This window comes from Carnobacterium divergens DSM 20623, from assembly GCF_000744255.1.
GTDB lineage: Bacteria > Bacillota > Bacilli > Lactobacillales > Carnobacteriaceae > Carnobacterium > Carnobacterium divergens.
On the sequence record NZ_JQLO01000001.1, the window covers coordinates 1,095,518 to 1,153,188 of the forward strand.

At 34.5% G+C, this 57,671-nt stretch carries 56 protein-coding genes (2 of these 56 running past the window's edge); 9 read left to right on the forward strand and 47 right to left on the reverse strand.

Annotated elements, in window-relative coordinates:
* The 9 genes from BR52_RS05345 to rpsB all read right to left on the reverse strand — a co-directional run.
* On the reverse strand, positions 1-3 hold the beginning of the coding sequence (locus BR52_RS05345) for a proline--tRNA ligase (RefSeq protein ID WP_034570006.1). Its footprint begins 1,704 nt before the window's first position; the window shows 3 of its 1,707 coding nt (coding positions 1-3); the start codon lies at positions 1-3; the stop codon falls past the left edge of the window.
* A 64-nt stretch (positions 4-67) separates the two neighbouring features.
* Positions 68-1,345, reverse strand: a complete 1,278-nt coding sequence (gene rseP, locus BR52_RS05350; RefSeq protein WP_034570009.1) for an RIP metalloprotease RseP — start codon at positions 1,343-1,345, stop codon at positions 68-70.
* A gap of 14 nt (positions 1,346-1,359) precedes the next feature.
* Entirely contained in the window at positions 1,360-2,505 is a 1,146-nt protein-coding gene (locus tag BR52_RS05355) for a 1-deoxy-D-xylulose-5-phosphate reductoisomerase (protein ID WP_034570012.1), read from the reverse strand.
* 55 nt (positions 2,506-2,560) lie between these two features.
* Entirely contained in the window at positions 2,561-3,346 is a 786-nt protein-coding gene (locus BR52_RS05360) for a phosphatidate cytidylyltransferase (protein ID WP_034570015.1), read from the reverse strand.
* 18 nt (positions 3,347-3,364) lie between these two features.
* The gene (uppS, locus tag BR52_RS05365) at positions 3,365-4,066 is read right to left on the reverse strand and encodes an undecaprenyl pyrophosphate synthase (RefSeq protein ID WP_236707211.1); all 702 of its coding nucleotides are present in this window, start codon (positions 4,064-4,066) and stop codon (positions 3,365-3,367) included.
* A gap of 339 nt (positions 4,067-4,405) precedes the next feature.
* Complete coding sequence (frr, locus tag BR52_RS05370; protein ID WP_034570018.1) at positions 4,406-4,963, reverse strand: ribosome recycling factor; 558 nt, start codon at positions 4,961-4,963, stop codon at positions 4,406-4,408.
* A 3-nt stretch (positions 4,964-4,966) separates the two neighbouring features.
* Positions 4,967-5,689 (reverse strand): UMP kinase, encoded by a 723-nt coding sequence (gene pyrH / locus BR52_RS05375; RefSeq protein WP_034570020.1) that lies wholly within the window; start codon positions 5,687-5,689, stop codon positions 4,967-4,969.
* A 113-nt stretch (positions 5,690-5,802) separates the two neighbouring features.
* Positions 5,803-6,684 carry a translation elongation factor Ts gene (tsf, locus tag BR52_RS05380; RefSeq protein WP_034570022.1) on the reverse strand — a complete coding sequence of 294 codons (882 nt, stop codon included), beginning with the start codon at positions 6,682-6,684 and terminating at the stop codon, positions 5,803-5,805.
* A 169-nt stretch (positions 6,685-6,853) separates the two neighbouring features.
* On the reverse strand, positions 6,854-7,645 hold the full coding sequence (rpsB, locus tag BR52_RS05385; protein WP_034570024.1) for a 30S ribosomal protein S2: 792 nt from the start codon (positions 7,643-7,645) through the stop codon (positions 6,854-6,856).
* Positions 7,646-7,995: 350 nt separating this feature from the next.
* Here rpsB and BR52_RS05390 point away from each other — a divergent pair, with 350 nt between their 5' ends.
* Positions 7,996-8,712: an HAD family hydrolase gene (locus BR52_RS05390; RefSeq protein ID WP_034570025.1), complete on the forward strand. Its 717-nt coding sequence runs from the start codon at positions 7,996-7,998 to the stop codon at positions 8,710-8,712.
* Between the two features lie 90 nt (positions 8,713-8,802).
* On the opposite strand, the gene BR52_RS05395 is transcribed toward BR52_RS05390, so the two are convergent.
* The 8 genes from BR52_RS05395 to BR52_RS05430 form a co-directional block, all read right to left on the reverse strand.
* Complete coding sequence (locus BR52_RS05395; protein ID WP_034570027.1) at positions 8,803-12,036, reverse strand: DEAD/DEAH box helicase; 3,234 nt, start codon at positions 12,034-12,036, stop codon at positions 8,803-8,805.
* 210 nt (positions 12,037-12,246) lie between these two features.
* Entirely contained in the window at positions 12,247-12,969 is a 723-nt protein-coding gene (gene srtB / locus BR52_RS05400; protein ID WP_034570030.1) for a class B sortase, read from the reverse strand.
* A gap of 14 nt (positions 12,970-12,983) precedes the next feature.
* The gene (locus tag BR52_RS05405) at positions 12,984-13,745 is read right to left on the reverse strand and encodes an ABC transporter ATP-binding protein (RefSeq protein ID WP_051915642.1); all 762 of its coding nucleotides are present in this window, start codon (positions 13,743-13,745) and stop codon (positions 12,984-12,986) included.
* Positions 13,732-14,706, reverse strand: a complete 975-nt coding sequence (locus BR52_RS05410) for a FecCD family ABC transporter permease (RefSeq protein ID WP_034570035.1) — start codon at positions 14,704-14,706, stop codon at positions 13,732-13,734. Before BR52_RS05410 ends, BR52_RS05405 begins: the two co-directional genes overlap by 14 nt.
* The gene (gene isdE, locus BR52_RS05415) at positions 14,696-15,574 is read right to left on the reverse strand and encodes a heme ABC transporter substrate-binding protein IsdE (protein WP_034570039.1); all 879 of its coding nucleotides are present in this window, start codon (positions 15,572-15,574) and stop codon (positions 14,696-14,698) included. The genes BR52_RS05410 and isdE overlap by 11 nt, the downstream gene beginning before the upstream one ends.
* Before the next feature lie 58 nt (positions 15,575-15,632).
* Positions 15,633-17,792, reverse strand: coding sequence for an NEAT domain-containing protein (locus tag BR52_RS05420; protein ID WP_034570041.1), 2,160 nt, complete (start codon positions 17,790-17,792; stop codon positions 15,633-15,635).
* 10 nt (positions 17,793-17,802) lie between these two features.
* A complete protein-coding gene (gene isdC, locus BR52_RS05425) occupies positions 17,803-18,468 on the reverse strand; it encodes a heme uptake protein IsdC (RefSeq protein WP_034570043.1) in 666 nt (221 codons plus the stop codon).
* Positions 18,469-18,705: 237 nt separating this feature from the next.
* Positions 18,706-19,521 carry a hypothetical protein gene (locus tag BR52_RS05430; protein WP_034570046.1) on the reverse strand — a complete coding sequence of 272 codons (816 nt, stop codon included), beginning with the start codon at positions 19,519-19,521 and terminating at the stop codon, positions 18,706-18,708.
* Between the two features lie 340 nt (positions 19,522-19,861).
* On the opposite strand from BR52_RS05430, the gene BR52_RS05435 reads away from it, so the two are divergent.
* On the forward strand, positions 19,862-21,481 hold the full coding sequence (locus BR52_RS05435; RefSeq protein ID WP_034570049.1) for a leucine-rich repeat domain-containing protein: 1,620 nt from the start codon (positions 19,862-19,864) through the stop codon (positions 21,479-21,481).
* 58 nt (positions 21,482-21,539) lie between these two features.
* On the opposite strand, the gene BR52_RS05440 is transcribed toward BR52_RS05435, so the two are convergent.
* Together BR52_RS05440 and BR52_RS05445 are read right to left on the reverse strand one after the other, a co-directional pair.
* Positions 21,540-24,674 carry an AAA family ATPase gene (locus BR52_RS05440; protein ID WP_034570052.1) on the reverse strand — a complete coding sequence of 1,045 codons (3,135 nt, stop codon included), beginning with the start codon at positions 24,672-24,674 and terminating at the stop codon, positions 21,540-21,542.
* Positions 24,671-25,822: an exonuclease SbcCD subunit D gene (locus BR52_RS05445; protein WP_034570054.1), complete on the reverse strand. Its 1,152-nt coding sequence runs from the start codon at positions 25,820-25,822 to the stop codon at positions 24,671-24,673. The genes BR52_RS05440 and BR52_RS05445 overlap by 4 nt, the downstream gene beginning before the upstream one ends.
* Before the next feature lie 223 nt (positions 25,823-26,045).
* On the opposite strand from BR52_RS05445, the gene BR52_RS05450 reads away from it, so the two are divergent.
* Positions 26,046-26,666, forward strand: a complete 621-nt coding sequence (locus BR52_RS05450) for a lysophospholipid acyltransferase family protein (RefSeq protein ID WP_034570057.1) — start codon at positions 26,046-26,048, stop codon at positions 26,664-26,666.
* A 50-nt stretch (positions 26,667-26,716) separates the two neighbouring features.
* On the opposite strand, the gene BR52_RS05455 is transcribed toward BR52_RS05450, so the two are convergent.
* Positions 26,717-27,505 carry a YdcF family protein gene (locus tag BR52_RS05455; protein ID WP_034570060.1) on the reverse strand — a complete coding sequence of 263 codons (789 nt, stop codon included), beginning with the start codon at positions 27,503-27,505 and terminating at the stop codon, positions 26,717-26,719.
* Positions 27,506-27,752: 247 nt separating this feature from the next.
* Here BR52_RS05455 and BR52_RS05460 point away from each other — a divergent pair, with 247 nt between their 5' ends.
* On the forward strand, positions 27,753-28,580 hold the full coding sequence (locus BR52_RS05460) for a hypothetical protein (protein WP_034570062.1): 828 nt from the start codon (positions 27,753-27,755) through the stop codon (positions 28,578-28,580).
* A gap of 167 nt (positions 28,581-28,747) precedes the next feature.
* On the opposite strand, the gene BR52_RS05465 is transcribed toward BR52_RS05460, so the two are convergent.
* From BR52_RS05465 to BR52_RS05510, 10 genes are all read right to left on the reverse strand, one after another.
* Positions 28,748-30,526 carry an ABC transporter ATP-binding protein gene (locus tag BR52_RS05465; RefSeq protein ID WP_034570064.1) on the reverse strand — a complete coding sequence of 593 codons (1,779 nt, stop codon included), beginning with the start codon at positions 30,524-30,526 and terminating at the stop codon, positions 28,748-28,750.
* Entirely contained in the window at positions 30,526-32,277 is a 1,752-nt protein-coding gene (locus tag BR52_RS05470; protein WP_034570066.1) for an ABC transporter ATP-binding protein, read from the reverse strand. Before BR52_RS05470 ends, BR52_RS05465 begins: the two co-directional genes overlap by 1 nt.
* Before the next feature lie 184 nt (positions 32,278-32,461).
* The gene (locus BR52_RS05475; protein WP_034570069.1) at positions 32,462-32,698 is read right to left on the reverse strand and encodes a YneF family protein; all 237 of its coding nucleotides are present in this window, start codon (positions 32,696-32,698) and stop codon (positions 32,462-32,464) included.
* Between the two features lie 471 nt (positions 32,699-33,169).
* The gene (locus BR52_RS05480; protein ID WP_051915643.1) at positions 33,170-33,499 is read right to left on the reverse strand and encodes a hypothetical protein; all 330 of its coding nucleotides are present in this window, start codon (positions 33,497-33,499) and stop codon (positions 33,170-33,172) included.
* Between the two features lie 13 nt (positions 33,500-33,512).
* Positions 33,513-34,484, reverse strand: a complete 972-nt coding sequence (locus tag BR52_RS13075) for a hypothetical protein (protein ID WP_034570072.1) — start codon at positions 34,482-34,484, stop codon at positions 33,513-33,515.
* Positions 34,485-34,526: 42 nt separating this feature from the next.
* A complete protein-coding gene (locus BR52_RS05490) occupies positions 34,527-34,871 on the reverse strand; it encodes a T7SS effector LXG polymorphic toxin (protein ID WP_034570074.1) in 345 nt (114 codons plus the stop codon).
* Positions 34,861-35,223 carry a DUF3958 family protein gene (locus tag BR52_RS05495; protein ID WP_034570076.1) on the reverse strand — a complete coding sequence of 121 codons (363 nt, stop codon included), beginning with the start codon at positions 35,221-35,223 and terminating at the stop codon, positions 34,861-34,863. Before BR52_RS05495 ends, BR52_RS05490 begins: the two co-directional genes overlap by 11 nt.
* Before the next feature lie 18 nt (positions 35,224-35,241).
* Positions 35,242-35,520 (reverse strand): TIGR04197 family type VII secretion effector, encoded by a 279-nt coding sequence (locus BR52_RS05500; protein WP_034570078.1) that lies wholly within the window; start codon positions 35,518-35,520, stop codon positions 35,242-35,244.
* 261 nt (positions 35,521-35,781) lie between these two features.
* Positions 35,782-37,773, reverse strand: coding sequence for a transketolase (tkt, locus tag BR52_RS05505; protein ID WP_034570080.1), 1,992 nt, complete (start codon positions 37,771-37,773; stop codon positions 35,782-35,784).
* 159 nt (positions 37,774-37,932) lie between these two features.
* Positions 37,933-38,172, reverse strand: coding sequence for a DUF896 family protein (locus BR52_RS05510; protein WP_034570081.1), 240 nt, complete (start codon positions 38,170-38,172; stop codon positions 37,933-37,935).
* A 216-nt stretch (positions 38,173-38,388) separates the two neighbouring features.
* Here BR52_RS05510 and lexA point away from each other — a divergent pair, with 216 nt between their 5' ends.
* Both lexA and BR52_RS05520 read left to right on the forward strand, forming a co-directional pair.
* Entirely contained in the window at positions 38,389-39,012 is a 624-nt protein-coding gene (lexA, locus tag BR52_RS05515; RefSeq protein ID WP_034570084.1) for a transcriptional repressor LexA, read from the forward strand.
* Between the two features lie 123 nt (positions 39,013-39,135).
* On the forward strand, positions 39,136-39,435 hold the full coding sequence (locus BR52_RS05520) for a hypothetical protein (protein ID WP_034570087.1): 300 nt from the start codon (positions 39,136-39,138) through the stop codon (positions 39,433-39,435).
* 51 nt (positions 39,436-39,486) lie between these two features.
* On the opposite strand, the gene BR52_RS05525 is transcribed toward BR52_RS05520, so the two are convergent.
* Both BR52_RS05525 and recJ read right to left on the reverse strand, forming a co-directional pair.
* On the reverse strand, positions 39,487-39,999 hold the full coding sequence (locus BR52_RS05525) for an adenine phosphoribosyltransferase (protein WP_034570089.1): 513 nt from the start codon (positions 39,997-39,999) through the stop codon (positions 39,487-39,489).
* Positions 40,000-40,021: 22 nt separating this feature from the next.
* Positions 40,022-42,355: a single-stranded-DNA-specific exonuclease RecJ gene (recJ, locus tag BR52_RS05530; protein WP_034570092.1), complete on the reverse strand. Its 2,334-nt coding sequence runs from the start codon at positions 42,353-42,355 to the stop codon at positions 40,022-40,024.
* Positions 42,356-42,523: 168 nt separating this feature from the next.
* Here recJ and BR52_RS05535 point away from each other — a divergent pair, with 168 nt between their 5' ends.
* Positions 42,524-42,958: a GNAT family N-acetyltransferase gene (locus tag BR52_RS05535; protein ID WP_034570095.1), complete on the forward strand. Its 435-nt coding sequence runs from the start codon at positions 42,524-42,526 to the stop codon at positions 42,956-42,958.
* A gap of 54 nt (positions 42,959-43,012) precedes the next feature.
* Here BR52_RS05535 and BR52_RS05540 read toward each other — a convergent pair whose 3' ends face one another.
* From BR52_RS05540 to BR52_RS05585, 10 genes are all read right to left on the reverse strand, one after another.
* On the reverse strand, positions 43,013-43,627 hold the full coding sequence (locus tag BR52_RS05540) for an acetate uptake transporter (protein WP_034570097.1): 615 nt from the start codon (positions 43,625-43,627) through the stop codon (positions 43,013-43,015).
* Positions 43,628-43,793: 166 nt separating this feature from the next.
* On the reverse strand, positions 43,794-44,105 hold the full coding sequence (locus BR52_RS05545; protein WP_034570099.1) for a hypothetical protein: 312 nt from the start codon (positions 44,103-44,105) through the stop codon (positions 43,794-43,796).
* A gap of 20 nt (positions 44,106-44,125) precedes the next feature.
* On the reverse strand, positions 44,126-44,530 hold the full coding sequence (locus BR52_RS05550) for a LapA family protein (protein ID WP_034570102.1): 405 nt from the start codon (positions 44,528-44,530) through the stop codon (positions 44,126-44,128).
* Positions 44,531-44,666: 136 nt separating this feature from the next.
* Positions 44,667-45,284 carry a GyrI-like domain-containing protein gene (locus BR52_RS05555; RefSeq protein WP_034570105.1) on the reverse strand — a complete coding sequence of 206 codons (618 nt, stop codon included), beginning with the start codon at positions 45,282-45,284 and terminating at the stop codon, positions 44,667-44,669.
* Positions 45,285-45,395: 111 nt separating this feature from the next.
* Positions 45,396-46,199, reverse strand: coding sequence for an SDR family NAD(P)-dependent oxidoreductase (locus BR52_RS05560; RefSeq protein ID WP_034570109.1), 804 nt, complete (start codon positions 46,197-46,199; stop codon positions 45,396-45,398).
* A gap of 19 nt (positions 46,200-46,218) precedes the next feature.
* Positions 46,219-47,157, reverse strand: coding sequence for a ribonuclease Z (rnz, locus tag BR52_RS05565; RefSeq protein WP_034570113.1), 939 nt, complete (start codon positions 47,155-47,157; stop codon positions 46,219-46,221).
* A 41-nt stretch (positions 47,158-47,198) separates the two neighbouring features.
* Positions 47,199-49,076 (reverse strand): acyltransferase family protein, encoded by a 1,878-nt coding sequence (locus BR52_RS05570; protein WP_034570116.1) that lies wholly within the window; start codon positions 49,074-49,076, stop codon positions 47,199-47,201.
* 253 nt (positions 49,077-49,329) lie between these two features.
* Complete coding sequence (locus BR52_RS05575; RefSeq protein ID WP_034570118.1) at positions 49,330-49,758, reverse strand: GNAT family N-acetyltransferase; 429 nt, start codon at positions 49,756-49,758, stop codon at positions 49,330-49,332.
* 71 nt (positions 49,759-49,829) lie between these two features.
* Entirely contained in the window at positions 49,830-51,143 is a 1,314-nt protein-coding gene (gene obgE, locus BR52_RS05580) for a GTPase ObgE (protein ID WP_034570120.1), read from the reverse strand.
* A 320-nt stretch (positions 51,144-51,463) separates the two neighbouring features.
* Complete coding sequence (locus BR52_RS05585) at positions 51,464-52,555, reverse strand: DUF871 domain-containing protein (protein WP_034570122.1); 1,092 nt, start codon at positions 52,553-52,555, stop codon at positions 51,464-51,466.
* Between the two features lie 329 nt (positions 52,556-52,884).
* On the opposite strand from BR52_RS05585, the gene BR52_RS05590 reads away from it, so the two are divergent.
* Positions 52,885-53,664 (forward strand): peptidylprolyl isomerase, encoded by a 780-nt coding sequence (locus tag BR52_RS05590; protein ID WP_034570124.1) that lies wholly within the window; start codon positions 52,885-52,887, stop codon positions 53,662-53,664.
* 69 nt (positions 53,665-53,733) lie between these two features.
* Here BR52_RS05590 and BR52_RS05595 read toward each other — a convergent pair whose 3' ends face one another.
* Genes BR52_RS05595 through BR52_RS05615 form a run of 5 tightly spaced genes read right to left on the reverse strand, consistent with a single transcriptional unit; the run spans position 53,734 to position 57,151 of the window.
* Positions 53,734-54,498, reverse strand: a complete 765-nt coding sequence (locus tag BR52_RS05595) for a hypothetical protein (protein ID WP_051915644.1) — start codon at positions 54,496-54,498, stop codon at positions 53,734-53,736.
* Positions 54,495-55,424 (reverse strand): ABC transporter ATP-binding protein, encoded by a 930-nt coding sequence (locus BR52_RS05600; RefSeq protein ID WP_034570126.1) that lies wholly within the window; start codon positions 55,422-55,424, stop codon positions 54,495-54,497. Before BR52_RS05600 ends, BR52_RS05595 begins: the two co-directional genes overlap by 4 nt.
* A complete protein-coding gene (locus BR52_RS05605) occupies positions 55,421-55,615 on the reverse strand; it encodes a PLDc N-terminal domain-containing protein (protein ID WP_034570127.1) in 195 nt (64 codons plus the stop codon). The genes BR52_RS05600 and BR52_RS05605 overlap by 4 nt, the downstream gene beginning before the upstream one ends.
* A 26-nt stretch (positions 55,616-55,641) precedes the next feature.
* Positions 55,642-56,772: a DUF1648 domain-containing protein gene (locus BR52_RS05610; RefSeq protein ID WP_081890703.1), complete on the reverse strand. Its 1,131-nt coding sequence runs from the start codon at positions 56,770-56,772 to the stop codon at positions 55,642-55,644.
* A complete protein-coding gene (locus BR52_RS05615; RefSeq protein ID WP_034570131.1) occupies positions 56,753-57,151 on the reverse strand; it encodes a GntR family transcriptional regulator in 399 nt (132 codons plus the stop codon). The genes BR52_RS05610 and BR52_RS05615 overlap by 20 nt, the downstream gene beginning before the upstream one ends.
* 171 nt (positions 57,152-57,322) lie before the next feature.
* Between BR52_RS05615 and BR52_RS05620 the strand changes: the two genes are divergently transcribed.
* Positions 57,323-57,671, forward strand: partial view of an Rrf2 family transcriptional regulator gene (locus BR52_RS05620; protein ID WP_034570134.1) — the 5' portion only. 164 nt of this gene lie beyond the right edge of the window; the window shows 349 of its 513 coding nt (coding positions 1-349); it begins with the start codon at positions 57,323-57,325; its stop codon lies beyond the right edge, outside the window.

The following is a 57,671-nucleotide window of genomic DNA, read 5'->3' on the forward strand; positions in this document are numbered from 1 at the left end:
CATTATTTTTCTCCTTTTATAAAAATGAAAAACCAATGATTTTTCATTTGAAATTTACTTTGTCATTTTAATTAAAAAAGTAGCGCTGAATGTCATTCCAAGTCACTAAGACCATTAATAACATTAATAAACCAAAGCCAACCATTGTAATAATTCCTTCTTTTTCAGGATCCAGTGGTTTACGTCTAATGCCTTCAATAATATTTAATAGTAATTTCCCACCATCTAACGCTGGAATTGGTAATAAGTTGACGATTCCTAAATTGACACTTAGGAAAGCTAACCAATTGAAAACACCGTAAAATCCTGTTTGGACAACTTGTTGCGTTGTTGCGTAAATTCCAACGGGACCAGAAAACATATTAATTGAAAATCCTTTAGTAAACATAGATCCTAAAATTGTTAAAATTTGGACAATTACAAACCATGTTTGCGTAAATCCGTAGCTAATTTTAGCTGTAAAAGAAGTATCCATCGCCGCTTTTATTCCAATCATGCCGACTTTCTTGCCGTCTTTTGTATCTTGCTTTTCTGGCGTTAAGGAAATGACTTTTGTTTCTCCTTTTTCAGATTCTACTTTTAAGTTAATTTTTTTTGCTGGATATTTTTGGATTTCTTGCGCTATTTCAACCCAAGTTGTCGTTTTCTTACCTGCAACCTCTAAAACTTTATCGCCTTCTTTTAACCCAGCTTTAGCTGCTATACTGTTTGGCATAATTTCTCCTAATTGATTTTCATGAGAAACAACCCCACCTTGCATAAAAGCCATAATCGTAAAGGCAATAATTGCTAGAATAAAATTATTCATTGGTCCAGCAAAATTTGTCATCATACGTTTTGGAAGGCTCGCTGATTGAAATTGAACATCGATTGGTGCAATTTGTACTTCAGTACCATCTTCTTCAATCACTGTTGCTTCGCGTAGTACTGAATAACGAACTAACTCGTCTTCATTCCCCGCTAAGTATCCTTCAATAAACAATTCTTTTTCTAAATCCAATGCAACAACTTCCATTGGGACAGCATTTAATAAGTGCGTTTTTTTTGATGTATTGATTGTTGTAATGATATTGTCAGAATTAATAACTAGTCCTACTGGCATTCCTGGCTTAATTTCAGTTTCTTCTTCTCCAAATCCTGCCATTCGAACATATCCACCTATTGGTAATATACGTAACGTATAGGTTGTTCCATTTTTTCGGTATGAAAAAATTTTAGGACCAAAACCAATCGCAAATTCTCGAACTAAAATCCCAGATTTCTTAGCAAAGTAGTAATGTCCAAATTCATGGACAACAACTAAAATACTGAAGACAATAATAAACGTGATAATGGTTGTAATCATTTGACACTCTCCTTCTATGTTAGCCAACTTGCGACTAGTTTTCTTGTTTCTTTATCCACTTCCATTAAAGTAGTTAAATCTGGCTGTTTGATATAATGCTTTTCTTGAATGGCTTTTTCAACAAGCTCTTCAATGGCTAAAAATGAAATTTTCTTTTCAAGAAAGGCAGCAACAGCAACTTCATTAGCTGCATTCATCATCGTCGGTGCAGTTCCACCCATTTTCCCAACCGTATAAGCTAATTGTAACAACGGAAATCGATTAAAATCCATTTCCTCAAAATGTAAAGCGCCAATTTCTGCTAAATGAAAGGGCTTAGGTTCCTTCATTTTAATTCGATGTGGGTAAGAAAGAGCATACTGAATTGGCTCTCGCATATCACTTGCTCCTAATTGAGCCATCACAGCTCCATCAATAAAACCAACCATTGAATGGACAATGCTCTCTTTGTGTAAAACAACTTTTATTTTATCATAATCTAGCCCAAATAACCAATGGGCCTCAATCACTTCTAAACCTTTATTCATCATCGTTGCAGAATCAATTGTGATTTTTTGACCCATAGACCAATTTGGGTGATTTAGCGCATCTTCAAGCGTTACATCAACTAGCTCTTGTCGTGTTTTATTTCTGAAGCTTCCTCCGGATGCTGTAATTAACAAATGATCTACTTCAACTATTTTTTCGCCATTTAAACATTGAAAAATTGCTGAATGCTCACTATCAACAGGAAGCAACTGAACTCCATATTGTGTAGCTAAATCTGTCACAAGCTGGCCAGCCATTACTAGCGTTTCTTTATTGGCAATCGCAACTTGCTTTCTTTCCCTAATAGCAGTCAATGTTGGCAGTAGACCCACACTACCAGACACCGCTGTTAACACGAGATCAATTGATTCTAATGCAACAATTTCAGAAAGTCCCTCTACTCCATAAGTAAATGTTATAAAAGGAAATTCTGATCGTAAGTAATCTGCTATTTCCTTTGTTCCTACAGCAACCATTTTAGGCTTTAAAAGCTGAATCAACTGACGTCCCCGCTGAATATTATTAAAAAAAGAAAACGTATGAATCGTAAATTTTTCAGGGTGAGCCAAGACGACATTAACTGTGTTTTCTCCTACAGAGCCTGTTGCTCCAAGCAAACAAATATTTTTCATATAGAACAAAAGTAGTCATCACAATCGATAACTACTTGTACACTTCCCTTCAACATTAGATTAAAGTTACCAGATGAACGATTGGCAATACAAATAACAAACTGTCAAAGCGGTCTAAAATACCACCATGTCCTGGTAAAATCGTTCCTGAATCTTTCACGTCGTAATGACGTTTAAAAGCTGATTCTACTAAATCTCCTAACTGTCCAGCAATCGAGAATAAGACAGTTAAAGCTAACATTATACCCATTGAAAAAGCTTGTGGGAAAAAGTATAAATAAATTGCTGCTACAACGATGGCAGAAACCATTCCACCAATTGATCCTTCAATTGTTTTGTTTGGACTAATAGCTGGTGCTAACTTTGTTTTCCCAATTTTACGGCCAAACATATATGCTCCTATGTCCGTTGCCCAAACAACAAAAAGAACGAACATCAGCAATGGCAACCCTGCAGCTCTTGTTTCAATAAAGTAATGAAATCCTGTTCCAATATATAAGGCACCTAACGTAGCAACGCCTGCATCATCGATTGTGAATGAATTTTTCGAAAAAACTGTACAAACTAACAATAAAATACCACATATATAGAATAAAAAAAGAGTTGAAAGAGATAGGGGAATGAAAGATAAATACTGTTTTGGAACCAAGATTAACATCATCCCGATTGAAGCGATTATTCCCTCAATCGAAAAAATAGAAATGCCCTTCATTTTTAATAATTCATACATCCCAACTAATCCCATTAAAACGGCAACGATTTCTAATACCCAAGAACCAATATATAAAACTGGGATAAAGAAAATCAACGCCACAATTGCTGTAATTACACGTTGCTTCACAAAAATTTCCTCCTCAAATTACAAACCACCAAAACGTCGATTACGTTTTTGATAAATTCCAATCGCATTTTCTAAAACTTCTTCACTAAAATCAGGCCATAGTATTCTAGTAAAATAAAATTCACTATAAGCAATTTGCCATAGTAAAAAATTACTGATTCGCTCTTCCCCACTAGTTCGAACTAATAAATCGGGTTCTTGAAATTCACCTAAAGACGCGGTCATTAATTCTTTTTCAAATGTTTCTTCATCAATTTCTTCAAGAGTTAATTCGTTTTGTTGTACTTTTTTCGCCATTTTTTTTGTCGCTTCTAAAAGCTCACTACGGCTACCATAATTTAATGCAAAATTTAAAATCATACCTGTATTGTCTTTTGTATCTCGAATGGCATTTTCAACTGCTTTTTTTGTATGTGGTGGCAATTCATCAATAAAACCCATCACATTTACTTGCACATTTTCTTCGATTAAATCAGGAACAAATGTATCAAAAAAATCAACTGGAAGTTGCATTAAAAAATTCACTTCATCATTTGGTCTTTTCCAATTTTCAGTAGAAAAAGCATAAAGCGTTAATACTTTTACCCCTAATTTACTGGCATGTTTTGTTATTTTTTTTACAGTATTCATTCCTTCACGGTGTCCTGCAACTCGCGGTAAGAATTTTTTTTGAGCCCAACGTCCATTCCCATCCATAATAATTGCAATATGATTTGGGATTGCTTCACTTGGTTGAAAAGGAGCTTCATTTGTTGGAGAATCTTTTCTTCCTTTTCTATTAAATAAACTTCTCAAGCAGTTCCCTCCAATTTCTTTCTTTAGCTCTATCTATTGTAGCAAAAAGTTGGGAACTTTCCTATTAATTTTGCGAAAAATAAAGATTTTCTTTGCATATTTATGATAATAAATCGGTTTTTATCCCACTTATTCTTTAATTGCTACTTTTTTTAACAATAAAATCATGCCCAAAAAAAGTTATTTAGCAGCATAACTATTTATCTGTTTTTTAATAAAAAAAAACAGAAAGAAATGATTTCTCTCTGTTTTTTCTATATTTAATTAACCTTCTAAAATTTCTTTTTCTTTTTCAGCAGCGATTGCATCAATATTTTTAACGCTTTCGTCTGTTAATTTTTGTACTTTAGTTTCGTAATTACGTAAATCATCTTCAGTCATTTCTTTGTTTTTTTCAGCTTTTTTCAAGTCTTCAATTGCATCACGACGAATGTTACGAGTGATTACTTTTGCACCTTCAGCTTCTTTTTTAACGCGTTTTGCTAATTCTTTGCGGCGTTCTTCTGTTAGCATTGGAATAACTAAACGAATCACATTTCCGTCATTTGCTGGGCTAATTCCAATATCGCTTTGCATCAACGATTTTTCAATATCTTGAATAATGGTTTTATCAAAAGGTGTAATCATTAATACACGAGCTTCTGGAATCGTGATAGAAGCCATTTGGTTTAATGGTGTTGGAGCACCATAATAATCAACTTGAATACGGTCTAAGATACTAGCATTCGCACGACCTGCACGAATAGTACCTAATTCACGTTGTAATGATTGTTCAGTTTTTGTCATTTTTTCTTTTGTCGCTTGTAAAATTGCTTCACTCATGTTTTACTTCCCCCTTACTGTAGTTCCAATGCATTCGCCTAGTGCAACACGTTTAATATTGCCTGCTTCATTTAAATTGAAGACAACTAAAGGAATGTCATTGTCCATGCTTAACGAACTTGCCGTTGTATCCATTACTTGCAAGCCTTTGTTGATAATTTCTAAATGTGTTAATTCTTCAAATTTGACAGCAGTTGTATCCAATTTTGGATCAGCAGAGTACACGCCGTCTACATTGTTTTTCGCCATTAAAATAACGTCTGCATCAATTTCAGCCGCTCGTAATGCTGCAGTTGTATCGGTAGAAAAATATGGATTCCCCGTTCCACCAGCAAAAATGACAACACGCCCTTTTTCTAAATGACGAACTGCTTTTCTTCTGATGTATGGTTCAGCAATTTGACGCATTTCAATAGATGTTTGAACTCTTGTCGGAACACCAACATTTTCAAGATTGTCTTGTAACGCTAATGCATTCATCACTGTGGCAAGCATTCCCATGTAATCTGCTTGTGCACGTTCCATTCCCATTTGAGAACCAACTTGTCCACGCCAAATGTTTCCCCCACCTACAACGATTGCAATTTCAACACCTAAGTCATGTACTTCTTTGATTTCTTTTGCAATCTCTTTGATGGTTGGAGGTTTTATTCCAAAACCTTCTTCGCCAGCAAGTGCTTCTCCACTAACTTTTAATACTACGCGCTTATATTTTGGTTGATCCATATTTTAATTCCCTCCATTAACTTTACTACTCTATACTCATTTTACCATAACTGCAAGAAAAAAGGGAGCGCTCATTAACTGATGCGTTCCCTTTTACATAATGTGTCTAAGGTTTATTTATTCACTTGACTCATAACTTCATCAACAAAGTTATCTTCACGTTTTTCAATACCTTCTCCAACTTCAAAACGTACAAATGATTTCACTGTAGCACCTTTTGAAGCTACAAATTCACCAACAGTTTGATCTGGATTTTTAACAAATGATTGATCTACTAAGCTGATTTCAGCAAGATATTTGTTTAAACGACCTTGAATCATTTTTTCAACAATGTTAGCTGGTTTGCCTTCGTTAAGTGCTTGTTCAGTTAAAACTTTTGTTTCATGAGCAATTTCTTCTTGAGAAACTTGATCACGAGAAACATACTTAGGATTGATTGCAGCGATATGCATAGCAACATCACGAGCAACTTCTTCGTCTGTTGTTCCATCTAAAAGAACTAAAACAGCAATACGTCCACCCATGTGTAAATAAGCGCCAAATGCAGCATTATCTTCTTTGGTTACACGTTCAAAACGACGGAAGCTGATTTTTTCACCGATAACAGTGTTTGCTTCCATGATTTCTGAACCAATTGTTCCGTTAGCAGTTTTGATTTCTAACGCTTCTTCCATGTTAGCTGGGTTTGCTTCAACTACTTGGCGAGTTACTTCTGCTACTAGTGTTTGGAATTGTTCATTTTTTGAAACGAAATCTGTTTCTGAGTTAATTTCAACGATTGCTGCATTGTTTCCTTCAACATAAACGCTAGCTAAACCTTCAGCTGCAACGCGGTCTGCTTTTTTAGCAGCTTTCGCCATTCCATTTTCTCTTAAGTGATCGACCGCTTTATCGATGTCACCTTCTACAGCTACTAAAGCTTTTTTAGCATCCATCATACCAACGCCGGTCATATCACGTAATTTTTTTACTAATTGTGCAGTTACTTGTGTCATTTTATTTTCCTCCTAGGTTTAGGTGTAGTTGTCTTTAGTTTTTCAGTAGGTTTTATCCTATACAGAAAAAATAGGCCGCCTCTTGAAAAGGAAATGACGCCGCTTCGTAAAAAGTCGCTACTCACTTCTCTTTTACTGGAGACAGCCTAAAGATTTTTATATTGGTTGATTATTCAGCGTTGTCGCCTTCAACTACTTCAACGATTTCTTCGATTGATGCAGTTTCAGTGCTAGCTTCTTTTGTTTCAGCAACAAAAGTTTCTTCAACGATTTCATCTTCACCTTGACGTCCTTCGATCATTGCGTCAGCCATTTTAGCTGTCAATAATTTAACGGCACGGATTGCGTCATCATTCGCTGGAATTACAACATCAATCTCATCAGGATCACAGTTTGTATCAACAATACCTACGATAGGAATGTTTAATTTGTGAGCTTCTTGAACAGCAATACGTTCTTTACGAGGATCAACAATAAACATTACATCTGGAATTCTTGGCATATCTTGGATACCGCCTAAGAATTTTTCTAAACGTTCGCGTTGTTTGTTTAAGATTCCAACTTCTTTTTTAGGAAGGACTTCAAAAGTTCCGTCTGCTTCCATTTTGTTGATTTCTTTCAAACGTTTGATACGTTTTTGGATTGTATCCCAGTTAGTTAATGTTCCACCTAACCAACGGTGGTTTACAAAGTATTGACCTGAACGAATCGCTTCGTCTTTAACAGCTTCTTGAGCTTGTTTTTTAGTTCCTACGAATAAAGCGATTCCGCCGTCTTCAGCAACATTTTTCATGTAGTTGTAAGCTTCGTCTACTAATTTAACAGTTTTTTGTAAATCAATAATGTAGATTCCGTTTCTTTCTGTGAAAATGTAGCGTTTCATTTTTGGGTTCCAACGACGTGTTTGGTGACCAAAATGTACACCGGCTTCAAGCAATTGTTTCATTGAGATTACTGCCATGATAAATTTCCTCCAATATGGTTTTTTATTTTCCTCCCTCAAATTCAACTGTAAGGAGACTTGAGATACTCAAGCACCATTCCTTTACATCCTTTAAGGTGTGAAATTAATTGGTGTTTTACACCGTCTATAATTGTACTATATCAATGAATTTGTTGCAAGAGTTTTTTTTCTAACAAGTAACTTATTATTTTTATGAACAACTGAAAAACTAATACGTTTCTCAGTTACTTTTAATTAAAATCGTTTTCAATTTTATTTTATACAAAACACTGTGTTTTTATACTGTTTATTTTGCTATACTAATAATCGTGTGAAAAAAGTAACTTGATGGAAGGATTTGTCTAATTTTGATTAATGCAATTGTTTTTGATGTTGATGATACACTATATGATCAACAAGCCCCTTTTAATAACGCTTTGAAAATTTGTTTTCCGGAGGCTTCCAAAAAAATCGATTTACACCGTGCGTATATTCGCTTCCGTTTTTACAGCGATGAGACCTTCTGTAAGTATATTGCTGGAGAATGGACTTTATCTTTTATGCGTTTTAATCGGATTGCTCAAGTCTTAAAAGAAAATGGTTTTACCATTACAGAAGAAGAAGGTTTATCCTTTCAGGAAGTTTACGAGATCGAATTGGATCGCATTCAACTTTTACCAGAAGCTGAAGCTGTTTTAACTAAGCTAGCTGGAAATAAAGAAGTAGACTTAGGAATTATTACGAATGGTCCTACTGATCATCAATTACGAAAAATCAAACAGTTGCAACTTGAAAAATGGATTCCAATCGAAAATATGATTATTTCAGAAAGTTCTGGGTATGCTAAACCAGACCCACAGATTTTTCATCTTGCAACAAAAGAATTTCATTTTGATGCTACAAAGACATTGTATGTTGGTGATAATTTTGACAATGACGTGAATGGTGCAAAAGCTGCTGGTTGGAATGCACTTTGGTTCAATCATCGCAAACGTCTAAAACCTATCAGCAGATGGGATTGTGATTATGAAATCACTTGCTTCACTGAACTTCCTAACCTAATTGATGAACTTATTGAATCTTAATCAACAAAAAAGATAGCAATTAATGTACTACTCCAAAAATCATTTTTTTGAGAGTTCATACATAATTGCTATCTTTTTTTATTTTATCATCTAAAAATTTTCGCCAATACTTAAAATTTCTCGGATATCCGATTCTGTTAATTGGTTTAATTGTTGATCTGGTGATCCGTCTGCTGTAATGACTTGATCAAACAACGCTTTCTTTTCTTGTTGTAACGAATTGATTTTTTCTTCAATTGTACCTTCTGCAATCAAGCGCCAAACTTGAACAACCTTTTTTTGACCAAGGCGATGCGCTCGACCGGTAGCTTGTTCTTCAACAGCTGGATTCCACCATAAATCATATAAAATAACCGTATCCGCACCTGTTAGGTTAAGACCAGTTCCACCGGCTTTTAATGAAATCAAGAAGACTTCTTTTTCTCCTTCATTAAAACGATTCACCATTTCTAAGCGTTCTTTTGGTTTTGTTTGGCCATTTAAATAGAATGTTTCAAATCCTGACTCAGCTAGTTCTTTTTCAATAATTGAAAGCATGGACGTAAATTGTGAAAATAGTAGCACTCGTTGTCCATTTTCTTTTGCAGTTTGCAACATTTCTTTCAACTGCTCTAATTTTCCCGATTGACCTTCGTAATTATCAATAAATAAGCGGGGGTCACAGCAAATTTGTCGTAATCTAGTTAATCCTGCTAATATTTCAATACGGTTTCGCTTAAATTCATCTTGACTCATTCCTGAAATGCTATCTTGAATTCGCTGTAAATAAGCTAAATAAACGGTTTTTTGCTCTTTCGTCAAGGTACTATATAAGTCTGTTTCAATTTTATCTGGTAAGTCTTTTAACACATCTTTTTTAATCCTTCTTAGCACAAATGGTTGGATCATTTTAGCAACTTGCGGGTACGGTAAGGTTTTAAATTGTTTGATCCCTGGGAAAAATCCAGGCATAATCAATTGAAAAATCCCCCAAAGCTCTTCAATTTTATTTTCAATTGGCGTTCCACTTAAAGCAAAGCGTTTTTTTGTAGTTAATTCTCTTAAAGCTTGGGCTGTTTTTGTGTGGTAATTTTTCACCATTTGAGATTCATCTAACACTAAGGTGCCAAAGGTTTGTTTTTTATAGTGCTCAACGTCTTGTCTAAAACTTGGATAAGAAGTAATCAAAACTTGATTGGGTTGTGCATTTCCAATCAGTTCTTTACGCTCTTCTGCTGACCCCACAACAACGACGCTTTCAATTGAAGGAGCAAATTTTTTAAGTTCGTGTTGCCAATTGTAACTTAATGAAGCTGGCGCAACGATTAAAAAGGGATCATTGGTTTTATTTTCTTCAATTTCTGAAAGGATAAAAGTGATTACTTGGATGGTTTTCCCCAATCCCATATCATCTGCTAGAATCCCACCAAATCCATATTTCGACAGCATTTTAAGCCATTTGAAACCTGTTATCTGATAAGGTCTTAAACTGGCATTCAAAGTCTTAGGTACGGCCACTTCAAATAAATCAGGATGGTTCAAATCTTCCACAAGGGTTCTGAATTTTCTTGACAACTTACGACGATTCGCATCTTCTAATCCTAGTTTTTCTTGAATTTCAAGACCTCTATAACTTGGCAATTCGACTTTTCCTTGTTGAAAATTTTTAGTAATTCGTAATTCGTTTAAAATCTCACTTACTTGTTTAAATCCTTCTGTTTCTAAGGAAAGGATCATTCCGTTGTCTAACTTATGAAATGATTTTTTTTCAACTAAACTACGTAAAACTTGATCAATTTCAGTTGGAGTAATGCCTTTAATATCAAATTTAACATCAAGAAGTGAACCATCATTTTGTACATCAATGGATGTTTCTGGATCAATTTGATCTAGAAATAGTTGATCTAAGACATCATCAACAAAAACCTCTGCATCCATTTCAAGGGTTGGAATCTCTTTAGTAAATAATGTATAAAAGTCATCGTCCCTCACCAATCGTTTTGAATAGCTCGTTTCAAGCCGATGATAATCAAATTCCTTTAGCACATTTAAAATACGCATCTCCGTTTGACTGTCCCTAATTACTTGGGTGTTATCTTTTGCTAATCGATTATGGGAAGGGTCTGTAGAAAGCGTTAAATGATCATAATTAAAATCAACAACCGCTTGAACATTGTCTTTTTGGTATGAAAAATAAATAGCTGTTTTTAACGGCTCTTGAATAAAGGATTCTTTTAAATCATCATCAATCGAAACCTCGCCAATTTTAGCTAGTAAGGGCATTACATAGCTTGTAAAGTCAGGCATATCGATTGAATCGATTTTAACTTCTTTTCCATCATAACGTTGTAGAAAATTTTGTAATGGTTGAAAAGCACGTAATTGTTCCTTAGAAGGTTGAAAAATAACCTGTTTTGCTACAAACCATTGGTAATTTTTTAGTTGAGCATCAATTTGGTTATCAATGTATAGTGTAATATTTTTTTCATGTTGGAATAATTCAAAAGAAAATGGCAATTGTCCTTCGACAAAAAGAACTTCTTTATATTTATGGTCATTTACATAAAATTGAAGTTTTCCAGCTTCTTGAATCAACCTAATCGTGTCTTCTGCCAAAACTGGGGATAGTACCAGATAACGATGATTTGTATAGATAGATTTTGGTTCTTTACTTCCCACCCCCATCATTTGGTTTGATACGGCTTGTTTGTATAAATACATTAATATTAATTGATCCCCACTTGTAAGATTTACTTGCTTAAAGTCAAGAGCCATACCACTTTTCAGCTCAATTCTCCCTTGATTAACAGCACATTCTAAAAATTGATTGACGTCTTTCACAATATAAAGTTTATCAATACCTGCTCGAATACTTAATACTAAAACTTCTTCATTGTTACGAATAATTGTTGCCTGTTTAGACTTTATTTCAATTTTATATTCAATAGATAATTCTGATTTGACTGATTTTGCAGTCATGGTTTCTCGATTTTCATTTAAAAAAACTCGGGAAAACGATTCCGTTAGTTCATGGCCCGGCTCTGGCAACTCACTAGCAACAGCCTTTGCACTTTCTGCTGTTATAATGCGACTGACTCCTTGTTCTTTTAATGCCAATTCAACAGCAACCGTATGCTTGCAATACCCATGATCCTTCCAATAAGGACATTCACAAAAATCTTCTTCTCTAGTAGTTCCATCTAATTCCACATGATAGATTTCACTCCCCATCACATCTGCAGTCCACATCTTCTTTTCTAAAAAAGGAGTGATGGAAAGTATGCGTTTTTCATTTACATACACTCTGCCTTGTTCAATGATTCGTTCAGGTATGCTCCACTTCATTTGAAATTCTCCTACTTTCTTCTATCAATAGTCAGCTTTTTAAGTTCAACTTCGCTTTTTTCTATCTCTTCATTGTACGCTATTTAACTGGAAAAATACACAAGTTTCTTTGTTTTTTGTTGCGTTTGTATTATGTAATTATATTAAAAATCAAGTTTAATAAAAAATTCTCTTTGCTTAATCATTATTTTGATAGCAAAAAGAATTTGTTTACTTTTCAATTAACTTCCCTTGAATAACAAATCGCCCTTTTTCATAATCAAAACCTGTATCACAGGTGGACAACGTTATTATCTGATCTTGATCCGTGACGGTGACATTGGTTTTAAATTTTGACTGTTGCTTGATTGTTGTTAAATAATTTGAATAAGCTTGAGGCTGACTAAAATCTGTCTCAATGTAATAAAAATCAGTTGTCGTTTCATAGGCAGCAAAAACCTCTACTTGATAGCTTTTGGTTTCCGTTTCGTAATCAAACGTTGGATGTTTATTGAAAAAATCTTCATCTAAATAGTTTTGTAAATCAGCAAACATCGAGCCATCCTTCATATTGTGACCATATAAAATCGTATTGAATTCAGACTCGGACTGATTGCGAAAATCTTTAAAAACGCTGCCCGCTCTGGCTATTTCTTTTTGATAATTGTGCTTTAAATAAAAATCATTATCTGAAGATTGTAAAATCGGATAGTCAATGGCTGTATCAGGAATTGAAATCCAGCCTTTAATATCTGGATTGATTTTTTTTAATTCGACAAATGCTGGTTTTGTACTCGTTACTGACCTTGTTTGTTGAGCTTGTTTTTGATAAACCTTTTGAACATCTGCTAATATTCGCTGATTGTGCTGGTTTTCTGTTAAAATCGTAAGAATTTTCCAACCTGAAAAAAGCAATACAATCAGCATCATGCCACTGAGTAGTTTTCGTTTCATTTGTTTCACTCCTTCTAGTAAGGCAAAATATAAGGTCTTCCTGAAGGATGTTGAATAAGCTCCCCCGAAATACCATAAACATCTTGAAGCATCCTTGGCGTAATAACCTCATTGGGCGTTCCTTTAGCGCTAATTTCACCATGATGCATGATGATAATTTCGTCGCTATATTGACTGGCTTGGTTAAGATCGTGTAACACCATAATAATCGTTAGCTTTTGAGTTTGATTTAATGTTTGAATTAATTTAAGCAACTCAATTTGATAGGTTAAATCCAAATAGGTTGTTGGTTCATCTAAAATTAAATACTCTGTTTCTTGAGCGAGTGCCATCGCGAGCCATGCTCTTTGTCGTTCTCCTCCAGATAATTCAGCCAATAGACTCTCTTGTTTTTCTACTAATTTCATTTGTTGCAATGCCTGCTGAACAATTTTTTCATCTTTAGTAGTCTTTCTTAAAAAATGCTGGTGAGGCAGACGTCCATACATCACCAATTGTTTAACTGTATAGTCACCTGGTGCTATATTTTCTTGTTGTAAAGCGGCTAATTTCCTTGCAAAATCTTGCTTACTAAATTGATGTAACTCTTGTTTGTCAAGAATAATCGTTCCTTTTTTCACTTGTAAATGACGCGTTAAAATACTGAGTAATGTTGATTTTCCACTACCATTTGGTCCGATAATTGTTGTGATTTTCCCTGCCTCAATAGTTAAATTAATCCGATTTAGAACAGGCGCTTGTTTTGGATATGCGTATCTCAAGTTATTGATTTCCATCCATCTTTCCTCCTTTCCAAAGTAAGAAAATTAGACAAGGTCCACCGATCAGCATCATTACTGTTGCTGCTGGAATTTCCATCATTTGGAATATACTTCTTCCTAGCGTATCCGCAACTAGTAGTATTAAAGCACCAAGTAAACTAGAAAAAGGAATCAGCAAACGATAATCACTAGTTTTCAGCAGTCCTCTAGCAATGTGAGGCACAAGTAAACCGATAAATGCAATAACGCCGACAATCGCTGTCGTAATCGCTGTTAGTAATACTGCTATCCCAGCAATAATGATGCGTGTTTTATTTAAAGATAAACCTAAACTTGTTAGATTTTTATCAGATAAGGCTAGTAAATTGCACCATCTAGCCGAAAAAAATGCCAATGCTAATCCAATTGCAACGTAAACAAATAAGAAACGAACATCTCCCCACGATTTCATGCCAAAGCCGATGGATTTACCCACTATTTGACTAGAAACTTGTGTGATTTGATTGGCGAAAATTTCATTTAACCCACTAAAAATAGCATTGATGGCTACTCCAGTAACAATCAATTGCAACGGTTTTAACCCCGATGAATAACTAAAACTGAATACTAGTAAACAGGCAATGCTCCCACCAATAAAGGCAAAAAGCGGAGTCCAAAAATAAAATTTTGGGAAAAATAATAAAATAGCTAATGAAAAAAATTGCGCACCCGCTGAGATTCCAATAATTCCTGCATCCGCCAATGGATTTCTTAAAACTGCTTGAAATAACAATCCAGCTACTGATAAGGCTGCACCTGCTAATATAGCTAACACAATTCGCGGTAAACGAAGATCTTTCACAATGGTTGCTTTTTCACTCGTTCCTTGAATCAATTCGCTAAACGAAAGTTGTAAGCTTCCAGACTGAATCGCCCAAAAACAAGTTCCAATAAGTAATAAGCTAAAAATAATAAAAAGAAGAAGTTTATTTTTCATATAGAATCTCCGCTAACTGAGCCAGTGCTTTTGGTGCATTTAATGACGCAGTCATACCGAATAAATTTTCATCTAAATCATAAACTCGTTTATTTTTTACTGCATTAAAATGTTGCCAAATATCATTTTTTTTAAATTCAGCATCAAACATTTCAACAACTTCCTTTGGCATTCCGTGAGCGGCACGAATGATAATATCAGGATTTGCTTGTTGTAAAAATTCAGTATTCGAAGCTAAATATTCTTGTTTTTGACCTTCTATGATATTTTTTCCTCCCGCTCTTTTAACTAAATCACCTAAATAAGCATTTTCAGTGACGACTAAATAACTTCCAGGAATACCCATTAAAATTAAAACGGTTGGTTGTTCTTTGCCCTCATATTTTTTTTGAACGTCTTTAATTTGTTTTTCTATCGATTGATTTAATGTTGTCGCTTGCTGTTTACGATCAAATTCATTCCCTAAAGCTGAAATTTCTTGTTCCATTTTAGCAATACTGCGAAAATCTAAGAATTTAGTTTTAAGATTTGCATTTGTCAGCCTTTCTGCTAAATCGGCTTCTAGCGTTTTCGTCGATAAAATTAAATCTGGCTGTAGGGTACGCATCAATTCTAAATCAGGCCCCATTGGCGAGCCAACAGCTTCAACTTTTTGATAACGACTTGGTAGTTCTTTAGTTGTTGTCGGAACACCAATAAGTGGTAAATCAAGCTGATCCATAATTTCGGTGCTAGCAACAGTCGTTGCAATAATTTTAGGTGTATGTGCTTTTTTTACGGAGTCATTAGGGTCTTCCTTTGCCGCATATCCGCAACCTCCAACTAGTAACAACATAAGTATCAGAAACATTGTTGTTATTTTCTTCATTTTAATCCTCCCTTATTTATGAAAATTGAGCCTTAGCAATTGCTAAGGCTCGTTTTCTTTATTTTTTTGCTGCTTGGTAACGACGTAAAAAATAAAATGTCGCTATTGTAAACAATGTTCCGTATAAGCCGATTGATGCCGTGTCCATTGTTTTTGGATTTTGTGTTTGATTTTCTTGTTTTTTAGCCAGCGTTTTCACTGTTCCATCTGTGCTAAAATCAGGTTTCCCTAATTTAGCTGCTGTTTGATTTGCAAGAGCTGAATCTACTAAGCTTGCATTAGGAATAGCTGGAGTTGGCGTTATTTGTGTCGGTATAATTTCTTGTCCCGTTACATCTTGTAAGGTACTTTGATCTAATTTTACAGAAACTAAATAGTCATGATCGTATTCAAAGCCTTGTACATTCTCTATTTTCACATGTGTTTTAACTTGCGTTTCTGCTGTTTCATCTGAAATTTTGTATTTAACTGTTCGTGTATTCGCTACACTATCTGTTTTTACTAGTTCAGCAGCTTGCCATACACCATTTTCTAAATGGTCAAATGTTTTGATCCAATCACTGTCTTTCATTGTTAAATAAAGGTACGGCTGGTTGTTTTCTACCTTGATGATTCCTGGTTTTAACAAATAGCCATCCATCATTGATTTTTCCGATGAATTTTCTTGATTCACTTGAAATTGAATGCTGTATTGGTGTCCATTTATTAATTTTTTTGTTTCCACTGGTTTTTCTGGTGTTGGGTCAGGGATTGGATCTGGCGTTGGCGTTGGATCTGGTTTTTCTATTGGTTTTTCAGCTGTTGGGTATTCTGTAGCTGATTTTGCCGCCGCTGTTTCAAAAATAAAACGAAAATCCGCTTTTCCTTGATAAATCGTTCCATTTCCCATTGGTGCTTGATACGTTACGTGAGATGCTAGCTCTTGATTTAAATCCGTTACTTCAAATTGTACGATGCGACTATTGGTTTTTTCATCCGTTGAAAGTACGGTAGCATTCGTTAAACCAGTGCCTAAAGTTGTTTGTAAGCTTGTCACCGTTTCTGATTTATTGATTCGAACAGCTACAAAATTGTGGCCGTTTTCAACTTTTAACCAAGCTGGATTATCAAAGTAGCCCTGCATACTGCTAGCTTTATCTTGAGTAGCATGTTTAGCTGTGAACGGAATAGTATATAAGCCATCTGTCAGTTTCTTCGGAGTTGCTGTTGGATATTCCGAAGTTGGTATTGCTTTTGTTCCATCAAAGATAAAACGAAAGTCCGCTTTTCCTTGATAAATTGTCCCATTTCCCATCGGTGCTTGATACGTCACGTGAGATAATAATTCTTGATTTAAGTCGCTCACTTCAAACTGTACGATTCGACTGTTTGAACCTTCATCTGTTGATAGCACTGTAGCATCCGTTAAAGAAGATCCTAAAGTTGTTTGCAAACTTGTTACTGTTTCTGATTTATTGATTCGAAGGGCAACAAAGTTATGACCATTTTCAACTTTTAACCAAGCTGGATTATCAAAATAGCCTTGCATGCTACTCGCTTTATCTTGAGTTGCATGTTTAGCTGAGAATGGGATTGTATAAAGTCCATCTGCTAAAGGTGTTACTGTAACCGGATCAGTTGGTTCTGTTGGTTCTGTTGGATTTGTCGGTTCTGTCGTCACTGGAGTTTCTGGTTCCACTGGTTTACTAGGCTCTGACACTACAGTTAATGAACTTGGATTCATTGTTAAGTCCACTTGGTACCAGTTGTCATAGTCAAATCCTGGAATTCCTTCAACTTTAATATGCATAGAGGAATAAACCACATTGTCTATTGAATTGATTTTGATTTTTGCAACTCGCTCTCCATTATTAGGCGTGCTGTATTCGACATCTTGATACGCATCTTGATAATTTTCTACAGGACTAGGCGCTACTGGATGTTCGCCACTTTTACTTGTTGCAAAATTTTTCCACCAATTGCTGTTCTTAAGCGTTACATATAGATAGGGTTGACCACTTTCAACTTTAATGGTCGCTTCTTGCTGAATATAACCATTGGCTGCAGAAGATTCTTTTGTACGATTGCCAGTATTGTCTTTAAAAAAGTTGACTTGAATTTTATATTCGCCACCATCTTTTAACACACTGTCGGCTTTGACAATCGTTGTTGGGAATAAATTAATAAATAGCAATCCAATCAATAAGAGACTGCTGATTTTTTTTATTTTAGTTGTCATTTGCTTCCTCCTAGTTCGCTTTTTTTGTTTTTTTAATCGTAAATAATCCGATTAATGCTATGATAAATAGTCCAATATATAATGTGATGGAAGCTGTATCACCTGATTTTGGATTCGCTACTTTAGCAGTCGTTGCTTGCTCATTTACAGGAGTCTTGCTTTTATTAGCATCAGCTGTTGCTTCTGATGTAGCTGGTGCATCCACTTTAGAGCCGCCAGATATCAAAGCCGCACTATCCATTGCAAATTGCAACGTAATTTTATACTCGTGATGATAGTTCAAACTTTCGTTATCAATATCGACTTTTATTTTTGCATTCACCGGGGAAGCTAAGTCATTCACAGCAAATCGGGCCTTTCTTGAATCACTTGCTGCATCTGTTTGAATCACTTGTTCGGTTTGCAATCCACTTCCTGAATTTACCCATAATCCAGTAATCCAAGTGCTATGATTGACGGTCAGCTCAATTGATTGTTTCCCTCCAGAAACGATCAATGTTGCTGGTTTATCGAAATAGTCATTGGCCATTGAAACGGAATCACTGTCTCCTTGTAGTACCGTATAGTTAACGGAATAAGTTCCGTCTGCTAAAGCTGCTTGAGCTTTTTTAGGTGCTGAAAATGAGATGAACGTGAAAAACATCACAGAAACCAATACTAAAAATCTCTTGCTCATTGTACTCCTCCTTTTTGTTGAGAATCATTCTCACTAGATAAGTAAAAAAAAATCTCTAACCTTTTATTTGCATCTTAATGATAGCCATTTCATTATATTGAGAATGATTCTCATTGTCAATTGTTTTCTAAGCTCTTTTTTGTTTTTTAATAACAACAATTAATGGATTAGTAAACATTACTTACTACACAAAACTAAAAAAGAACCACTGAATTAACAGCGGTTCTACTTTTGGTTCTATGCCTCAATCTTCGTCCATTCATCAATACTTTTTCCATCACTATCCAATAATTCAAGCCAACTATTTGTACCAGCAAAATACAATAATAACCCTACTTCATTCACACTTTTTAACACAATGTCTTCTGTTGTTACAAAATCCTTTATTTTATCTTGATAATCTAACCGTAGTTTTTCTCCCATTTTTGCAGAAAAACCCACTGATCCATCTTTATTTAGTGGCGCTATGGGCATTAATTTAGCACCTGCTTTTAAAAGCATTTCATTTCTTTTTTGCCACAAAACAGTCGCTTTGCTTTCTCTGGTATCGACAAAGAACTCGATTTGACTGATTTCTTTCGTCCATTTATGTCTCGTTTTTGCAGACTTTGTTTTAGCTGGTTTTTCTGAATCTGCACTTGGTTGTAAATTGTAGCCAAATCGCTCGAGTACTATTAATAGTTCATCTTTGTAGTTTGTTGTATTTTTTTTATGACTAGTAGGAATTGTAAGTTGTTCTGTTTCGGTATTTTCTAACTTCAAGCCATTTTTAATTGCTTCTGTAATCAAATTTTTTTCTAAATAGGCAAGCTCAATTTCCCAAGGAGGTGTTAATAAAATCAATTTGTTGATCGTACTATTTTCAATAGTAATGACTTGTTCTGCTTTTCCGATTGAAAGAACTGTTCTATCTTTCAATAAAAAATAGATAACAGGCTGAGCAACAGTTACTTCTTTCTCCTTGACGTCTTGGATCTCAATTACAGATTGGTGATTGCTGAATTGAATCGTAGTAGCGTTTTTTGTGATCGCAACATTTAGTTTAATCTCGATGGTCTTTTCCCCCTACTTTTCTGTTGATTTATTTTTTTCTATTAATTTTCAATTTTTTCTATGACTGAAATTTATTATATCAAAAAAAGATTACAGAGCCTACACTAATATGAGAAATAACCTTAAAAATCGCTTAAACTCATTTTTTATATTAAATTATTTTTATTAATTTGAATGAAGATAAACAAATAATTTTTTATTATTTCACATAAGGTATTTCAAATGTTATAAAAACGAATAAGAAATTTTAATTGACGATTAAGATAAAACGGTTGAATAACAAAAATTATACTTGTAACCTTATGAACGTATTAAAAAATAAAATAAAGGTGGATGTAAAATGCAAACAAAAAAGCTAGTATTTATGGGAATTTGTTTATTTGGTAGTTTAGGACTTGGCGGGGAGTATCAAGCAGCAACTTCAACAGACAATGAAGGAACTTCTTCTATTACTGCACAACTAGATTCAACATTCCAAGAGGAACAAGTTGATTCTATCGAAAAAGCTAAATTGTTTACCAATGAAGGCGAAGAAACTGATATCACATTTAAAGACTCTACTTTAGAAAATGAAGTAAAAAAAGAATTGAATTTAACTGAAAATGAACATGTAACAACAGTTAATATTCTGAATTTACGAAAACTAGTTTCAAGTGGATCAGGAATTAGCGACTTAACAGGATTAGAGTATGCAAAAAATTTAATGCTGATTACATTTAATGACAACCAAATTGACTCATTAAAACCTTTAGAAAAACTAGAATTATTATCCAGTGTGGGACTTGAAAACAATCCAAAATTGACACTAGATGACGTTTTGGCGTTACCAAATTTAACTGAACTTAATCTATCGAACAATCCAAATATGAAAGATTTTTCAAAACTTTCTGTTTATTCTGAAATGAGAAATCTTTGGTTAAATAACTCTAATTTATCCAACATTGATTTTGTTGAAACCATGCATGTTTTAAAAGAAATTCATTTAGACAATAATCATTTGACAACTATTGATAAACTAGATAGTGATTTTTTAACTAAATTATTTGTAAACAATAATAATATTACCTCTCTAGATCATGTTAAAAATATCTCTCAAATTCAAAGTATTCTCATTGACAATAACGAATTAACTTCAATCATCAATCGACCTACATTGAAAGGCTTGAGTGCAAATTCAAATAAAATCACTACCTTAAATGATTTAAATGCTCCATTTTTACAGCAAGCTAATTTAGATAACAATCAAATCGATTCAGTTCATATCATCTCAGCTCCGTATTTATCTAACTTGTCGTTACGTTCTAATAAATTAGTAACATTAGATGGTTTAGAAAAAGCAACAAATTTAACTCAACTTAATTTACTCTCTAATCAATTGAAAGATATTTCAGCTGTTAAATCCTTACCAAATTTATTACGTCTCGTGATACAAGAAAATCCAACTATTATAGATTTTTCTCCAATATCATCTGCTAACAAATTGATTCAATTATTGGCAAACGACTCAAACGTAACTCCAGCTAAACTCGCGCAATTAGGAAGTTTGAACCAGTTACAACTACTAGCTGTTTCAAATACTAAAAACTTGGCTGATGATTCAAAAATATCTTCTTTAGATTTTTTAACTGATTTCCCTGCGCTAACGTTATTAGCAATAGATGGTCACTCCGTTTCTGATATTTCAAAAATTGGACAAACTAAAATTGAAACTTACAGTGCAAAAAATCAACAAATTAGACTTCCTCAAGTTGCTTTAGGGCAAAAAACGATTCTAAATCTTTTAGATAAAGATAATAATTTCCCTTCAACTATCAATTTTAATACTCCTGGGGAAATTTCAACTAGTCATCCATTAAAGACAAACTATGTCCAATGGCATCAAGTTGGTGAAAATTCTTTAGAATTTTCAAGTTCTGACGATACTTTCTCGGGTTCAGTTAATCAACTCGTTATAAAATAACGTCAAAAAAAGCCAAAATAAGTTTATTTTGGCTCTTTTTTTATCTAAAAATTATAAATTAATTTATATGAATACTCTTAATCTGACTTTTTCCTGTTCCAGACGAGATTACTTGTAACTGATCTGGTATACGATCTTTTAGTTCTTTGACATGACTGATAATCCCTACTAAACGGCCACTGCCTTCGATATTCATAAGTGCATCCATCGCTTCTTCTAAAGCATCTTCATCTAATGAACCAAATCCTTCATCGATAAACATCGTTTCGATTTGGATGCCTCCTGCGTGTTGTTGAACAACTTCTGATAAAGAAAGCGATAAGGATAGCGCCGCAATAAAACTTTCTCCACCAGATAACGTTCGAACATTTCGAATTCCGCCTGCATTATCATCATAGATATTAATTTCTAAACCGGTATCCGTTTTACGACTACCTTCTTCCCGATTCAAATCAAATAAATACCGATTATTCGTTAATTGCTGCAAGCGTTCATTAGCTACTATCAAGACTTCTTCCAAGAAATAGGTCAGTACATAACGTTCAAATCCCATTTTACTCTGATCTCCATCACCACTGGCAACGGCTGAAAGGTTCGTGATTTCTGTCAATAACTGCCACTTTTCAGCAGTGCTTGCTATTATTTTTTGTGCGGATTCAATAATGGACTGATTGGCTTTTTTCATTTGTTCTTGCACTATTTTATGATGCTCTTGTTTTTCAAGTTGTTCTTCTAGTTCATCTAAAACTTTTTCAATTAACTCTAATTCAGGTTTTTCTTGATTTTTTAATTGCTCTTGAACTTCTTGTAAGCTTTTTGAAATACGGTAATGTTCTTTTTCAAAATCTTGAATTTCTTTTTCTAATTGATCGCTATCAATTGACTCGCTTAAAAGCTCTTTGACGTCGTTTAACTGAACAAAAATAGATTCATTTAGTTGCTTTTGAATTTGTTCAGATAATTCATTAATACGAATTTCATTTTGTTTCACAGCTTCGTTAAGATGCTTTTCTTCATATGTTAATTTTTGGAACAATTGCTCCGTTTCGGCTTTTTGTCGCATTTTTTCTTGATAGGTCGTATCCCAATTTTTAACTTCTGTAGTGAGTTTTATAAGGGCTGTTTCGATATCTACAACCGTTTGATAATCTGTTGAAATTGATTTTCTTAAACTCTTTTCTTCACCGATTAATTGTTGAAGATTTAATTTCGAAGATTGGGTTGTTTGGAGCAATGTTTCTTTTTTTGTCTGAGTCGTTAGTAGGGTATCCGTAAGTGTTGTTAACTGTTTTTCTATTTGTTGATGCTCTTTTAAAACATCCTTTTTAGTTTCCAGTTTGTCGTTAATTGCTAATAATTGCTGTTGAATCAAAGCTAGTTCCCTGTTTATTTCCTGTGGTGGCTCAGCTGAAAAATAACTATCTGTTGCTTTCTGTAAGGCATCTTTTATTTTTATTATTTGACTGTTTTGTAATTTCAAAGTGGCCTCAATCGCTATTTTTTCTTCAGTTCGTTGGGCAACTTTTGCTTCAGCAATTTCTAGCTCTTGGGTTAATTCTTGACTTGTTTTTTGAGGGAGCGTTCCTAAATTTTCGATAGGATGTTCCTTAGAACCACATACCGGGCAAGGTTCACCATCAATTAAACTTTCACTTAATTGTAAAATTTGTATTTTTGCCCAATCACTTTTAATTTGTTTTAGCTTTTCATTGTCTTGGAACAACCGTTCATTTAACTCTTTTAATTGCTTGATTCCTCTTTTTACAAGCAACTCGCTTTCAGCTTGTTGGTTTTCTAGTGAACTAAGCTCCAATAACTTGCTCATCTTTGCATCTAATTGATAGCGTATTTTTTCTAACTCATTAAATGATTGAAGCATTTTTTCAAGGGCTGTTAGCTTTACACTCTTTTTATTTTTTTCTGTTTCAAATTCCATGATTTTTTGTTTAATTGAAGCAAGCTCTTTTTCTTCTGCTTCGATTTCTTTTGTTGTTTTATTTATTAACTGCATCAATTCATCGAGTTGTTCTATGGTAATTTTTTGCTGTTCTAATTGATTGATCTCGATTTTCTTAGTTGCTTGTTCCGGTTCCATTCGTTGAACATTTTCTAAGTCTAGCATTGCTCTTTTTAACTGTTGTTCTTTTTCTAATTTTTCTGAGGTTATGGCTCCTAATTTATTTTTCAACTCATCTTTTCCAACAATTAATTCTTCTTGTTTTGACAAGTTAAACTCTATTTTTTTTGCTTCTTTATATTCTAGCAATTGCTCTTTTTTTTGTTTTATTTCAGGTTCCTTATTTTTTAATTGTTCACCTTCATTTGTTAATCGTTCTTTTTCAGTAAATAATTGCACTATCCGTTGACTCATTTGCCATTTTTCAGTCACTCTCGCTTCTTCTTTTTTTAGCTGTACAATGTCTTTTTCTGTAATTAAAATGGCTTGTTTCAATTGATTTTGCTGCTGAATCAACGCTTCATATTCTTTTTGGGTTTTAGCTTGTCCCGTTTCAAAATCGATTGTAGGCTTAACCAGCCACTGTGCTTGATTTAAAATTAACGTAAACTCTTTTTCTTGATCTTTGATTTCTAAGCTAATTTCCTTTTTTTGTTCTTTCAATTTTTCACTAAATAAACGATAAGGCTCTGTTCCAAAAAGTTTGCGAAGTATCTTCTCTTTCTCGTTGCTATTCGCATTTAAAAAACGTCTGAAATCACCTTGTGGCAACATAATGATTTGTCTAAATTGTTCATCTTCTAGTTGCACGACTTCTTGAATTACTTGGTTTACTTCTGTTGTTTTTGAAAAATGATTTAGCTCAACTCCCATTTCATCATATATGGTAATCGTCGCTTTTGCTTTCACTTCTCGTGTGCCTTCTCCACGTTTCTTTGCTAATGTTTGTTCTGGAACTCTTTCAATTTGATACGTTTTATTTTGAGCTGTAAAAACAAACGTTACTTTTGTTTCTTGAGTAGGCTTTGCAAAGGTTGAACGCATTTCTTTTGGCTCACGGTTCAAACCATTTGTTCTTCCAAATAACGCATAACTCATACCATCAAAAATCGTCGTCTTTCCAGCACCCGTTTTCCCTGATATCAAGAAAATATGGTTTTGATAAAATGAAGTGAAATCGATGGTTTCATTTAAATAAGGACCAAAGGCTTCCAAGGTTAATTTAATTGGTTTCATTGCGTCTGATCCTCCTCTTCAATTTTTAATTGAGCAAAAATAGTCGTTAGTAAGTCTGTTTGTTGCTTACTTAAAGAATCTCCTGTTACTTCTTGGTAATATTTTTCAAACAGTGCCCTCGGGGAACTTTGCTGAATTTTCTCTTTATTCAACTGACCCATTTTGCTAAGTAACCCTGTTTTGTCTAACCGTTCCATTCCTAAGACATTTGGGTAAATTTCTCTTAACCGATTCATTGCATCAGGAATAATTTGAGTATCTTTTAGTTGAATAAATAAATAATCGTCTTTTTTTTGTGTTTCATAATAATCTCTTGCTGTCAGGTCATCAAAAAAACCTGTTAAAACTCGCAATGATTTTGTTGACTCAACGGGATAGAAAGTGTTTTTTAAGTTCCCCTCATCTGTCAACTCAATTAGTTTAAATCCTTTTGCTTGATTTGCTTCTGAGACTGAAAATTTTAATAATGTTCCTGAATATTGAATCCGTTCATGGCGGCTTGCATTTGGATTATGCAAATGCCCTAATGCAACATAGTCAAAATCTTTAAATACACTTGCTGAAACTTGATCCAATCCCCCAACGGTTACTTCTGTTTCAGAATCTGTTCTTAAACTCCCTGCAACAAATAAATGAGCAACTAGCACCTGATGATAATTTGGGTCAAAAGATTTTTTCATTTCTTCAACAACGCGTTTTGCTGCTAATTCATGTGTTGTAAGACTGGAGTCACCAAAATAAAGCCTCGCATCAATCGGTTCAAAATACGGCAGTAAAAAGAACTGCGTATTGCCGAGAACAATCGGTTTTAAACTATCTTCAATTTTTGTAACTAAGTGAAAATTCAGAAACTCATACCACGGTCCTCCTGTTGCTAAACGTGTACTGCTGTCATGATTTCCTGATACAACAAGCAAGGGGATTTTTTGAACAATATTTAATTCCATTAACATTTTATTTAATAGTAAAACTGCTTCTGCTGGGGGAACAGCACGGTCATATAAATCTCCAGCAATCACGATTGCATCTACTTTTTCTTTAACGGCAACTTCTACTAATTGTCGATAAACTTCTTCTTGTTCTTTTAACAATTGAAATCCGTGGATTTTTTTTCCAATATGCCAATCAGCTGTGTGAATAAATTTCATCATTTTTAACTCCTGTCTTTATCCTATTTAGTATACCAAAATACCCCTTTAATCGGAGAGTTTATTTTCCTTTGAAAATGACTATCTTTCAAATTAAACACTTGCTATCTGTTTGATTTTCTTGCATACTATTAACTATAAAACGACTTTTTAAAAGGTCGCTTTTTTAAAATTACTATTGCTTAAATAATGATTTTATTTAATTATGAAAGGTTGAGTGCAATTGTTCTATCGTTTTGTTCGCCAAGTGGCTCGTTTTGTAGTATTTGTTTTAAATGGAAACTCTCGTTATCAACACAAAGAACGAATTCCAACTGAAGGTTCTTATATTTTAGTAGGGCCTCATCGAACCTGGTTTGACCCTATTTATTTTGCTCTGGCAGGTAGTCCAAAGTGTTTTTCATTTATGGCTAAAGAAGAGTTATTTAAAAATCCGATTCTACGTTGGATTATGGTTCATGCTAACGCCTTTCCAGTAAATCGTGAAAATCCAGGACCTAGCGTCATTAAAAAACCAGTGAAAATTTTAAAAGAAGGAAAGTTAAGTCTTATTATGTTCCCTAGTGGTACCAGACACTCTTCTGAATTAAAAGGAGGCGCTGCTACAATTGCTAAATTAAGTGGGGTTCCATTAGTTCCAGCAGTCTTCCAAGGTCCTTTAACCATTAAAGGGTTGCTTTCTCGCAAACCAGTAACGGTTAATTTTGGTGATTCGATTTACATTGATCGCAAAATGAAGTTAGATAAAGAAAGCTTAAAATTGATTGAAGATCAAATGCAAGCTGCTTTTGATCAATTAGATTATGAAGTTGATCCATCATTTAAATACGAACCTAAAAAATAACATCTTAAAAACGTTAAATCTAGCTTAGTTAGCTAAATTTAACGCTTTTTTTATTTTCTTCCCAAAGATGGATATCGCTCTTTTATCCGTCTATAGGCAGTTTCAACAGAATCAGGTATCGTCACATAAGCATGAAAATTTTGTCCATTTGGACCATAGCCCTCTCGTGTATCTGCTAGTCTTGGAAATTCTCCCATAACCAATGATATAAATCTTGAAATATCCCATTGATTGCTTACTACATTTTTTTTAAAAACCAAATTTGCTCCTCTCATTTCTACTAGAGGAATAAATGGAGCATAATTGATGACTTTAGTCTTTGTTTTAGCAAAATGTTTTCTAAAACAGGCATCTGCTCTTCTTTGCATTGTAGGATCTTGAACTAAAAGAATTTCTTTTGGAACTTCCATAACATTTTTTATTAACCTCAGCGCTTCTATCGCATTTTCACCACCATTAGTTGATCTTGTTTCAATAAAAATATCATCAGCTGGAATTGATTCATAATGAATAAGCATTTCTTGAAATAATTCCGCTTCTGATTTATTTGCTGAGTCAATCCTTTGATAAGTGGGATGTTGTCCCATTAATTCTCGAAGTAAATCCGTTGTGTGACCTATTCCGCCTGTTAAAATTATGTTTTCTACTAATCCTTTATGATAACTATTAGCTACTACTTTACTTGTGTAAGGCAACCCATTCCCAGCTAAAACAAGTGTTTTAATTTGTTTTTTTCCACATTCTTTTTCTAGACTTTCTTTTGATAATTCATCAATGTTTCGATAAGCTAAAAAAAGTATTAGTTCATTCAAATCTGTCACTAATTGATTCATCGTCATTGTGCAAACTCCCTTAATTAATATGTATTACCCTTTTTTATCAGTATACACAACACGCCTATAAAATCATAGTGCTACTATCGTGATGTCTTATAAGACATAAAACTTTATTTATCCTTGAAACCTTGATATTATGAAATTCTTAAAATACTTTTAATTTTTCCAAACTAATAAAATACAGAAAAATACCTTTAGTGTTACAGTTTGTTAAATATATGCTATAATCAAATAAAAAAGGAGTATCGCGATGTTAAGTAAAGAACTGATTTCCACCATAAAAAAAGAATTATCAGACCTAGTTACAAACCTAGATGAATCGAATGTACATAGCACATGTAGATCATTGGGACACTATATAGGATTTTTAGAAAACGGCCACGCTCTCCACTTAGATGTTACTTTAGAAGCCGTTCAAACGATGCCTCATGAACAAATTATTGAACTGAAAAATACCCCCTATGAGAAAGCAACTGACTTAAGTTTCTCTTGGTTAGCTAATAACGACGATGAAGTGAATTCCTTTTCTTCAAAACATTCAATTAATCCTAAAAGTATTATTCAAGAAAAAAATTCACCCCGAAAAAAACAAGGGCGTACTTATATAGGCAAACTTAATCGTCAACTAAAAGGTGGTTTTCTAGCTCCCCATAACAACGTCTATGTACCTGAATCCGTTATCCGCAGTCAAGGCTTAAATCACAACGACTCTATTGAAGCTACATTACTTTTTAAAACACCTGAAACTAAGCGGAATAAATATGATTACAGAGTGATTGAACGAGCAAATAATCATGATGGAGAGAAACGATTACAATTAAATCATTGTATTGTAAAATATGATCCTACCATCAATCGTTTTTATTTCGATTCAACTTTGGACGACACTACGATTAGTCATCAAAATAAGACGATGAAATTTTTGCTAAATGATTGGGATACTGAACCTTTTTTCATTAAAGAAGGCGATATTATTGATTATGCTTTTTTTGAAAATGATTGTCAAAAAGGACGTATTTGTTGGAAACATGGTAACCCTGAAACAATAAAAGATGGCAATCATTCATTTATCCACTAATAAAAAAACTTTTTCAAACAGAAGGCATGGGAGTGCTCTTGTTTGAAGAAGTTTTTTTCTAATTCCCATGATTTGATATCACTAAAATAATGTAAATTTAATTAACTATTAAGCTTATAAAAAAAGAAAGCTATTAGCTAAAAAACCAATAACCTCCTTATTTTTTATTAACTTTCTTCACTATTTTGTAGACGATACATATCGTAATAAATACCACCAAGGTCAATCAATTCATCATGGCTCCCTCGCTCGACTATTTCACCATGATCTAATACCAGGATTAAGTTTGCATCTCGAATCGTTGAAAGACGATGTGCAATCGCAATCGTAGTACGACCCTTACGCATTTTTTTTAATCCCTCTTGAATCAAAGTTTCTGTTTCCGTGTCAATATTGGCAGTTGCTTCATCAAGCACTAGAATTTTAGGATCCGTCACGATTGTTCTAGCAAATGAAATTAGTTGCTTTTGTCCGCTAGAATAGCTTGCCCCTCGTTCAATAACTTTTGATTCGTAATCATTTGGCAGTTGATTAATAAATGTATCTGCTTGAACAAAACGAGCAGCATCTTCAATCGCCGCATCACTAATTAATGGATTCATTAAACGAATATTATTTTTAATGTTGCCATAAAATAAGAAAGAATCCTGTAGCACTAATCCCATTTTTTGACGAAGTTCTGTAATAGGATAATTTTTGATTGATTTTCCATCAATTAAAATATCTCCTTCATAAAATTCGTAAAAACGCATCATTACATTGATAATTGAACTTTTCCCGCTTCCAGTATGTCCGACTAAAGCTACTGTCTCACCAGGATTTGCAGTAAAACTAATATGGTGCAATACATTGTGTTCTCCATCATAAGAAAAACTTACATCTTTAAATTCAATTTTAGCATCTTGAATGGTTTCAGCTGCCTGTTCGCTTTGAGCTGGACTCAATTCTTGATTGTCCATTATTCTTAAAACACGTCCACTAGAAACCATTCCGTCTTGAAAAATACTCAAATTATCCATCATATTTGTCATTGGGTTAAAGAAACTTTGAACATAAGAAATAAACGCGTAAATCACTCCGACACTAACGGGTTCTTTTAAGGCATCATAACCAAAAAATCCTAATACAACCGCTAACGAAAAAGTATACAATAAATTAATGATTGGACCTAATAACAGCGCATTTGTTTTAACCATTGCGACTCTTGATCTATAATATGATTCATTAGTTTCGTTGAATTCTTTCTGCAATCGTTTTTCTTGTCTAAATTGTTGAATAATACTCATACCAGAAATCGATTCATTTAATTTGGTATTTAGTTGGCTCAATTTTTCTCGCATACCGCGATAAACTTTTGAACTGAAGCGTTGATAATACCATACGATAACTAGTAAAACTGGTAAAAACAATAAACACCATAACGCAATAGTCCGATTTAGTAAAAACATCGCTGTAAAAGCTGAAACAATTGCGAACAACCCTTGTAAGACAGTTAAATAGACACCCCAAAAGTCTTTAATTGTTTCGGTATCGTTCGTCACTCTTGAAACAATTGATCCTGCTGGTGTTTGGTCGAAGTAACGCATTCCTAGCGTATGCAATTTTTCAAACAATTGATTTCGGATGTTTTGAACAGTTTTTTCCGTCGCCATTTGGTAAAGGTACATTTGCAAGAACCAAACAACAATTTTAACTAGAGTAACTCCAAAATAAAGAGCTGCAAAGGTTAAAATCACTTGAGATGTCGCCGTTTTTGTAGTCAAGTAATCATCCATAAATACTTGTAAAATTTTAGGTAACATGACATTGATAACTGCTAAACAAGCACCCCAAAAAATCGCTATAAAAAATTGTTTTTTGTACGGCTTCGCATAATAAAACATTCGTTTAACAATTTGAAATTGTTCTTTAAGTGGAATGGATTTGGACCAATCTGATTTTTCCATTAGTTCGTCCCTCCTTCCAGTTTTGCTTCTAATTGTTGTTTTTCATACATTTCTTTGTACCAACCATTTAATTGTATCAATTCACTATGATTGCCTCGTTCGACAATCTCTCCATCATCAATTACAATCACTTCCTCTGCATGCATCACACTACTAATTCGATGAGCTGCAATAATAGTCGTTTGATCGCTTCGTTCTTTTTTTAGAGCTGACAAAATCGCTTCTTCTGTTTTAGCATCTACTGCGGATAAAGCATCATCTAAAATTAAGAGTTCAGGATTTGTAATAAGCGCTCTTGCAATTGAAATACGTTGCTTTTGTCCACCAGATAATGAAACCCCACGTTCACCTACTAGAGTATCGTATCCTTCTGGCATTGCTAAAATATCTTCATGAATCGCTGTTAACTTCGCTGCCTTCACAACTTCCTCATCACTTAGCGTTGGATCAGCAAAACGAATATTTTCTTTTATTGTAGTTGAAAACAAAAATTGATCTTGTGGTACATAACCAATCCCATGTAACAAAGCATTTAATGAATACTCACGAATATCGGCATTCCCAAACTGAATTCTACCATTATATCCATCGTATTCTCTTAACAACAACTTAAAAATTGTTGTTTTACCTGCACCAGTTTTCCCAACAAGTCCAAGAGTGTTGCCTTTATCAATTTCAAAATGGAGATGATTCAAAGCTACTGAATCGTCATCTGGATAGTTGAATTTATCCACTTGATACTCAATTTTCCCATTGACTGGTGTCGTGATTGCATCAGGATTTTCAATAATCTCAGAAGTTTCATTTAATAACTCCTGAACGCGGTCATAACTAGCGCTTCCTCGTTCTAAGATATTAAATAAGCGACCAATTGCAAACATCGGCCAAATCAGCATGGCAATGTAGCTGATGAAAGAAATCAATTGACCAATTGAGATCGTGCCGCTCATTACAAAATTCCCACCTAGAACAATGGTTAGTACATAAGATATGCCCATAATAAATGTAATTGCTGGGTCAAATAACGAGTCGACTAAATAAACTTTTTTATTCTTGCCAACCACATTATCTGTCTGCTTTTTAAAATCGGCAACATCTTCTTGTTCTTGACCAAATGTTTTAATCACTTTAATGCCACTAATACTTTCCTGCGTCTTATCATTCATACTAGAAAACGCCGCCTGAGCACTTCTAAAACGAACATGTAGCTTTTGTCCTAAGATACGTGAAGCTACGGCTAGGAGTGGTAAAGGAATCAATGCAATCAGTGTTAAGCGCCAATCAACAAATAATGCCATTGCAACAATTGTAGCGCCTCCTGTAATCATTGAATCGGCCAATGTTAAAATCCCACCACCAGCTACCATTTGAATCGCAGATAAGTCATTCGTCGCATGTGCCATTAAATCTCCAGTACGATATTTTTGAAAAAAAACATGATCCATCTGTGTAAAATGTTTAAACAAATTCGTTCGTAAGGTTCGTTCTAATTTTGCGGCAGTTCCCCAAATGTTCACTCGCCAAATATACCGGAAAATATATTGTGCAATTGCTGCTGCTACTAAAATAATCAACCATTTTGTTAATGATTGAGCTGTCATTTTTCCAGCTGCGATTTCGTCAACAACCACCCCAATAATCCGAGGGGGAACCAATTGAACGATTGCCACTAAAATTAAAAAGAAAATCCCAATCATATATGATTTCTTTTCTTGTTTAAAAAACCAACCTAACTTTTTAAAGATTCCCATTCGTTTCTTTCACCTACCTATTTCTTTTATTTCAAATTTAACTTAGAGAAGTGCTTACTCATTATAATACTATCTGCACTTTTTAGCTAAACACATTTAATTTGTGGTTTATTGCAATAAAAAAACGAACAGAAAACCTCTGCCCGTTTGAAAGAATCCATAGACTCCAAAAAAAATTTAGAGTTTATTTTTTCTTATTCGCTTTTTCTTGTTGAACTTGCATAGAGGCCATCATCTGCTTAATTTTCTTTTCAGACGGTTTTTGACCCATTTGCATCATCAACATACGTAGCATATCCTCATTAACGGGAGGATTCTTTTTAAAGTAATCCATCATATAGTTTCTTGCGATAAAATACCCACCAACTAAACCTGCAATTAAAGCAAGTACAATTAATAAAATAGCGATTCCGATTGACATTTCCATTCACTCCTTTCGAGACTTCTCATTTATCAATTGTACTAGATTATTTGGTAAAAATAAATAGATACTGACTATTATTTCAAAAAAATATGATTTTATGCAACATTAAGTAGAAAATTGAGTTGTTAGAGAACTTAAAGATGGAAAAACAACAAAATAAACCTACTAACAGTTATGGTTGTCATTAGGTTCATTTCACTTTACTGTGTATCTCTCTAAACTTTTATTTTATATCTAAAATTCTTTACATAATTCCCAATTAACCCCCGTCCCCCAACCGATTCCCAGCCAAAGATTGTGAAAAGCAATTGGTCTATTTAAAAACGTTGAGAAATAAAGCTTTAGGGACAGGCGTTTCTTGTAAAAATTCGCAAATATTTTCTTAATTAAATAACTTTAAGATTGTAGATTAATTTTTATTGAACTAATAAATTTAATAGATTATTTTTTTCTAGTCTATTTTGAAGTTCATTCATTTTCTAAATCAATGTGTTCATCCTCTTTTGTTGCTAGCGGTGCAAGTTTTCCCATCATAATGCGAATTATGTCATGAAGTTGGTCATATTGCCACTCGATATCACATAACGATGAGTGGAGAAGAACAATATTTTTAACAACTTTTTCTCTTTTATCTTCTTTTAAATGCTGTAGTCTTTTTTCTAAGACCTCTTCTAAATCTTTGATTTCGGAAATGTTTTCTGTTTCTTCTTTGATTATGTTTGGATCAATCAATGTATTATCAAACTCTTCGTTTAATTCCAGCAATGTATTAAATATCTTATCTATTTGTTTTTCCATATTAATCTCCTTCTTATCGTAAAAATCTTCCTTCGGCACTTGCAGTTTTAGCCGCATTTATACTGCCATCTAAATTTAAAACATACTTAAATTTCCCCTGCTTATTAAATACTTCAAGATGATCTTTATGCAGCCCATCTAAATAAAATTGATCGCCTTTATTCAATCCAGGTATTTTCGTTTTTTCAGTGACTGTATAGACACTTTGCCCATCTACCGTTTTACTTGTCTTGTTACTACAATCTTTCAGTTTTTTTCCAAATTTACTCTTAAAGAATTCACTCATGTTACCTACTGGTTGGACTCTTCCGCCACCAGAACTTTGCATTTGCTGAATGTTATCCATGCCGTTCTGAATCGCGTTACTGAACACAAGCCCACCGTGAGCCAGTGCGCCAGCTCCAACTGTGGCTCCAGCTCCAGCAATTGCTCCAGCTCCAGGTGCAAGAGCTCCACCACTCATAACAGTTGCTCCAGCTATTCCTTGAAGACCTTTAATCGCCATATTAGCGCCTTGATACATTTCAGTAAGTGATTGAATTCCTGTTAATCCTGTTCCAAATAGCTTTCCATAGTGATAATTTTGATTGTTTTGAAACTTTTGATTTACTTTTTTGGCTTTTTCTCCAGTATTATTTTCAACAACTGCAATTCCAGCACCTTGTAAAAAGTCTAGTGCTCCAGTCATTGTTTTTTTCCACCAGGGAACTTTTGCTTTTTTCTTCTTCGGTTTATCTTTTTTAGCTTGTTCTTTCAGACGTTCCTCCCAAGCTTGATCAATTGCTTGCGCCCATTCCATGTTTAACCCAGTTGTCGAAAAGGTTCCTGTAGTTCCATTCCAGGCTTTTCCTTCCGCAATCATTGTAACACCCGTTTCTAAGTTCTGTAACTGTTGTTCTAAGTCATCAAAAATAGAAACAGATGTGTGATTGAATTCTCTCAATTTATCTAATTTTTTTGCTGTTTTTTCTTTAGCATTCTGCAAATTATCAACAATATTTTGAGTGAAAACCTTTGGAATCGCAATCTAATCTAAGGCACTAGACATGGAATCTAAGCGTGAAATTTGAGAAATTAAAACGTCTTCTTGTAGGCTATTGGCGTCCACGTTGGATTTGTAGTCGCTGATAAACTGCTGATTGGCACGAATTGCTGTTTCGCAAACTAGAATAAAGCCTCGTGTTGCTGGGAGATAAGCCGTTTGGAAATAACCTTTCGCAGAATCATATGTATTTCCCTTCAGGGAAGGTTCTAAGATGATTTTACTTAAAGCCGTTTGGACGTGTGTCATGCCACTAATCACGCTGTTGCAGTAGCTTTTAATGGCCTTCGTTTGTGTGTTCATTTCGCCGACAAACAGATTAATGCTCATGTGTTTGCTCCTCACGGCTCAGATTCAATTTTTGATAATAGAGTTCATCTTCTTTATCCATAAGAGCATGTTTTTTCTTTTGTAACTTCTCGTAATCATCTTCGCTTTCATAGAGATATCCTTGTTGCTGATACACCGTTTCTTGTTGTAAGTCTGCGATTTGGACACTCATTTCGCCCTCTTGCCAGGTCGCGCGCATTTCATTAAAAAGCTGTTGGATCTTTTGAAAAATAGACTGGACGTCTTCTGTATTTCGCTCCAGCTTGTGGAGAGACGTTTCTGCCTTGTAGCGAGCTTCCGTTACAACCTTTAATTGTTCTTGTAGCCCTTCAATAGTTGGTTGTTGTTCCAATTCTCATTCCTCCAAACCTTAGTTTAAGTTTAATAAGGATTTTTCTAGTTTTTGATCCATCGCTTCAAAATCCGTCGCAACACTTTGAATATTTTGACTGTCGCGTTGTAAGGCACCTAGAAAGCTCGTCAACAATGATTGAGATTGATCAATCGTCAGACTTGCTTTTTGGTTTCCAGATACGGTCGTAGCTGAAGCTTTTGAAATTGAACTAGAGTGAGAGAAGGCTTGTGTTGCATTACTTAATTCTGTAGCTAAAGAACTTGCTTGATTAAAATTACTTTGGACTACTCCCATTTTAAAATCCCCTTTAGTTTAATAATAGCGCATTTGATTTTTAAAATACAGATGTTCTTTATTATTAAACCATAACTTCAAGAAAATTAAAATAGCGATCGTGATTTTAATTTAGAATCATGTACTTCAATAGTAAAAAAAATACTTAACTTCCTTTACTTTTAATTCGTTTTAAACGAATCGCTTTTTAGTCCATTTACTAAGAAAACATCATCTATTGAACTCACTATCTACTCGAGTCCAATAAATGATGTTTTATGTTTATAACTGGTTAAATGTATTTACGACGTTTTCAACTGTAAATCCATATTGTTCGATAACTGTATTTCCAGGTGCACTTGCACCATATTTATCAATGCCTAGCATTACGCCATCAAGTCCAACGTAACGTTCCCAACCAAAGGTTGCGCCCATTTCAATTGACATACGTTTTCTAACTGCTTTTGGCAAGACACTCTCTTTGTATGCTGCATCTTGTTTTTCAAATAAATCAAAACTTGGTAACGATACTACTGAAACGTCTTTGCCTTGTTTTTTCAATTCTTTTTGTGCTTCGATTGCTAAGGCAACTTCAGAACCTGTTGCTATTAGAATTCCAGTTGGTTGATCACCATCTTGTGGAGAAATTACGTAACCGCCTTTAGCAACGTTTTTACGTGCGTTTTCTTTTGTTCCAGGCAAGACAGGTAAGTTTTGGCGAGTCAAGACTAATACTGTTGGGTGGTCAGTTGAGGTAATTGCTTGTTCCCAAGCAGCAACCACTTCATTTCCATCAGCTGGACGAATTACAGACAAGTTTGGCATACCGCGTAAGCTAGATAGTTGCTCTACTGGTTCATGAGTCGGACCATCTTCTCCTACAGCGATTGAATCATGTGTAAACACATACGTTACAGGTGCTTTTGAAATAGCCGCTAAACGAATTGCTGCACGTAAATAATCTGTAAATACAAAGAATGTTCCGCCATAAGTTTTTGAACCACCGTGTAATGAAATTCCGTTCATTGCAGCTGACATTCCAAATTCACGAACACCGTACCAAATGTTGCGTCCTTCATATTGACCTGGTTCAAAATCTTTTTCACCAGCAACCATTGTATTGTTTGAAGCAGATAAATCTGCAGATCCACCCCAGAAAAATGGAATAGCTTTTGACAATGCTTGAATGGTTTCACTACCTGTCACACGAGAAGCAGCACTTTCGCCTTCTTCGTAAACTGGTAATTCTTTATCCCAATCAGTTGGTAAGTTCCCAGACATTGCTAATTCAAATTGAGCAGCTAATTCTGGATATTCAGCTTTATATGAAGCGAACAATTCATTCCATTCACTTTCTGATTTAGCTCCTTGATCAATCATTGTTTCTTTAAAACGTGTAGCTACTTCATTTGGAACAGTGAACGCTGGATAATCCCAACCGTAAGCTTTTTTAGTCGCTTCGATTCCATCCATTCCAAGTGGTGCGCCGTGAACTTTAGATGTTCCTTCATTTGGAGCACCAAAGCCAATCACTGTTTTTACTTCAATTAAAGTTGGTTTTTTAGTTTCTGCTTTTGCTGCTTCAATCGCTTTTTCGATTTCAGCTAGATCATTTCCATCTTTAACTAAAATATGTTGCCAATTATACGCTTCAAAACGTTTGCCTACATTTTCAGTAAAAGCTTTTGAAGTAGGACCATCTAATGAAATATCATTTGAATCATATAATACCACAAGTTTGCCTAGCTCTAAATGACCTGCTAAACTTGCTGCTTCAGCTGATACGCCTTCCATTAAATCTCCATCACCACATAAAGCATAGGTATAATGATCAACGATTTGATGATTTTCCTTATTATACGTTGCCGCTAGATGAGCTTCTGCCATTGCCATTCCGACACTATTTGCAATTCCTTGTCCAAGAGGACCTGTTGTTGCTTCAACACCATCTGTATGATGTACTTCTGGATGACCAGGGGTTAAGCTATCCCATTGACGGAAATTTTTCAAATCCTCCATTGATAGTTTGTAACCTGATAAATGTAACAAACTATATAATAGCATTGAACCGTGTCCTGCTGAAAGTACAAAGCGATCGCGATTTACCCATGATGAGTTGCTTGGGTTTACGTTTAAATGTTTTGTCCATAGCGTGTACGCCATTGGAGCAGCCCCCATTGGTAAACCTGGGTGTCCTGAGTTTGCTTTTTGAATCGCATCCATACTTAGTGTTCTAATCGTGTTTACTGCAAGTTGGTCAGTTGTATCGAACAATTAAATCATCCTTTCAGTTTTAATATCTCTATTTTACTGTTTTAAATCGTTTTACGCAACGCTTTCATAGAATTATTGTATTTATTTTAACGATTAAACGCCAAATTTTAACAATTGATAAAGCGTTTTCTACTTATATGTCTCATTTCCTTCTTATTTTTAGCGGTCGTGTAATCCTTTTTCTTTTTGAATTTGCTTTAACTTTTCAGGAGTAACGTCTGTCCCATCATTGTCGACAACTTTCATTCCTTCGATATGATTTCTCATTCCACCGCGGAAAGCTTGTAAATATTCTTCTCTTAATTCTTTTTGTTCTTGTTGCTCTGATAAGCTGAGGGTTTCGCTCTTAGACTTATTGGCTAGCTCGTTAATTCGGGCTATTTTTTCTTTAGATAGCATTTAATTCACTCCATCTCGTTTCATTTGACCTCTTAACTATATCAAAAATTAAGCTGAAAATATATCCATTTGCCTAAAAATTAGTTTATTCTTACAAAGCTTTCAAGACACTAGGAATAGAAATTTAATTTTTACCGAACATCTGTTTGAATTCTGTGATTATTTATGGTATTCTATAGTTAAGAAAATTGATAAAGAAACGAGGTGCATTTAATCATGCGTAAAACTCCAGAATCTAGACAAATTGAAGTATTACAGTACATACATGAACAAGTTCAACTAAAAGGGTATCCCCCAACTGTTCGTGAGATTGGTACTGCTGTATCTCTTTCTTCAACGTCAACGGTACATGGCCACTTATCACGTTTAGAAAAAAACGGCTTTATTCAACGAGATCCTAGTAAACCTCGTGCTATTGAGTTAACTGCACTTGGATTGTCTAAACTTGGTGTCCCAATGGATAAGATTCCCCTTCTAGGAACCGTTACAGCTGGTGAACCGATATTAGCAGTTGAAGAAGCCACTGATTATTTCCCACTACCTCCTCATCTGCAATATGCAAATGAAGCGTTGTTCATGCTAACTATTCGTGGTGAAAGTATGATCAATTGTGGAATTTTAGATGGCGATGCTGTAATTGTTCGCAAACAATCAAATGCTGATAATGGCGATATCGTGATTGCTATGACAAGTGAAGATGAAGCAACTTGTAAACGATTCTTCAAAGAAAAAGATCATTACCGCTTGCAACCTGAAAACGATGGAATGGATCCGATTATTCTTAGTGAAGTAACCATTCTTGGAAAAGTTGTTGGATTATACCGGAGTCACATTTTTTAAGACTTTCAGAGTTTCCTTTATTAGGAAGCTCTTTTTTAATGCTTTTTAGTTGTCTCTACAAATAATTGTGCTAAACTTTGTATATAAGGCTTTTTTTATTCTCACATAAGGAGGTTAAGTGAAATGGTTGCATTATTGTTTTATTGGTTTAGCTTATTGATTCAAGTTGCTTGGATTCTTTTAAGTGTTGGTCTTTCCGTTATGTACTTACGCAATAAAGAAAATGGAAATTTATGGGCATTTGCTGTTTTGAATATTCTTTCAATTATTTATAGTGGCATTGTCATCTGGATTTATAACACTTGGGATTTCGGCATTCAAACATCTAATTGGTTTGCAATTATCGTTGGTATTTTAGTTGTTTTAACGATTATCGAGTTTGTCCTAGGACGCTCTCCTAAAAATCCAAAATCAATCGCATAAAAAGAATCCCCTTCAGGTTAGAATCAATCTAACTTGAGGGGGATTTTTATTTTAGTAGTCCATTAAAGTGAAGATATCGTATCCTTCAATTTGAGCACGACCATTTAAATCTGTTAATTCGATTAAGAAAGCTGTTCCTACAACAATTCCACCTAATTTTTCGATTAATTGAATCGTCGCTGCAATGGTTCCACCGGTTGCTAGTAAATCATCACAAACCATCACTTTTTGACCTGGTTTGATAGCGTCTTTGTGAATTTGTAAAACATCTGATCCATACTCTAAACCATAGCTAACTTCAACTGTTTCTCTTGGCAGTTTGCCTTTTTTGCGAGCAGGAGCAAAACCGATTCCTAATTCATAGGCCACTGGGCAGCCTACGATAAATCCGCGAGCTTCTGGTCCAACGATCATTTCAACGCCTTTGTCTTTTGCGTATTTTGCAATTTCGTTAGTTGCATAACGATAAGCTTCTCCGTCTGCCATTAAGGGTGAAATGTCACGGAAAATAATTCCTTTTTCAGGGAAGTCTTTTACATCTGCAATATATTGTTTTAAATCCATCTATAAATCCTCCATTCAAATTTTACGAGGCTTCATTAATTTGTTGTTTTAACCAGATTTCTAATTCTGCAAAATGGCTGTACAGCAAGATTTTTTCAGCTTCTATTTGATTTAGTCGTTTTTGGTAATTTTCTGCATCAGACAACTCTTTTTTTGGAGCATCTTCGACATAGTTCATTACGCCATTGTCTATTGTAACAAATCCTAGTTCAAAAAACACGTTAATCATGAAAATTAATAAGTTATCTTTGATTTTTAGATAATTTGCTAAAATAGACAGCTTATGTCGAATATCAACATCTTTGTGTGTTGCTACGAATTTAAATAATTCTCCAAATTGTGTTCGGCTTGGCATCCCATTTAGGTAACTTTCTGATTCACTAAAAAAGGCAGTAACTAACTTTTCTGGTGTATTTCCCCGAATCGTTGACGAAATCCATTCTAATTCGTTTGGACAATCGATAAATACAAAGGTTGAATGTTGCGTTTTAAAAGCTTCAGCATCTTCTTTGGACTCAATCAAAACACTTTCACTGCCCATTGGAACTTTATCATTATGGGTTTGGTAGCTTTTCTTATTATAAAATAGATAACAAGCTGCGCCTTGTACCCAAAGACCTGCTGCTAAATTGCTCCCTCTCAAATCAACAACTTGAAGTCCATCCATTGAAATATCTTCAAGCATCAACTGAGGCTTACGGTTGCCATTCCATTCATTTATAGAAAGCTTTCCGACTAACGACACTTCAGAATTGTCGTTGATTTCATCAGCAACTGCACCTAATTGAAAGCCAATCACGTCTAAATTCACCTTATTTTTTGTTGCTTTAAGTTTTAAATGAGCGTTGTTGCCACCAATTTTACGAATGTCTTCTGCTTGAACATGTTCAAGTAAGAAAACAGGCTTTGGATTGTCTGTGCCAAATGGCGCTAAACTAGCCAATTCTTCAATCGTTGCAACGGTGATATCTGTTAATTCAATCGTTTCATCAATTACTAGTTCTTCATTCAAGTTTCCGACTAAATCATGCGTTAACGCATACTGATTTAGTTGTGTTTGTAAGGTCTCAATATGTTCAATTGGCAGTGTTAGACCTGCTGCCATATGATGTCCACCAAAATGGGTGGTTAAATCTCGGACTTCATTAATTGCATCATATAAGTTATACGCGCTAATGCTCCGTCCAGAACCTTTAGCGATTCCATTTTCAGTGTCAATATTCAACACAAGTGCGGGTTTTCCTGTGGCACCAACAATTTTACTTGCAACAATTCCAAGTACCCCTTCGTGCCAATCGGACTTCGCTAATAAATACACAGACGGTGTTTCTTTCATTTCTGCAATCATTTGGAAGGCTTCTTCCGTAATTTTTGCCACAAAGGCTTGACGCTCTTCATTTTTTGTATTAATAAAGGTTGCAAGCTCGATTGCTTCTTCTTCATCAAAGGTCGTTAATAAAGCAACTGCTGGCCCTGCTTCACCTAAACGACCGACAGCATTTAGACGAGGCGCGATGGTAAAGCCAATCGTTTCTTCTGTAATGGTCTCTTTTTCTATTCCTGCAACTTTTGCTAATGCTAAAAAACCTAATCGTTCAGAAACTTTTAACATTTCTAGCCCTAAAATCACTAATGCTCGGTTCTCATCCGTCAATGAAACTAGATCAGCAATAGTTCCAATCGCTACTAGATCTACTAGTTCAGTTGGAAACTCGCCTAATAATGCGGTTGCTAGTTTGAAGGCAACACCTACTCCAGCTAATTCACCAAAAGGATACGCTCCTTGTGGATGTTTTGGATGAACAATTGCATATGCCTCTGGCAAAATCTCTGGCATTTCATGGTGATCCGTTACAATCACATCAATTCCTAATTCCTTAGCTTTAGCAATTGCTTCGTGACCTGAAACCCCATTGTCACACGTCACAATCAATTCCGCTCCCTCTTCAATCAATCTTTCAAAAGCTTGGACATTCGGTCCATAACCATCTGTAAATCGATTTGGAATATAGAAATCTACTTCACCACCAAGCATTTCAATCGTTTCTTTTAAAACAGCCGTACTTGTTACGCCATCAGCATCATAATCGCCATAAACGACTATTTTTTGACCATGTTCAATTGCTTGCGTAATTCGTTCAACGGTTTTTTCCATATCATACATTAAAAATGGATCATGAATCCAAGTTTCATCTGGTTTCAAAAAATGCTGTGCTTTGTCTTTTGTATCCAAACCACGATTAACTAGTAAAGTCGATACTAACGGAGAAGTCGAAAGTTCTTCGCTTAAAGCTGTAATCGCTGCTTCATTCGTTTGTGGTTGATTTAATTTCCAGTTCATTCGAGATTTTAACAATCTAATCACTCCCAACTTATTTAGTATACCAAATTTTTAGAAAATAAAGTAGTTGAACTCTTGATTTTTTCGCTTTTTAATTCTTAGCCGTTTATTTCTAATTGCAAATCATTTCGTTTAATTTTATACTATGATTAACTAATAAAATCAACTAAAGGGGCTAATGTGATGACGTGGAAAATAAAAAGATTTAATGAATTAACAACGACTGAACTTTTTCAAATCTATCAAGCTCGAGTGAACGTTTTTATTGTCGAGCAAGAATGTTTTTATCCAGATGTAGACGATAAGGATTTAATCAGCATCCATGTGTTTAATGAACAAAATGGCCAGATACAGGCTTATGGACGCATCATTCCAAGTCAAGAAAAATTAATGTTTGGCCGTATTTTAACAGTGAAAGAACAACGTGGGACTGGCTTAGGCAAAGAGTTATTAACGATTATTTTAAAAACAATTGATGATAGCTTTCCAAATCAAGCCGTTGAAATTCAAGCACAAGCTTATTTACAAAAGTTCTATAGTCAATTTGGCTTTGAACCAATCAATGGCGAGATTTATTTAGAAGATGAAATTCCTCATATTGATATGATTAAAAAATAAAAAAACCTTCAGTTAAGCAATTTGTTCGTTGCTTAACTGAAGGTTTTACTTTAATTATTTTTTGATAATCCCAAAAGGCTTGCCGATTGGTAGGAACGTAAAGCCAAAGTGACCATTCAAAACAGCTGCTGCTGCGCCATAGAATGATAAAATTGAAATTAAAAATTCCGCAACTGCTGCCATCATGTGGAAGAAGTCTGTTGCAATTCCAAAAGTTGACATAAACAATCCTAGGAATAAAAAGTCAATTAAAAAGAAAATAAAGAATAAGACCTTGTTTGTTTCTAAAGCTCCCACGGTCATAAAGACTGTGAAAATAAAGTAGCCAAGGAAAGCAAAACCTAATTCATTTGGATCGAAAGAAGCTTGTAGCACTTCTCCAAACAAACCATTTTGAATCATCCAGCTCATTCCTGTTCCTAACCAAAATAGTCCGTAACCAGCAAAAGCTGTTGCGCCAAATACGTTATTATGTTTTGCATCATAGTTAGAAGCAATCAACTGAGCAATTCCGCCTAAGAAAATTGCCCATGGCAACACGCCACTTACGTTTTCTGTCCAGCCTAATTTTTGAGATGAGGCTACTAAAGTAACCATTGCTAAACCAAACAATCCAATCGCTGTCGGATCAATTATAACTTGTTTTACGTGATGTTGCTCGTTTTTCATTAATGATATTCCCCTTTATTTAAAATTGCCAACCTGTATAAAATACCATCTAAGCTACTAAGAGTCAATTCTTTTTTTTACCCTTCAAAACACTTATGAAATAACTAATCTTTCCATCATTTTTAACTAAAAAGAGCAACTTACATTTAATGTAAGTTGCTCTTGTTTAAAAGGTTTTATTTAGAACTTCAAAAACTTCAACTGAAAGTTCTTTATGCTTATTAGTTGGATTAAACCAAATGTCATTCCATGCAACTTGACTGCGTTCATAGGTAGTCCGCTCATCATAGTCACTAAGCGATTCATAATAAATATCAAGAACGACAATCGTTTGATCTCCTTCACTTCGTTTAAATTGATTGATTCCTAGATTGTTCACAATTCCATTAAACTCAGAACTTGCAGATTGTTGAAATTTCTCCATTAATTCTGGCAAATCAGATGTTTTTGTTTGATACGTAAACACCACTTTAATCATAGTTGAATTCCTTCTTTCAATTAAAGCGTATTTTCAGTTGGCGGTGTTGTTAGTTTTGTAACCAATTCTTGCTCTAAACTATCAATTTTTTTCTTGTTTTCTGCTAATGCGATTTCTTTTTCTGCAAGCTTGTTTTCATACTCCGCTTTTAAACTTTCAGTACGCTCAGCTACTTTTTGATCAAATGTCGTCAATTCTTTTCCTTGTTGCTTCACTTGTTTTTTTAATTGTATACTTGATCCCGTTGAAACTAAAACTGCTGCAATCGCACCAACAAATAATGAACCTAAAATCACCATGATTAATGGCCACTCAACTTTTGTAAAGCCAAAATTCACAGGTACTTCTGAAACATTTAAAATAGCAAATAACGCAACGATTAGTACTAAAATAATACCAACAACTAGTCTCCATTGATTTTTCATCAGCTACACCTCTTTTACTAAATTTAAAGAAAAATTCTTCTATTTAAGAATAACTTTATTTGAGCAATTTGTCTAATAGTATTCATTAAGAACTTAAAAACCCATTTAAATAAACGCGATTTTCTATAATTATTATTTAATGGATTGGGAATCGCAAGACTGTTTTTAACTTTTCAGGTGCCACTCTTTTAGGGTCAGACACATAAATTTCTTTATGCTGATGACCGACTTTTTTTAAATTCATTTCTTTACAGTAGTCATCCATTTTATTAAAAGAATGAATCTCATCTGCATAGCTACCAACATGCATCATTTGAAGATTTCGCCCTTCCTTTATTGTTTCAAATTGAATTCTGTCCACTAATTCAGTAGCTAAGGAAGCTAATCGTGTGATTTTAATTTCAGAAACCAATTCAGTAGTTACAAAATCAGGCTGGCGAATCATTATCTTATAAATCAACTGATCCAAGTTTAATGGTTGCTCTGCTGTAACAGGGATTTTAGAATCCCAAAATCCTTCTAATGGGAAAACCGTATAATCATAGTATCCATCAGGAATTACCCCTTTTTTTGGCAACATTTTTATGGTATATGAAACCTTATAAAGAGCTGCTACTGCGTTGGAAAAAGAGGCCATATTCGGATTTCCTTCTCCTTTAATTGTTAAATAACTCAATTCAGGAACTTCCACTATCGTCGGGGTGTCTTTTGGTAAATAGAGACTTTTTTCTTTTTTTCGCCATTCATACTTCATAAACAGTCATCCTCTTTCTTTATTTTATGTTAGTATAAACCTTCTCATTGTGGCAGAGTCAACCAAAAAAATCTCCTGATTCAATTGAATCCAGAAGATTTTTAGTCTTTTTTATTTATTGTTAAAAAGAGTCCCTGCTAGATAATCCCCTACATGTGGAAATAGGGTATACATTTTCCCAGCAAATTCCATTAATTTAGGCATATTCAATTCACGACGAGGTACATTTATAATCCCAACAATTCGTTTAGCTACAATCGTTGGATCTAAAACTAATAAATCAACTTTCTTTAAGTATTCGCCAGTTTCATCCGCAATATCAAAGAAATTCGTTTCAATAGGTCCTGGATTAACCGTCGTTACGTAGACACCCAGTGGTTTCAATTCTAAGCGCAATGCATTTGAATAACCTAAAACCGCAAATTTTGTTGCCGAATAAATTGAAGATTTTTGGGTAGCCATTTTAGCTGCTTGAGAGGCAATATTAATGATATGCCCTGCACCACGATCGGCCATTTCGATGGCAACTAATTGCGTCATGTACATTAAACCTAATACATTCACTCTAAACATTTTCTCAGCAAGATCCATATCAAAAGTCAGAGCTTCTTCAAAATGACCAAAGCCTGCATTATTAACTAACACATCAATTGCTCCAACTTCATCGTGAATTCGTTCTACTACTTCTTTAATGTTTTCAGGATTCGCTACATCTAATTGAAAAGCAAAGGCCGGTGCACCGGATAAATCCTCACAATTATGGCGTACTTTACCTAATAAATTAATTCTTCTAGCACAAACGACGACGGTTGCATTTTGTCTAGCTGCCGCATAAGCGATTTGCTCCCCTAAGCCACCCGATCCACCTGTAATGACAACAACTTTTCCTGTTAAATCGTTTCTATTTGTTCCCATGCTTCGTTCATCTCCTTTATTATTTATCCGTTCTTGTTAACGGAATGATAATTTCATCAAAATCTTTCACCACATAGCTGTTATCAAAAATCGTCTTCGCTTCTTTTTGAAGTTCTACTACGTCTTTTCCTAGATAGCGAGCGCTAATATGAGTTAGTAATAAACGTTTAGCATTCGCTTCTTTAGCAATTTCTGCAGCGTCAAAAGTTGTTGAATGAAAATAATTGCGTGCCATTTTTCTGTCTTCCCCATCAAAAGTACTTTCATGTACTAACACATCAGCATCTTTTGCTAAAATAGCACTATTTGGATGTTTTCTAGTATCTCCTAGAATAGCAACTATTCTTCCTTTTTGATCTTTACCGACATACTTTTTCCCATCAATGACTTGACCGTTCTCTAAAGTAATTGTTTCCCCTTTTTTTAATCTACCATATAATGGTCCAAAAGGCACACCGATTGCTTTTAATTCTTCTACTTGGAGCATTCCTTTATGATCTACTTCTTCAAAACGGTAACCAAATGATTGGATACCATGATCCAATTCTAAACAACTTACTTTAAATTGCTGGTCTTCAAAAAGAACCCCTTCTTCGTAGATTTCATGAAAATTTAAAGTATATTTCAAATGAGTTCCTGAAATTTTTAAACTAGTCAAAATGTAATCTTTGATTCCTTTTGGTCCATATACGGTTAATGGACTTTCGCCACCTTGAAACGAACGACTGCTCAATAAACCTGGCAATCCAAAAATGTGATCGCCATGTAAATGAGTGATAAAAATTTTATCGATTTTTCGTGGTTTTAAAGTAGTATTTAATATTTGCTGTTGCGTGCCTTCGCCGCAATCAACTAACCAAACTTGATTGCGTTCTTCTAATAATTTTAAGGCAATGCTAGTAACATTGCGATGCTTTGCTGGTACACCAGCACCAGTACCTAAAAATAATAATTCCATAGTCATTATCCTATCTGTTAATAAATCAACGTTTAATCTGTTTATTTTGTGGGTGCTTTTTTTACTTCTTCAGTTAAAACTGTTTTGGCAATCAATTGAGCATAATGTTTCGCGCCCTCTTCATTCGGATGGACGCCATCGTTATAAAACCAATCCGTTCTGTCTTTACTATATTGATTCCAGTCAATCAAATGAACATTTTTAAATCGTTTACTAGCTGAAACTAACCCAGCATTTACACTGTTTTTCCAATTTTTAGGAACTTGCGTATTAACCAAATAAATCGGCGTATTGTTATCGATTGTGTTTAATAGTTCATCCATTTGGCTATCTGTAAAAGCACCATTTGTCCCTAATTCTAATATCACTGGACTTCCTAATTTTCTTTCTGCTTTTAACCGTTCGATAACTGGGGCTGTATTATACAATTGGCGCCCAACCTCTCCATCAATTGTTCCTTTTGGAAAAATCACTTGCAACGGCTCGACAACGCTTAGCATAACAGAATCGCCAATAAATGTAGCATTCATTTGACTAGCTGTTTCCATTTCTGCTGGAGTTATCCCCTCTACAAGCGGAACGGTTTCTTTCGGTTTAGTTGCTGTTGATTTTTGTTCCTCAAGTTTCGCTTTATTGGTAGCTATTTTTTCTGCCAGCTGTGTGGATGATTTATTTTCACCTGTGGGCGCCATTATAAAGCCTACTGTAGAAATTAGTAACGTGAAACAAATAAATGCAACACTTCCTTTTTCAAGCCATCCTCTGAGACCTGATCCATTCAATAAAGAATGCCATTTTTCAACAATCACTTGCCAATTCAAAATGGCTTTGACATTTAATTTTTTAAAAGGCATTTCAATTAAACTATATGAAGCTTCTGTCATTAGCACAATCAAAAATAACTGAATTAGTAAATGCCTCATTGGATGGATACTTGTATCTCCAATCTTCACTTCGTACAAAACCATCACTGGATATTGCCATAAATACAACCCATAGCTCCTTTGACCAAGCCATTTGAAAGGTTGCATGCCTAAAAAACGAGACAGATAGGTAGCAGGATGGGCAACAATTCCAATTAAAACACCACTGACTAAACTAAACAAAAACATTCCACCATAATAAGCAAATGTATTAGTTGCCATTACCGTCGTCATCATAAAAATCAATACTGCCAATGCTACAAGTCCAACAGATTCTAAAATCAGTTTCGCCTTCAATGGAACGTCCTCTTTTAATTTGGTACTTGGCCATACAAAAGAAATGGCTGATCCAATCAAAAGTGAAAAGGCTCTTGTATCTGTTCCATAATAAACTCGACTTGGGTCCCCATTTGGCACAAATAAAATAGCCATTAAAAGAGCAGAAATAATAGACAATCCCATAAACAAGTAAAATATATGACTATTCTTCTTAATCGTAATCGTTGCTAAAACTACAATTACTGGCCAAACTAAGTAAAATTGACCTTCCAAGGCAAGAGACCAAAGGTGAACAAAGGGGGAGGGTGTCGCAAAGCGATCAAAATAAGACTCCCCTTGAATAATTTGCCACCAATTGTTTAAATACAACAAGCTGCTAATAATGGCACCTCTAATATTTAACAGAAGCTCCCGTTGAAATAACGTAATCCAACCTGTCACTAAAATTAACATAGCTAACAACGCTGGATAAAGCCTATTCAACCGTCTCTTCCAAAACTGTTTTAAACTGATCTTTTTATTTTGTTGAAATTCTTGAATAAGTAAGTCTGTAATCAGGTAGCCCGATAACACAAAAAAAATGGGAACTCCTAAAAAACCTCCCGGCAAGATATGCGGCGTTAGGTGATAAAAGATGACACCCAAAACGGCGATTGCACGTAAGCCATCTAAGCCAGGCATGTATCGACTTTTTTTTAATCTTTTATTATTTTCCATTCGTATAATAAACTCCTTTAATACTTTGCACGATGGATTTTTATAAATAAAGTCATCCAACAACTTCCCTTATTTGTAAGTGTGCGTCATCTATTATTTTATCAAATATTCAAGCAATAAGCGACCTTCAAAAGGCCATGAATGAACGAAAATTTTAATAAGGATGGCAAATGCCTTATTTATCAGTAACTTCAGAGTTCTTAAATAAAAATTAAATTAATTAAAGTCTTTAGTTCACTTGCCCTTCCCCTATTTAAGCTAACTTTAAATGGAGAATTGGATAAGCTCTACCTTCACTGTCAACAGCATCTCGGCCAACTTGAATAAACCCATTTTTTAAGTAGAATTTTTTTGCATTGTGATTCTGTTCATTGACGTCTACTTTTTTTATTGAAAAGTCTTTAATTAGTTGGTTTAAAATTTGTTTTCCATAGCCTTTACCGATAGAATGTCCATCTAAGAAAAGCATCTCTAAATAGTCTTCTTGAAGCGCTGAAAAACCAACAACTGCATGATTTACAAACCAAATTTGAATGGCTAAATGTGGGAAATAATTTGGGATTTCTAATTTAATCGCTTCGCGATCTTTAATTGATAAAAAAGGATGGGTCGCTATTACAGATTGCTCCCATATTTTTAAAATCAACGGATAATCTTCTTTTGTGGCTTTTCTATAATCCATTTTTCAGTCCCCTTCTAAATAAAAAGCTGAACTCTATAAGTTACATAGAGTTCAGCTTTTAGCATGCTATTTTATTCCACAAACTCAAATTCATATTTCATAATGCGGACAAGATCGCCATCTTTGGCGCCCATTTCACGCATTTCTTCATCGATTCCCATCGCACGTAATTGTCTTGCAAAACGCATGACACTTTCATCGGTTTCAAAGTTCGTCATCTTGAATAATTTCTCAAGTTTTTCGCCACTAAGAACCCAAGCTGCGTCACTATCACGAGAAATTTCATAGCCTTTTTCTTCTGGTGTATGTTTGTACATAACCGTTTCGTCCTCATCCACCAATTCATAAAGTGGAAACTCAGGCGTTACTTCAAGGACATCTGCTGTCGCACTTAGTAGGTTGTTTGTTCCTTTATGACTAATTGCTGAAATTGGGAAAACAGGAATATCATCTTCAAACTCATCTTTTTTAAGAGCTTTTAGTTGTTCCTTGAATTTCTTCAAGTTTTCTTCAGATTCTGGCATGTCCATTTTATTAGCTACAATTAATTGTGGGCGTTCCATCAAACGTAAGTTGTACGTTTCTAATTCTTTATTGATGGCAACGTAATCTTCATACGGATCACGTCCCTCGCTCCCGCTCATATCGATAACATGTAAAATGACACGAGTACGTTCAATATGACGTAAGAATTGTGTTCCTAAACCAATTCCTTGCGAAGCTCCTTCAATCAATCCTGGTAAATCGGCCATAACAAAGCTACGTCCATCTTCTGCTTGCACCATTCCTAAGTTAGGAACTAATGTTGTAAAATGATACGCACCGATTTTTGGGCGCGCTTTTGAAACGATTGATAAAATAGTTGATTTTCCAACAGATGGGAATCCAACAAGTCCAACGTCAGCTAATACTTTTAATTCAAGCTCAATATGACGTTCTTGTCCTGGTTCACCATTTTCAGCGATTTCTGGAGCAGGGTTTCTAGCAGAAGCAAAACGAATATTGCCACGTCCACCACGTCCACCTTTTGCCACAACTAATTCTTGACCATCAAGAACTAAGTCACCTAGTACTAAACCAGAATCCATATCCTTCACTGTCGTACCTTGTGGAACTTTAATATACGTATCCCCAGCGCCACGACCGTGCATTCCTTTGCTCATTCCTTTTTCGCCATCTTCCGCTTTAAAACGACGTGTAAAACGGAAGTCCATTAACGTTCTCAAACCTTCATCGACTACAAAAATAATGTTTCCACCATTTCCGCCATCTCCACCGGCTGGTCCACCATCTGGTACATATTTTTCGCGACGGAAAGCAACCATCCCATTTCCACCTGCACCTGCTTTAACACTAATTGTCACTTGATCTAAAAACATTGACATCTTTTATTTCCTCCTCATTTTATGAGTTTGTGAGATTTTCATCTAATTATATATAAATTCATGCTTATCATTGGACTTTTGTGAATAATCTAAGTGTTACATTTGTTCCAAGATGTAATTTAAGATGCGATTTTATCATCACGAATCCTCTAAAAATGAGATATTGTTCAGTATATCCCACATTCGTCCATGTTCTATTGTACTTGTGAATAGAAGCTTTGTCTATAAAGATTCCTTAGATTTATCATTTTTTTATAAAAACATTTGTTCATTTAAAAATATAAAGAGCTCATTCATCGCTTTGATGAATGAGCTATCCGTTATTTATTTTCGATTAATTTAAAGTTTGACCATGGTTTCAAGAAGTCTAATAAAAATAATTCATCCTCGCTAATTCGGCCTACAACGTTCACACGTCCAGTATTTTTCATTTCTTTCAAAGCGATTTGACACTCACCTTTATATTGTCCAAAATCAACATTATCAACTAATAAGTCTCCTTTAATCATATCACGTGTATCATGTGGTGGAAAAGCTTCGTCTTTATATTTGATACGAGTCATTGTTGAACGTAAAATATATGCCGAACGATCGCCTCGATAACTATGAAGTTCATCAAGAATCACCTTACGTTCCACTTCACTGATGGTCGCATCTAAATCAACCTTAACAGATGGATAAGGGGCATTGAACGCTTCTGCCATTGCTTTTAATTCAGCTTCAGAAGCATAAGCATTTCCGATAATGATGTCATCAATCAAATCAGTTAATACATAATGTTTAACTTGTGTAGCAATCTCTAAATCACGATGATCTTCTAATGTACAAAGACCGTCTTGGGTTGGCCAAGGACCAAAAGTAGCCTCATGAGAATTTACAAAGGCTGCAGTGTTAAGATTGTGGTTTCGGTATTGATTTGAACAAAATACAAAATGATTGTATTCCAAACCAGAATAACGATGTGGATAAAAATTATGGGACCCTAATAAGTTTTCTCGATTTGGCGAGTAACTCATAATGCTTTCAATATAATTGGTTCCAGAGCTCATGTTTACTTCAATTTTGATGCCATAAGGATTACGCGTCATACGTGCTTCTTCTTGACCAGTAAAACCTAGATCTAAACGAATGCCGTATGCTCCCATTTCATGGAAAAACGATAAATCATCGTAGGATATTTTTAATTGTTCAAAAAGAGCAGGATTAATATCCACCATAACTTCCATATCCAAACTGTTTGCGTAAGCTATCACTTTTTTAAAGCCATTTAAAACGGCATCGCCATCACCATCGACTTCTAATAAACTTGTAAAAACGCGTTTGTAGCCATACTGATGTGCTAAATCTAAATATTTTTTATCTTGTTCAAAAGTTGAACGTTCTGGATAGATTGAAACTCCTAATTTTCCCATATGATTGAGACCCTCCATACTTCAAATAGATGATTTTTTAAAACCACCCTCATTCATTTACTCTTTTAGTATAGCAAAAGAGAACACTTTCATCTAGCGGCTTTTTAAAAGTTTTTGCTTTTATGATAGCGCTTTTCAATTGGTATGATAGCCACTACAAGAAGTGCTTAAACTGAATTGTTTCGCTTTGAAAAAATTGGTATAGACCTAATCTTTTTTTTACCAAAAACAAAAAAATGAAAAAAACGACCAGCTATTTCCAAATCATACAAACTAATGTAAAATAGAGGTTGTTCTAAAAATAATCAAAGGATGTGTTTTTAACCAAAATGAAAAACAAAAAATTAATTTTAGGCGTGATTTTGTTAATTGTTGCTCTTGTTATGATTGTCTTTGGCATAAAATATATGAGCGATCAAAATAAAGATGAAACAGCCTCAACAAACGATGAAAGCTCATTAACTTCTGATAGTGCTGAGACCAGTGAAAGTAAAGAAGAAAAAGTTGATTTTTCAAAATTAACACTTCCTCAACTTTCAAATGTAGTAGCGGAGAATGAAACAGAGTTAGAAATCGTGACTTCAATGGGTTCAATTAAAGTGAAATTATTCCCAGAACTAGCACCAAAAGCCGTAGAAAACTTTGTAAAACACAGTAAAGACGGTTATTACAACGGTACTCCTTTCCACCGTGTCATCAATGAATTTATGATTCAAGGGGGCGATCCGCAAGGCAATGGAACTGGTGGAGAAAGTATTTGGGGCAAACCTTTTGGTGTTGAAAAAACTCCTGAACTTTACCATATTCGTGGCGCTTTAGCGATGGCTAAAACGAATGACCCAATTTCAATTGGAAGTCAATTTTACATTGTTCAAAACGACCAAGATCAAAGCAGCCAAGTCAGCGCTGACGATATGCCAGAAAAAATAGTAGAAGCCTACAAAAAAGGTGGTACGCCGTTCCTAGATGGTCAATATACTGTTTTTGGTCAAGTAATTGAGGGAATGGACATTGTTGATAAAATTGCTGCGCTTCCTGTTGGAGCAAATGATAAACCAAATGAAGAAGTAACTGTTCAACAAATCAATGTTATTAAAGAGGCAAACTAATTTTAGTAGTTAAAGAAACCCGCCAAACCCAAATAAATTATTTGGAAGTTTGGCGGGTTCTTTTTATTATTAAATACTCTTCTTATTGAAAAATATAATCGAAAAAACAATGGAACAAACACTGTGCACAACAGACAGTCCAATTAAAAAGGCATAATCTGAAACTACCTGCGTCCCCTCAAGTAATGCCGAGCTATTTGAGATTAACGCTAAAAAATTAAAATAACGTTGATTTGGTAGTATATTCATAATTAAACATACCCCAATAAATCCTCCCACAAACAATAATCCCCCGTAAGCCGATGACATTATGGTACTTCCTAAAATAACTACTCCAAGCAAAACTACTCCAAACAGCCAAAGTAAAAATAATGCTGCTCCAACTGTCAAAACAGCTTCTCCCTTCCATAAGGAGATAGTATATACATAGTTTACGCTAAAACTTCCCACCAAAGACAGTGTCCAAATTAAAATTAGCATCGATATTTTAGCTAAAATCACACTTTGGCGTGGTAAGCCTTTTGTTAAAAAGTTAACTAATGTCTTTTTTAAAACTTCATTAGAAACTGTTCCACAAAAAACAATTACCATCACTGATAAGCCTAATTGTGGAACATTTTTAAAAAATTCTCGCCAAGAATCAATCGCTTTTGAAACGGGTAATCTTAAAGACAAGTTATTTGGATAAAAAGACTCCAAAAGCTGAGGAGTCATCTTTGCCATTAGAGGACTCAGACATCCAATAAAAAAGAATACTATAAAAATAATTAACCACTTCTTCGTACGAAGAAGTTCTAAAAATTCTTTTCGTATAAACGCATTGTAGTAATTCATGATACACCTTCTTTAACTTGTTTTTTAAACAATTGATCTAAAGTTTGACTTTTTTCTTCTATTTTTAATGGGAAAATTGTTGTCTCTAAGAACACACTAAATAAATATTGAAGTAACTCTTGATTTTTAGAGCTTTCAATTGTGAGATTTAAATGTTCAATATCTAATTTATAACTATTATCAAACTGCATCATCTTTCTTTTTACTTCCTTTAAATCTTCTATTTTACTAAAGGTAATACGAATAGGCTTTGGTGCTGTTTGTTTTTTAAATTCAGTAATTTCACTTGAAAATTGAATTTCACCATCACGAAGAAGAATAACTTGATCACAAATCGAATCTACATCAGATAAAATATGCGTGGAAAAAACAACAGATGTGTGGCTTTTTATTTTTATAAAAAGCTCAAGAATATCCTTTCTACCGATTGGATCAAGTGCAGATGTTGGTTCATCACAAATTAAAAGTTTAGGCTCATTGATTAATGCTTGAGCAACTCCTAATCGTTGCTTCATTCCTCGCGAAAAACCATTGATTTTTGTCTGATTTTTTTTTAATCCGACTAAAGTTAGCAATTCAGCCACTTTTCTTTGACAGTCTTGATTTGTTAAACCTGAAATCCTACCGCAAAACATTAAATACTCATAACTAGTCATATAACCATAAAACTCCGGTACATCTGGTAGATATCCAATTAAACGATTTGTGTCATTTTGTCCATAACAAACTGGTTCACCACAAACAAAAATTTTGCCAGAATCTACTTTTAAGAGACCTAAAATCAATTTCATCGTCGTTGTTTTCCCAGCCCCATTTTCTCCAATAAAGCCCAAAATTGTATTTTCTGGTACTTCAAAAGATACTTTGTTAAGAACTTGTTTGTTCCCTAATTTTTTTGATAACTGTTCAATTTTTAAAATAGTCATTCATTATCCTCCTTTCCAAGAACAAAATATACAATTGATCCAATCAACTGAAATAACAAAACGATCGTTAGCCAAATCCCTTTATTTCCAAAACGATATCGATCATGGGTCAGTACATGAATAAGAGCAGTCACTGTCACCCCTAATTCGATTACAATAAGTGGTACAAATAGTATCCAATTATCTCCCATTTTTTTCTCCCCCTTAGACTAACAAATTATGAAAATAGAAAAATCACGGCAATTGGAAGCACGATCACTCCAACCATCATCCCCCATGCCTGCCATCTTGCAAAATTCATACTTGTTCCAATACCAAATCGTTTTTCAACCCAAATCGCTGAATCATTTGGATTAAAATAAAAAATACCCAATTTCCAATGACTGTCATCATCATAGTTAGAAACAACTTGATTTTCAGATTGTGAGGGCTCCAATTTACGGTATCGCTCTCCTCCTTGTCCATATTTTACAGTTAAGAAAAGACTGCCACCAATTAAAATCCCAACAAATCCAATCATGATGATTTGAAAATTCATTGTATCCATCAAATCAAAAATACTGATAAATTGAACCAACATTATGAAACATTGAATCATTATTGACACTAGCAACATATATACCGACCAGGCAAACCGAAAAGCTCGATTTTGGTTAATTGAAACACTCACTTTACTCGCGTCAATTTGTTGTTTTGCTTTTTGGAAGGAGTAATTACTAAGATACATCACTAACATTAAAATAACTTGGAGCGCAGGCAACGCCAATAAACTTTTAACCGATTTTTCAGCAAAGCCATCGGCTACATTTCCAATCGTCCAATGGGTCGTAATAATGGCTGGAATTTTATCAAAATTTGCAAATGTGATTCCTACGGTAATGATAATTAGGAAAAGATTTGTAATTAAAATAACTGAACCAGGAATAACTAAACGTTGGTTACGATAAGTCGTATCCACTACAATTTCTTCCTCAACTTCTGCTGTTTTTGGGATTCTTTTTTTATATTCTTTTATTTGGCCACGAATCCTTAAAAAAAGAAATCCGCTGATTAAAAAATAAATAAGCATACTTAGCATTAAATAAACAGCGCTCCATTTGGCCATCGTTTCACTTGAAGCAGAATTTCCTAACCATAGAAATGGTAGTGCTAAAATGACTACCGCCACAATATTTAAACTTAAAAATCGGAATTTTAGTGTTCTAATTTTCCCACTGTTTTGAAAACCATTTGGTAACGAGATACCAAATTGACTCGTTTTTCTTCCATAAAAAGGCGTCAATCCATTAATCACTCCAATTAAAACCAATAACCCTGCCATAAAACAACTAAACAACATCATCTTCATCACTCTCTTTCAATATTTTCATTATTTCTGTTTTCAAATCCATTAGCACTTCATCAGATACATTAAAAATCCTGGCATCAATTATTAATTCTTCTAATTTTTCTCGAAATGCTTTGAATTGGTCTTCCTTCATCATTAAATTGACGGAAGGATTCACCATAAAGCCCTTCTTTTGTTGAACTAGAACTCCTTCTTCTACAAGTAATTTGTATGCTTTGTTTACCGTATGAAGATTAATACCTATGTCACTTGCTAAACTTCTAACACTTGGCAGCGACTCACCTGGCATCAGCTCTTTTTTTATGATCCCTTTTTTAATTTGATAAATCAGCTGTGTATAAATTGGAATTTCACTTGTTGGCTGAATTCTTAAATACATTTTACCCTCCCCCTCTCCAATTCGTTATACACATACTATAACAATAATCGTTATATGTCAACTATAACAAAAAAACATTCTCGCCTTTTAAATTGCTTATGGTATACTAAAAAGTAAGGAAATTTAGCGAGTGAAGCATACGAAATATATCATAGAAAGAAGCGAAAATAGATGAAATTAACCAAAAGCCTCGAACAAGCCATCTGTATTATTACATTATTGGCTACACAAAATAATCAAATCCCAGTCACTTCAACTGTAATCAATCATCGGTTAAATGGATCGCCAACATACATCAAAAAATTAATGCGAAAATTGGTGGTTCATCAGCTTGTCACTTCTGTTTCAGGCAATAACGGTGGATTCACTTTAGTGAATCCTCCAAACGAGATTTCAATTTTAGAAATTATTGAAGCCGTTGAAGGCCAAATTAATACGTATCCAAATTCTGGACTAATCGATGTTGTCTTTCAGGATATGCAAGTTGAAGCTCATCAAGGCGATCAAGTTTTAAGTGCTG

What these genes read in the sequence shown, in the direction of transcription:
- BR52_RS05570 (WP_034570116.1), bottom strand. Translation starts at nt 49,076, where the DNA reads ATGGAAAATAATAAAAGATTAAAAAAAAGTCGATACATGCCTGGCTTA.
- BR52_RS05510 (WP_034570081.1), bottom strand. Translation starts at nt 38,172, where the DNA reads ATGCTATCTAAAGAAAAAATAGCCCGAATTAACGAGCTAGCCAATAAG.
- BR52_RS05420 (WP_034570041.1), bottom strand. Translation starts at nt 17,792, where the DNA reads ATGACAACTAAAATAAAAAAAATCAGCAGTCTCTTATTGATTGGATTG.
- BR52_RS05590 (WP_034570124.1), top strand. Translation starts at nt 52,885, where the DNA reads ATGAAAAACAAAAAATTAATTTTAGGCGTGATTTTGTTAATTGTTGCT.
- isdE (WP_034570039.1), bottom strand. Translation starts at nt 15,574, where the DNA reads ATGAAGAAAATAACAACAATGTTTCTGATACTTATGTTGTTACTAGTT.
- frr (WP_034570018.1), bottom strand. Translation starts at nt 4,963, where the DNA reads ATGAGTGAAGCAATTTTACAAGCGACAAAAGAAAAAATGACAAAAACT.
- pyrH (WP_034570020.1), bottom strand. Translation starts at nt 5,689, where the DNA reads ATGGATCAACCAAAATATAAGCGCGTAGTATTAAAAGTTAGTGGAGAA.
- BR52_RS05475 (WP_034570069.1), bottom strand. Translation starts at nt 32,698, where the DNA reads ATGTCAATCGGAATCGCTATTTTATTAATTGTACTTGCTTTAATTGCA.
- rpsB (WP_034570024.1), bottom strand. Translation starts at nt 7,645, where the DNA reads ATGGCAGTAATCTCAATGAAACAATTGCTTGAAGCCGGTGTACATTTT.
- BR52_RS05595 (WP_051915644.1), bottom strand. Translation starts at nt 54,498, where the DNA reads ATGAATTACTACAATGCGTTTATACGAAAAGAATTTTTAGAACTTCTT.
- BR52_RS05470 (WP_034570066.1), bottom strand. Translation starts at nt 32,277, where the DNA reads ATGGGAATCTTTAAAAAGTTAGGTTGGTTTTTTAAACAAGAAAAGAAA.
- BR52_RS05605 (WP_034570127.1), bottom strand. Translation starts at nt 55,615, where the DNA reads ATGGGAGATAATTGGATACTATTTGTACCACTTATTGTAATCGAATTA.
- BR52_RS05535 (WP_034570095.1), top strand. Translation starts at nt 42,524, where the DNA reads ATGACGTGGAAAATAAAAAGATTTAATGAATTAACAACGACTGAACTT.
- BR52_RS05455 (WP_034570060.1), bottom strand. Translation starts at nt 27,505, where the DNA reads ATGACGATGAATCAATTAGTGACAGATTTGAATGAACTAATACTTTTT.
- BR52_RS05520 (WP_034570087.1), top strand. Translation starts at nt 39,136, where the DNA reads ATGGTTGCATTATTGTTTTATTGGTTTAGCTTATTGATTCAAGTTGCT.
- isdC (WP_034570043.1), bottom strand. Translation starts at nt 18,468, where the DNA reads ATGAGCAAGAGATTTTTAGTATTGGTTTCTGTGATGTTTTTCACGTTC.
- BR52_RS05545 (WP_034570099.1), bottom strand. Translation starts at nt 44,105, where the DNA reads ATGATTAAAGTGGTGTTTACGTATCAAACAAAAACATCTGATTTGCCA.
- BR52_RS05610 (WP_081890703.1), bottom strand. Translation starts at nt 56,772, where the DNA reads ATGAAGATGATGTTGTTTAGTTGTTTTATGGCAGGGTTATTGGTTTTA.
- BR52_RS05355 (WP_034570012.1), bottom strand. Translation starts at nt 2,505, where the DNA reads ATGAAAAATATTTGTTTGCTTGGAGCAACAGGCTCTGTAGGAGAAAAC.
- BR52_RS05600 (WP_034570126.1), bottom strand. Translation starts at nt 55,424, where the DNA reads ATGACTATTTTAAAAATTGAACAGTTATCAAAAAAATTAGGGAACAAA.
- BR52_RS05445 (WP_034570054.1), bottom strand. Translation starts at nt 25,822, where the DNA reads ATGAAATTTATTCACACAGCTGATTGGCATATTGGAAAAAAAATCCAC.
- tsf (WP_034570022.1), bottom strand. Translation starts at nt 6,684, where the DNA reads ATGACACAAGTAACTGCACAATTAGTAAAAAAATTACGTGATATGACC.
- rseP (WP_034570009.1), bottom strand. Translation starts at nt 1,345, where the DNA reads ATGATTACAACCATTATCACGTTTATTATTGTCTTCAGTATTTTAGTT.
- rnz (WP_034570113.1), bottom strand. Translation starts at nt 47,157, where the DNA reads ATGGAATTATTATTTTTAGGTACTGGTGCTGGTGTACCAGCAAAGCAT.
- lexA (WP_034570084.1), top strand. Translation starts at nt 38,389, where the DNA reads ATGCGTAAAACTCCAGAATCTAGACAAATTGAAGTATTACAGTACATA.
- BR52_RS05395 (WP_034570027.1), bottom strand. Translation starts at nt 12,036, where the DNA reads ATGAAGTGGAGCATACCTGAACGAATCATTGAACAAGGCAGAGTGTAT.
- BR52_RS05615 (WP_034570131.1), bottom strand. Translation starts at nt 57,151, where the DNA reads ATGTATTTAAGAATTCAGCCAACAAGTGAAATTCCAATTTATACACAG.
- BR52_RS05435 (WP_034570049.1), top strand. Translation starts at nt 19,862, where the DNA reads ATGCAAACAAAAAAGCTAGTATTTATGGGAATTTGTTTATTTGGTAGT.
- BR52_RS05440 (WP_034570052.1), bottom strand. Translation starts at nt 24,674, where the DNA reads ATGAAACCAATTAAATTAACCTTGGAAGCCTTTGGTCCTTATTTAAAT.
- BR52_RS05540 (WP_034570097.1), bottom strand. Translation starts at nt 43,627, where the DNA reads ATGAAAAACGAGCAACATCACGTAAAACAAGTTATAATTGATCCGACA.
- BR52_RS05555 (WP_034570105.1), bottom strand. Translation starts at nt 45,284, where the DNA reads ATGAAGTATGAATGGCGAAAAAAAGAAAAAAGTCTCTATTTACCAAAA.
- BR52_RS05480 (WP_051915643.1), bottom strand. Translation starts at nt 33,499, where the DNA reads ATGGAAAAACAAATAGATAAGATATTTAATACATTGCTGGAATTAAAC.
- BR52_RS05500 (WP_034570078.1), bottom strand. Translation starts at nt 35,520, where the DNA reads ATGGGAGTAGTCCAAAGTAATTTTAATCAAGCAAGTTCTTTAGCTACA.
- srtB (WP_034570030.1), bottom strand. Translation starts at nt 12,969, where the DNA reads ATGAAACGAAAACTACTCAGTGGCATGATGCTGATTGTATTGCTTTTT.
- BR52_RS05525 (WP_034570089.1), bottom strand. Translation starts at nt 39,999, where the DNA reads ATGGATTTAAAACAATATATTGCAGATGTAAAAGACTTCCCTGAAAAA.
- BR52_RS05460 (WP_034570062.1), top strand. Translation starts at nt 27,753, where the DNA reads ATGTTAAGTAAAGAACTGATTTCCACCATAAAAAAAGAATTATCAGAC.
- BR52_RS05490 (WP_034570074.1), bottom strand. Translation starts at nt 34,871, where the DNA reads ATGAGCATTAATCTGTTTGTCGGCGAAATGAACACACAAACGAAGGCC.
- BR52_RS05550 (WP_034570102.1), bottom strand. Translation starts at nt 44,530, where the DNA reads ATGAAAAATCAATGGAGACTAGTTGTTGGTATTATTTTAGTACTAATC.
- obgE (WP_034570120.1), bottom strand. Translation starts at nt 51,143, where the DNA reads ATGTCAATGTTTTTAGATCAAGTGACAATTAGTGTTAAAGCAGGTGCA.
- BR52_RS05585 (WP_034570122.1), bottom strand. Translation starts at nt 52,555, where the DNA reads ATGGGAAAATTAGGAGTTTCAATCTATCCAGAACGTTCAACTTTTGAA.
- BR52_RS05575 (WP_034570118.1), bottom strand. Translation starts at nt 49,758, where the DNA reads ATGGATTATAGAAAAGCCACAAAAGAAGATTATCCGTTGATTTTAAAA.
- BR52_RS05465 (WP_034570064.1), bottom strand. Translation starts at nt 30,526, where the DNA reads ATGGAAAAATCAGATTGGTCCAAATCCATTCCACTTAAAGAACAATTT.
- BR52_RS05560 (WP_034570109.1), bottom strand. Translation starts at nt 46,199, where the DNA reads ATGGGAACAAATAGAAACGATTTAACAGGAAAAGTTGTTGTCATTACA.
- BR52_RS05410 (WP_034570035.1), bottom strand. Translation starts at nt 14,706, where the DNA reads ATGAAAAATAAACTTCTTCTTTTTATTATTTTTAGCTTATTACTTATT.
- BR52_RS05405 (WP_051915642.1), bottom strand. Translation starts at nt 13,745, where the DNA reads ATGGAAATCAATAACTTGAGATACGCATATCCAAAACAAGCGCCTGTT.